Annotated in this window: 53 protein-coding genes, 1 pseudogene and 1 riboswitch (1 of these 55 running past the window's edge); of the genes and pseudogenes, 21 read left to right on the top strand and 33 right to left on the bottom strand. The window is 62.5% G+C overall.

All coding sequences use genetic code 11. The features are described from left to right. Positions 1-55 carry the 3' portion of a hypothetical protein gene (locus IV113_RS11085; RefSeq protein WP_291084514.1) on the top strand. 1,163 nt of this gene lie to the left of the window's left edge, so only the last 55 of its 1,218 coding nucleotides appear in the window; the start codon falls outside the window, past its left edge; the stop codon is at positions 53-55. A 113-nt stretch (positions 56-168) separates the two neighbouring features. Here the strand turns inward: IV113_RS11085 and IV113_RS11080 are convergent, their stop codons facing one another. From IV113_RS11080 to IV113_RS11070, 3 genes and pseudogenes are all read right to left on the bottom strand, one after another. Further along, positions 169-426: a DUF2274 domain-containing protein gene (locus IV113_RS11080; protein WP_291084512.1), complete on the bottom strand. Its 258-nt coding sequence runs from the start codon at positions 424-426 to the stop codon at positions 169-171. Beyond that, positions 423-1,673 (bottom strand): TrbI/VirB10 family protein, encoded by a 1,251-nt coding sequence (locus IV113_RS11075; protein WP_291084712.1) that lies wholly within the window; start codon positions 1,671-1,673, stop codon positions 423-425. The genes IV113_RS11080 and IV113_RS11075 overlap by 4 nt, the downstream gene beginning before the upstream one ends. After that, a pseudogene (locus IV113_RS11070) lies at positions 1,670-1,807 on the bottom strand (P-type conjugative transfer protein TrbG); the annotation flags it as partial. The pseudogene IV113_RS11070 and the gene IV113_RS11075, both read right to left, overlap by 4 nt. A 533-nt stretch (positions 1,808-2,340) precedes the next feature. Between IV113_RS11070 and IV113_RS11065 the strand changes: the two are divergent. From IV113_RS11065 to IV113_RS11050, 4 genes are all read left to right on the top strand, one after another. Continuing rightward, positions 2,341-4,752, top strand: a complete 2,412-nt coding sequence (locus IV113_RS11065) for a phage integrase family protein (RefSeq protein WP_291084510.1) — start codon at positions 2,341-2,343, stop codon at positions 4,750-4,752. Between the two features lie 519 nt (positions 4,753-5,271). Further along, positions 5,272-5,970 (top strand): ParA family protein, encoded by a 699-nt coding sequence (locus IV113_RS11060; protein WP_291084508.1) that lies wholly within the window; start codon positions 5,272-5,274, stop codon positions 5,968-5,970. A 4-nt stretch (positions 5,971-5,974) separates the two neighbouring features. Continuing rightward, the gene (locus tag IV113_RS11055) at positions 5,975-7,078 is read left to right on the top strand and encodes a hypothetical protein (RefSeq protein WP_291084505.1); all 1,104 of its coding nucleotides are present in this window, start codon (positions 5,975-5,977) and stop codon (positions 7,076-7,078) included. Positions 7,079-8,322: 1,244 nt separating this feature from the next. Further along, positions 8,323-9,630, top strand: a complete 1,308-nt coding sequence (locus tag IV113_RS11050) for a replication initiation protein (protein ID WP_291084502.1) — start codon at positions 8,323-8,325, stop codon at positions 9,628-9,630. A 440-nt stretch (positions 9,631-10,070) separates the two neighbouring features. Here the strand turns inward: IV113_RS11050 and IV113_RS11045 are convergent, their stop codons facing one another. Then, positions 10,071-10,997 carry a PD-(D/E)XK nuclease-like domain-containing protein gene (locus tag IV113_RS11045; protein ID WP_291084499.1) on the bottom strand — a complete coding sequence of 309 codons (927 nt, stop codon included), beginning with the start codon at positions 10,995-10,997 and terminating at the stop codon, positions 10,071-10,073. Positions 10,998-11,203: 206 nt separating this feature from the next. On the opposite strand from IV113_RS11045, the gene IV113_RS11040 reads away from it, so the two are divergent. The 5 genes from IV113_RS11040 to IV113_RS11020 all read left to right on the top strand — a co-directional run bounded on the left by IV113_RS11040 (position 11,204) and on the right by IV113_RS11020 (position 14,701). After that, a complete protein-coding gene (locus IV113_RS11040) occupies positions 11,204-12,121 on the top strand; it encodes a hypothetical protein (protein WP_291084496.1) in 918 nt (305 codons plus the stop codon). Between the two features lie 64 nt (positions 12,122-12,185). After that, the gene (locus IV113_RS11035) at positions 12,186-13,193 is read left to right on the top strand and encodes a hypothetical protein (protein ID WP_291084494.1); all 1,008 of its coding nucleotides are present in this window, start codon (positions 12,186-12,188) and stop codon (positions 13,191-13,193) included. Continuing rightward, positions 13,190-13,366, top strand: coding sequence for a hypothetical protein (locus IV113_RS11030; RefSeq protein ID WP_291084492.1), 177 nt, complete (start codon positions 13,190-13,192; stop codon positions 13,364-13,366). The genes IV113_RS11035 and IV113_RS11030 overlap by 4 nt, the downstream gene beginning before the upstream one ends. A 19-nt stretch (positions 13,367-13,385) precedes the next feature. Next, positions 13,386-14,225, top strand: a complete 840-nt coding sequence (locus tag IV113_RS11025) for a hypothetical protein (protein ID WP_291084490.1) — start codon at positions 13,386-13,388, stop codon at positions 14,223-14,225. An 8-nt stretch (positions 14,226-14,233) separates the two neighbouring features. Further along, positions 14,234-14,701: a hypothetical protein gene (locus tag IV113_RS11020; protein WP_291084487.1), complete on the top strand. Its 468-nt coding sequence runs from the start codon at positions 14,234-14,236 to the stop codon at positions 14,699-14,701. Positions 14,702-15,525: 824 nt separating this feature from the next. Here the strand turns inward: IV113_RS11020 and IV113_RS11015 are convergent. Together IV113_RS11015 and IV113_RS11010 are read right to left on the bottom strand one after the other, a co-directional pair. Then, positions 15,526-16,494, bottom strand: coding sequence for an IS5 family transposase (locus tag IV113_RS11015; protein ID WP_291084484.1), 969 nt, complete (start codon positions 16,492-16,494; stop codon positions 15,526-15,528). A 530-nt stretch (positions 16,495-17,024) separates the two neighbouring features. After that, the gene (locus tag IV113_RS11010; RefSeq protein ID WP_363318605.1) at positions 17,025-18,014 is read right to left on the bottom strand and encodes an HPP family protein; all 990 of its coding nucleotides are present in this window, start codon (positions 18,012-18,014) and stop codon (positions 17,025-17,027) included. 764 nt (positions 18,015-18,778) lie between these two features. On the opposite strand from IV113_RS11010, the gene IV113_RS11005 reads away from it, so the two are divergent. The 3 genes from IV113_RS11005 to IV113_RS10995 all read left to right on the top strand — a co-directional run bounded on the left by IV113_RS11005 (position 18,779) and on the right by IV113_RS10995 (position 22,758). Next, complete coding sequence (locus IV113_RS11005) at positions 18,779-19,075, top strand: BLUF domain-containing protein (protein WP_291084481.1); 297 nt, start codon at positions 18,779-18,781, stop codon at positions 19,073-19,075. Positions 19,076-19,111: 36 nt separating this feature from the next. Continuing rightward, positions 19,112-20,026, top strand: a complete 915-nt coding sequence (locus IV113_RS11000; RefSeq protein ID WP_291084478.1) for a DUF4399 domain-containing protein — start codon at positions 19,112-19,114, stop codon at positions 20,024-20,026. Between the two features lie 431 nt (positions 20,027-20,457). Beyond that, positions 20,458-22,758: an AI-2E family transporter gene (locus tag IV113_RS10995; RefSeq protein ID WP_291084475.1), complete on the top strand. Its 2,301-nt coding sequence runs from the start codon at positions 20,458-20,460 to the stop codon at positions 22,756-22,758. A gap of 399 nt (positions 22,759-23,157) precedes the next feature. On the opposite strand, the gene IV113_RS10990 is transcribed toward IV113_RS10995, so the two are convergent. Beyond that, positions 23,158-23,982 carry a CmcJ/NvfI family oxidoreductase gene (locus IV113_RS10990; RefSeq protein ID WP_291084472.1) on the bottom strand — a complete coding sequence of 275 codons (825 nt, stop codon included), beginning with the start codon at positions 23,980-23,982 and terminating at the stop codon, positions 23,158-23,160. Further along, entirely contained in the window at positions 23,982-24,638 is a 657-nt protein-coding gene (locus IV113_RS10985) for a glutathione S-transferase family protein (protein WP_291084470.1), read from the bottom strand. Before IV113_RS10985 ends, IV113_RS10990 begins: the two co-directional genes overlap by 1 nt. 139 nt (positions 24,639-24,777) lie before the next feature. Between IV113_RS10985 and IV113_RS10980 the strand changes: the two genes are divergently transcribed. Next, positions 24,778-25,656: a LysR family transcriptional regulator gene (locus tag IV113_RS10980; RefSeq protein WP_291084467.1), complete on the top strand. Its 879-nt coding sequence runs from the start codon at positions 24,778-24,780 to the stop codon at positions 25,654-25,656. Positions 25,657-26,238: 582 nt separating this feature from the next. Beyond that, a complete protein-coding gene (locus IV113_RS10975; RefSeq protein ID WP_291084464.1) occupies positions 26,239-26,373 on the top strand; it encodes a hypothetical protein in 135 nt (44 codons plus the stop codon). Positions 26,374-26,534: 161 nt separating this feature from the next. Here the strand turns inward: IV113_RS10975 and IV113_RS10970 are convergent, their stop codons facing one another. The 5 genes from IV113_RS10970 to IV113_RS10950 all read right to left on the bottom strand — a co-directional run bounded on the left by IV113_RS10970 (position 26,535) and on the right by IV113_RS10950 (position 32,784). Further along, positions 26,535-27,926: an NAD(P)-binding protein gene (locus IV113_RS10970; protein ID WP_291084460.1), complete on the bottom strand. Its 1,392-nt coding sequence runs from the start codon at positions 27,924-27,926 to the stop codon at positions 26,535-26,537. Between the two features lie 251 nt (positions 27,927-28,177). Continuing rightward, positions 28,178-28,585: a DUF1636 domain-containing protein gene (locus IV113_RS10965; protein WP_291084457.1), complete on the bottom strand. Its 408-nt coding sequence runs from the start codon at positions 28,583-28,585 to the stop codon at positions 28,178-28,180. Positions 28,586-29,067: 482 nt separating this feature from the next. Then, complete coding sequence (locus tag IV113_RS10960) at positions 29,068-30,408, bottom strand: cobyrinate a,c-diamide synthase (RefSeq protein WP_291084454.1); 1,341 nt, start codon at positions 30,406-30,408, stop codon at positions 29,068-29,070. Next, positions 30,408-30,980 carry a TonB-dependent receptor gene (locus tag IV113_RS10955; RefSeq protein WP_291084706.1) on the bottom strand — a complete coding sequence of 191 codons (573 nt, stop codon included), beginning with the start codon at positions 30,978-30,980 and terminating at the stop codon, positions 30,408-30,410. Before IV113_RS10955 ends, IV113_RS10960 begins: the two co-directional genes overlap by 1 nt. Before the next feature lie 313 nt (positions 30,981-31,293). Beyond that, positions 31,294-32,784, bottom strand: a complete 1,491-nt coding sequence (locus IV113_RS10950; protein ID WP_291084451.1) for a tyrosine-type recombinase/integrase — start codon at positions 32,782-32,784, stop codon at positions 31,294-31,296. Between the two features lie 1,449 nt (positions 32,785-34,233). Here IV113_RS10950 and IV113_RS10945 point away from each other — a divergent pair. The 5 genes from IV113_RS10945 to IV113_RS10925 all read left to right on the top strand — a co-directional run bounded on the left by IV113_RS10945 (position 34,234) and on the right by IV113_RS10925 (position 36,345). Then, positions 34,234-34,659 carry a hypothetical protein gene (locus tag IV113_RS10945; protein ID WP_291084447.1) on the top strand — a complete coding sequence of 142 codons (426 nt, stop codon included), beginning with the start codon at positions 34,234-34,236 and terminating at the stop codon, positions 34,657-34,659. Positions 34,660-34,770: 111 nt separating this feature from the next. Then, positions 34,771-35,322 carry a hypothetical protein gene (locus tag IV113_RS10940; protein WP_291084445.1) on the top strand — a complete coding sequence of 184 codons (552 nt, stop codon included), beginning with the start codon at positions 34,771-34,773 and terminating at the stop codon, positions 35,320-35,322. A 17-nt stretch (positions 35,323-35,339) separates the two neighbouring features. Continuing rightward, positions 35,340-35,684, top strand: coding sequence for a hypothetical protein (locus IV113_RS10935; RefSeq protein WP_291084442.1), 345 nt, complete (start codon positions 35,340-35,342; stop codon positions 35,682-35,684). A 127-nt stretch (positions 35,685-35,811) separates the two neighbouring features. Then, positions 35,812-36,159: a hypothetical protein gene (locus tag IV113_RS10930; RefSeq protein ID WP_291084439.1), complete on the top strand. Its 348-nt coding sequence runs from the start codon at positions 35,812-35,814 to the stop codon at positions 36,157-36,159. A gap of 12 nt (positions 36,160-36,171) precedes the next feature. Further along, positions 36,172-36,345, top strand: a complete 174-nt coding sequence (locus IV113_RS10925) for a hypothetical protein (protein WP_291084436.1) — start codon at positions 36,172-36,174, stop codon at positions 36,343-36,345. A 257-nt stretch (positions 36,346-36,602) separates the two neighbouring features. On the opposite strand, the gene IV113_RS10920 is transcribed toward IV113_RS10925, so the two are convergent. The 14 genes from IV113_RS10920 to cbiT form a co-directional block, all read right to left on the bottom strand. Beyond that, positions 36,603-36,776: a hypothetical protein gene (locus tag IV113_RS10920; RefSeq protein ID WP_291084433.1), complete on the bottom strand. Its 174-nt coding sequence runs from the start codon at positions 36,774-36,776 to the stop codon at positions 36,603-36,605. Between the two features lie 524 nt (positions 36,777-37,300). Beyond that, the gene (bluB, locus tag IV113_RS10915; RefSeq protein ID WP_291084430.1) at positions 37,301-38,056 is read right to left on the bottom strand and encodes a 5,6-dimethylbenzimidazole synthase; all 756 of its coding nucleotides are present in this window, start codon (positions 38,054-38,056) and stop codon (positions 37,301-37,303) included. Continuing rightward, entirely contained in the window at positions 38,040-38,468 is a 429-nt protein-coding gene (locus IV113_RS10910) for a DUF1636 domain-containing protein (protein ID WP_251710145.1), read from the bottom strand. The genes bluB and IV113_RS10910 overlap by 17 nt, the downstream gene beginning before the upstream one ends. Continuing rightward, positions 38,465-38,947 (bottom strand): VWA domain-containing protein, encoded by a 483-nt coding sequence (locus IV113_RS10905; RefSeq protein WP_291084425.1) that lies wholly within the window; start codon positions 38,945-38,947, stop codon positions 38,465-38,467. The genes IV113_RS10910 and IV113_RS10905 overlap by 4 nt, the downstream gene beginning before the upstream one ends. Before the next feature lie 206 nt (positions 38,948-39,153). Continuing rightward, a complete protein-coding gene (locus tag IV113_RS10900; protein ID WP_291084422.1) occupies positions 39,154-40,236 on the bottom strand; it encodes an AAA family ATPase in 1,083 nt (360 codons plus the stop codon). Beyond that, positions 40,233-44,021, bottom strand: a complete 3,789-nt coding sequence (gene cobN, locus IV113_RS10895) for a cobaltochelatase subunit CobN (protein ID WP_291084418.1) — start codon at positions 44,019-44,021, stop codon at positions 40,233-40,235. Before cobN ends, IV113_RS10900 begins: the two co-directional genes overlap by 4 nt. A gap of 36 nt (positions 44,022-44,057) precedes the next feature. Further along, entirely contained in the window at positions 44,058-44,882 is an 825-nt protein-coding gene (locus IV113_RS10890) for a CbtA family protein (protein ID WP_291084416.1), read from the bottom strand. Between the two features lie 24 nt (positions 44,883-44,906). Further along, positions 44,907-45,098 carry a CbtB domain-containing protein gene (locus tag IV113_RS10885; protein ID WP_291084413.1) on the bottom strand — a complete coding sequence of 64 codons (192 nt, stop codon included), beginning with the start codon at positions 45,096-45,098 and terminating at the stop codon, positions 44,907-44,909. A gap of 50 nt (positions 45,099-45,148) precedes the next feature. Further along, positions 45,149-46,195 (bottom strand): cobalamin biosynthesis protein CobW, encoded by a 1,047-nt coding sequence (gene cobW, locus IV113_RS10880; RefSeq protein WP_291084410.1) that lies wholly within the window; start codon positions 46,193-46,195, stop codon positions 45,149-45,151. 68 nt (positions 46,196-46,263) lie between these two features. Then, the gene (gene cobO, locus IV113_RS10875) at positions 46,264-46,833 is read right to left on the bottom strand and encodes a cob(I)yrinic acid a,c-diamide adenosyltransferase (RefSeq protein WP_251710151.1); all 570 of its coding nucleotides are present in this window, start codon (positions 46,831-46,833) and stop codon (positions 46,264-46,266) included. Then, entirely contained in the window at positions 46,823-47,605 is a 783-nt protein-coding gene (gene cobF / locus IV113_RS10870) for a precorrin-6A synthase (deacetylating) (RefSeq protein WP_291084406.1), read from the bottom strand. The genes cobO and cobF overlap by 11 nt, the downstream gene beginning before the upstream one ends. Beyond that, on the bottom strand, positions 47,602-48,387 hold the full coding sequence (gene cobM, locus IV113_RS10865) for a precorrin-4 C(11)-methyltransferase (RefSeq protein ID WP_291084403.1): 786 nt from the start codon (positions 48,385-48,387) through the stop codon (positions 47,602-47,604). Before cobM ends, cobF begins: the two co-directional genes overlap by 4 nt. Next, entirely contained in the window at positions 48,384-48,788 is a 405-nt protein-coding gene (locus tag IV113_RS10860; RefSeq protein ID WP_291084400.1) for a cobalamin biosynthesis protein, read from the bottom strand. The genes cobM and IV113_RS10860 overlap by 4 nt, the downstream gene beginning before the upstream one ends. Continuing rightward, complete coding sequence (gene cbiT / locus IV113_RS10855; protein ID WP_291084397.1) at positions 48,788-49,972, bottom strand: precorrin-6Y C5,15-methyltransferase (decarboxylating) subunit CbiT; 1,185 nt, start codon at positions 49,970-49,972, stop codon at positions 48,788-48,790. The genes IV113_RS10860 and cbiT overlap by 1 nt, the downstream gene beginning before the upstream one ends. On the opposite strand from cbiT, the gene IV113_RS10850 reads away from it, so the two are divergent. Further along, entirely contained in the window at positions 49,971-50,729 is a 759-nt protein-coding gene (locus IV113_RS10850; protein WP_291084395.1) for a cobalt-precorrin-6A reductase, read from the top strand. The genes cbiT and IV113_RS10850 overlap by 2 nt on opposite strands. Here the strand turns inward: IV113_RS10850 and cobJ are convergent. The 6 genes from cobJ to IV113_RS10820 form a co-directional block, all read right to left on the bottom strand. Beyond that, positions 50,705-51,439, bottom strand: coding sequence for a precorrin-3B C(17)-methyltransferase (gene cobJ, locus IV113_RS10845; protein ID WP_291084392.1), 735 nt, complete (start codon positions 51,437-51,439; stop codon positions 50,705-50,707). The two genes, IV113_RS10850 and cobJ, sit on opposite strands and share 25 nt — an antisense overlap. Further along, a complete protein-coding gene (gene cobI / locus IV113_RS10840) occupies positions 51,436-52,167 on the bottom strand; it encodes a precorrin-2 C(20)-methyltransferase (protein ID WP_251710158.1) in 732 nt (243 codons plus the stop codon). The genes cobJ and cobI overlap by 4 nt, the downstream gene beginning before the upstream one ends. Beyond that, on the bottom strand, positions 52,167-52,796 hold the full coding sequence (locus IV113_RS10835; protein WP_251710175.1) for a precorrin-8X methylmutase: 630 nt from the start codon (positions 52,794-52,796) through the stop codon (positions 52,167-52,169). The genes cobI and IV113_RS10835 overlap by 1 nt, the downstream gene beginning before the upstream one ends. Further along, positions 52,783-53,973, bottom strand: a complete 1,191-nt coding sequence (locus IV113_RS10830) for a precorrin-3B synthase (protein ID WP_291084385.1) — start codon at positions 53,971-53,973, stop codon at positions 52,783-52,785. Before IV113_RS10830 ends, IV113_RS10835 begins: the two co-directional genes overlap by 14 nt. An 18-nt stretch (positions 53,974-53,991) precedes the next feature. Then, a complete protein-coding gene (gene cobA / locus IV113_RS10825) occupies positions 53,992-54,738 on the bottom strand; it encodes a uroporphyrinogen-III C-methyltransferase (protein ID WP_291084382.1) in 747 nt (248 codons plus the stop codon). Between the two features lie 348 nt (positions 54,739-55,086). After that, positions 55,087-56,436 carry a cobyrinate a,c-diamide synthase gene (locus IV113_RS10820; protein ID WP_363318609.1) on the bottom strand — a complete coding sequence of 450 codons (1,350 nt, stop codon included), beginning with the start codon at positions 56,434-56,436 and terminating at the stop codon, positions 55,087-55,089. A 135-nt stretch (positions 56,437-56,571) separates the two neighbouring features. Further along, positions 56,572-56,780: riboswitch (cobalamin riboswitch) on the bottom strand. This riboswitch is flagged as partial in the annotation.

Genomic DNA, 56,780 nt, shown 5'->3' with positions numbered 1-56,780 from the left:
TCCAGCACGAGATTGGGCTGTAGCCTTTCTCCCCGTTCTTGCACGTTGGTTCTGATAAGTGGCATGAGCCTGGATCCGTGGGCTCACTAGCATGAAGTTTTCACTCCAACGGAGATGCGGCAGAGTTGTTGGTCGGCAACGCTGATCGAGGTCGGAACGCCGAAGCATTCAGGTGCTTGGTGGAGGCGGCGGTGCCGACAGGGTGTCGCTCTTGCGGCTACGCTTGAGGAACTCGCGGTCACGCGCAATGAATGCAGCAAGCATGTGCGGAATCAATGCAACCGCATTGACCGGCACGCCATGCGCCTGGCTGTGCAATTGCGCGTACCGCTCAAGGCTCTGCATCAATTCAGCCGGCAGGGTAACTGTGATCTTGACGCTCTGGGCCTTCGGCAAAGGTCCCAACCGCAGCTTGTTTGTGCTCATTGCGACGATCCCCGCTGGAAGAACAGGGGCTGATACGGTCTCAGCACCAAGTCTTTGCTGACCATCACCCGCATCGGGAAGCCCGGACGGACCGTCAGCGTTGGCTGGATGCTCATGTTGCGCTTCGTGATCTCCTGCCCGACTTGGTTCACCGTCTCTTGCGCGCTCTCACGCCCGGCGATGACGACACGGCTGCCATCGGTGCGACTCTCCGGTGCCGCTAGCTCTGCGCCGATCCCCAGCAGCGTGGACAGCGCAGCGCCGGCCAGGATGCGATCCCAATGCCAATCGACGCCGGGCAAACGATCCAGCGCCACCGACGACGTGTCGGGCAGGATCAACCGCGGCCACACCAGCAGCACACGCCGCTGGCCGAAGGCCACCTGGCTGTCGTAACGGCCGATCAGGCGCGAGCCCTGCGGGATCAGCAGATGGCGGCCCGTGGCGGTGTCGTAAACCGCTTCCGACACGTTGGCGATGACTTGCCCAGGCAGGTCGGAGTTGATCCCCGTCACCAATGCCGCCGCGATGATGGTGCCTGCCATCACCTGGTACGGTGACGCCGGCAACTGCAAGCTGCCGGGATTGCGCGTCGAGGTGTCGCCAGCCTTGGCGATGAACGCATCCTTCTGATCCTGCCGGTTCTGCATGGCCGTTGGATCGGCCGGCTGCGCTGGGGGAGCAGTGAGCCCCATCGGGTTGAACGGCTGATTGCCTGAAGCCAATGCCGGAGGATCAACGATGGTCTGCGCGGCGCCCGGCTTCAGTCCTCCGCCGCTCGCACCGCTTCGGAAAAACACAGACGACCGGGCCGCCTCTTCAGCCGCCAGCCGCTCGGCCTGCGCCGGATCGACGCCACCGCCCGGCGGCCGCGTCTCCATCGGCTGCTGCGCCTTGACGATAGCCGGACCCAGGTCGCCGGGCAGCGGCTCGCCCAACACTGGCGGCCCATGCTTCACGGCGGGCGGAATACCCGCATAGTCCTTCGGCAACTGGTCCAGGTTCTCGGCGCGTGAGACGCGATCGACGTTGTACAGCTCGGTGGCGGGATTGCGCTGGCGCTTGTTCGACTGCAGCGACCACAGGGTGCCGCTGAGCACGGCGGCGGCCAGGACGCCGGCACCGAGAGCCAGCACACGGCGGTTCAAGCGCGTGGCAGGGCGAGGCGAAGCGCGCATGGCTACGGATTCGGGTTCGACCTTCGCGGCAGACGCTGGCGCTGCATCGGGGGATGTTCTCATGTTCAGTTCCTCCGCGTGGCGCCCGCCCCGACTCCATCCGTGCGCTCGATGCGCACCACCTGCGCCTGGTCGCCGCCCAGCCGCAGTTCGGCCGCGCCGAACAGTCGGTCCACAACGTAGTATGGGGAGCGGAAGCGGTAGCGAGCGGCCACCGGCGGCGTCTCCGCTAGCACCCCTTCAACACTGCTCGTTGCAACTCAACTCCCCTGGCAACCCAATGCCGAGGTCCCGGAGAGTTCGAATGATGACTGCCGGAAGAGTGGCGGGCTTTTCATAATATGGAATCATTTGCGCAAGGAGAAAGCGCAGTGACGCGGAAGAGAAGGATGAGTGGCTTTCCGCAACTGCCGCCGCGCGCACTGCTTCCACCTTGGCGCGGGCTGGGCTCTTACAACTTTACTTGTCCGGCTTTTTTCCGTTTTTTAAAAATCACGTCTGCCTAACTAGTATTAGGATGCCGTAAAATTAAACTCAACAAAATATCGATTCCGCGTAGAACTCTGTTTTTGAATGAGAATCATTACATATTTTCCCGAAAACGCTTTGAAAATCAACCACTTGCCTTTCCCGATCCCAACCTCAGAAGCGGGTCCACACGGTGCGTCCGGAGCTTCAAGGTTCGCGTGCGAGAGCTGAACCACCAACGCCCCACCGAGCGCCCTCCGCAAGTTCCATGCAGCATGAGCCCACGCAAAAAAATGCCGATGCCCTGTCAACAGTTCCGGCTCCGCCGGCGTGTGAGGCCCCCGTCGCCAAGCGGGGGCGTGGACGGCCTCGCAAAATCGTCACCCCCCTCCTCCCTTCGCCACCCAAGCTTCCCCGAGGCCGACAGCGTGGCTACCGGGTACCGACGTTTGCCGATCTGGATGAGCTGACTGTCGAAGATTTCTCTTTCGTGCGTGGCGTGGTCAACGGTATGTCAACGAGCGCTGCATACGCCCGCTTCTACGCAAACGTCCACTTTAACTCGCAGGGTGCCCCGCTCGTTCCCCACGGGGCGACTCTCAAGGCGACGTACGATGACCTGGAACAACGCATCCTCGCCACCGCACAGGCCTCCGAGGACAAGCGCCTGCAGCTGGCAGCCTCGGTGCTCGCGGAGTCCATACCGGCTGAAGGCGCGGAGGCCGACAAGCGCGACCTCAATGAGATCTACGAGACTTGGTTCAACAGCCTTCCTTCGGCCGACTATTACGGTGAGGCCGAGCTTCCTGAGCGCTTCCAAGAGTACCTTCTGGACAACGGGATTGAGATTCGAGCGGCGCTCTCCTCCGAGGTCAACCGAGCAGTGATCATTGACCGCAAGGTCAAGGCCATCAACGAGCTCCAGACGATCCTGGCCTACCGTCCGCAACCGGATGCGGCTATATCGGTCTGGCTGGCGGGATCGCTCACCACTGCGCTGGCGCAGATGCAGATCACGACGCTGCGCCAGCTCGTGCAGTTCATCGAAGGTGCGGGGCGCAATTGGCACAGGAAGGTTCCGCGTCTGGGCCCTGTTCGGGCAGCACGACTGCAGGCCTGGCTCACTGAACACGCGGATTCGCTTGGGCGAATTCAATGCACCGGACCTTCGTGGTCACCCTACGCCCCACTCAAAAGCGCGCTGGTGCCTCTGAAGCGGGCCAGCGAGTGCCTGCTGGACCTCATGCCTGAGCCAGGTGGTGCGCTCGCCCTGCCCGCAGCGCATGGAACCGCCCTGGACATCGCCCCCCTCGAACTTCTGCAGGTGCCCGCTCGGCTCGATGGGCAGGATGGTTTGTTCCGCGTACGAGGTCCAAATCTATTCGAAGCAAGGACCGACCTCGATGCCATCACCGTGTGGCTTCGGTCATTTCTTGTGGCCGACAAGATGAGGACGTTCGAGGCGTACCGGCGCGAAGCTGAGCGCTTCCTGATTTGGTGCTACTCGATAGCGCACGTAGCGGTGTCCAGCGTGGCCATTGGCCATGCCCAGGCTTACCAGATCTTCCTCAAAAAAATCCCTGACGAACTTATCTGCGCTGACCGTGTTACTCGGGATGATCCGCGCTGGAAACCGTGGCGTGGCCAGCTGAGCGCAAAGAGCCAAGCGTACGCGCTCACGGTGATCAAGCTGATGTACCAAGCGCTGCTGACGAACGCCTATCTCACAGGCAATCCATTCTCCAGCTTGAAGTCACAGGCTGTCGTGGACAGAGCAATGGACACCTCTCGCTCGCTCGATGAGGGAGATCTGGCCTGGGTAAATCAGCTGCTGGATCGTCGCAAGCAAAGCGCGTCTAAGGTCGAGGGGACGGACGGCGCCACACCGCCCTGCCCGACCCTGATGCAGGCACGCACGCGGCGAGTCGAGTTGCTGATTGAGACACTGCTTCGGACGGGAATGCGTCTGGAAGAAGTGGCAACCAGTAGCGTTTCGAGGATGTTCGCCGCCCACGTAGACGGCAAGGCAGCAGTTGGCGAGTTTGCTTTGCAGGTCATCGGCAAAGGAAATAAGGCGCGCACGATCTACATCCCAGCAGTGATCAAGGATCTGATCGAAGCACACCATCGCGATGTTGAACAACTCATCGAGAAAGCCGAGGGCGCCAACTCCCCCCGTTTAGTCGCCTTTCGTATCGAACGCCCATTGATCGCAACATTGACCGGATTCGCCGCTAATACGAGCAGTACACCACAAAACATCGGGAAAATACCGCTCGGACTTGGCAAGCACGGCATCTACAAAACGCTCAAACAGTTCTTCCGAACTGCAGCACGGCGCGACATTACGGCACTGAGGCGGGAATATAAGGCGATCAAAGCGTCGTTGGACCGCGCCTCGAAACGAGGGGATGCGCAAGAGGTCGCGCGACTGCAGATCGAAATTCGTCGCCTCGACGGAGACTCCAAATTAGCGCACCGGCGGCTCACATTCAGCACACATTGGATGAGGCACACGTTCGCCAAGGAAGTTCTCCTCCGTAATCCCGATGGTGCGGGCCTCAACTACGCACAGAAGGCCCTGGGGCACGCCTCCATCGCAACTACTGGGGCATACCTGAAGCAGGACATTTCGGTCATGGTGAAGGCATTGCGGAAGGTCAACCCACTGGGGCGCTAGGTCTCAAACGGCCCAAGTCTGAAAAACTTTTCCCGGGAAAAGTCCACACAATGAAGCGCCTCGGATCGCGGATGGAGAAGCCATTCGAAGTAAAAGTTCCTCGGAAAAAGTCGCCCTTATGGACGCCCATCACCACTAACCCGCGAGACCGATCCTTCGCAAGTGCGAACTTTTCCCGGGAAAAGTCCCCAGCCCGCCACTCAAAGAAGCTCGAATTTGCCCCCTTACCCCCTCCGTCCGTGCTTTTCCCGGGAAAAGTTTGCAGAAGTGGGCGCAGGTTCAGTCGCCATAAAGCTCCGTTTTCAACACTGCGCCACAGGGCTAAGACGCTATTTCGGGCGTAAGGCATAGGTGCTGGGGCATCTCTCACGAAAACGGTGCTTGGGCTCATATCTCGCACTCCACAGCAACCAGGCACGTAGTTGCAAAAATCGCGAAAAAAGATCAATGGGCATTCTTGAATCTCTTGCAAGTTGTGTGAAAAATAATAGACAATTCACCCGTCATTAAGGAATTTCTATGGGCAAAACTCCGTTCGGTAAAATCGTCACGTTGTTCAATCAAAAAGGTGGGGTCGGCAAGACCACCACCACCTGCCAACTTGCTGGTACGTTCGGCCATCGCGGTTATGACGTACTAGTAGCCGATCTGGACGCACAGCAAACAGCAGCATCTTGGCTCGGTCGGATGGGAGGAAAGAACTTCCCAGCAACGCTGTGGAGTGGCTTTCGATACAAAGACAACACCGCCGCCGAACTAGGGAAGTTGGCGGGTAAATACGACTTGATATTCGTTGATTGCGCGCCAGCAGTAGACCAACCGGGAACCTGGGCATCGCTCCTGGTCAGCGACCTCGCTCTCATCCCGACCAAACTCAGCCCGGCAGATACAGACGCACTCCCTGCAGCCCTTGGGCTTGCCAAGAAGGCTAAACAGACCAGCGGCCTGGACTATCCGGTGCGGACCGTGGCGACCGCGTTCCGTCGGAACCGTGCAGACGAAAAGGCTGCGTTCGAAGCCATCGCGAACGACAAGAACTTTCCCGACTACCCACCACTGAAGCAGGTGCTCAGCGACCGCGTCGCCTTCACTCGTTCGATGCTCTACGGCGCCACCGTGCACTCCATGCCAAACGCCAAGGACGCGATAGCCGAGATCGACGCACTGGCAGACGCTGTAGCCAAACTCCTCAAGATTCCAGCCGAGAGAAAGGTCTGATGCCATGAAGCCAGTTCGCAAAGTCAAGCTCGACAACGTACAAGCCATGCAGGCACACCAGCAGGCCGCTAGCTCAGCGGCGGTGGACAAGTTCGCTGCGGCTGAAGCAATCACCAAGATCCAGCCGAATGGGCTAGCTGGGCCGATGTCGATTCCTCTTGCAGATTTGGTCATGGAGCCCGCACGTGCCACCCTTCCCCGCGCTCCTGTCGTGACCAAAGCGGTACCGTTCGATCTCAACGCCTGTTTGCCAGACGAGATCGTGCGGGTTCCACTCTACTTGATCGACACCAACCCGGTGAGCCCACGCCAGATCTACACCGGGGAGGAAATTGACAAAATTGCCAAAACGCTCCCGAACGGACAGGACGTCGCGGCACATGGCTACGTGGAGGAAGGCCGCATCAAGCTCATCGACGGTGGTACCCGCTTTAGGGCGGCCAAGATCACGGACCGGTCTTACCTGGACGTGAAGATCGAACGAGCGCCCAGAGACAAGCTAGACCTGTTTCGCCGCGCGCGAGAACTCAACGAGCAGCGTTCCGACACGGGTGCTCTCGATTTCGCTTTGAGCCTGCACACGCTGCTCAAGGAAGGTGCCGTGTCGTCCCAGCGCGAGCTCATCGAGAAGGTGGAAGCGCCTGGAGGAGGGCGCCTTTCCGAGGGAACGGTCAGCCAGTACCTCAGGATGGCCCGCATGCCCGAGAAGCTCCAGCGTGCCATGGTGGGCTCCGAGGAGACCTCCACGGCCGCGGCCCTGTATGCCATCGCCACCATGTTCGATGAAAACATGGACGGGGCTCAACAGGAGCAAAGGCAAGAACTCGCTTTTGAGGTGATTGAGGAGGTGAAGCGGCGCAAGCTCAACAAAGCGCAGATCGTCGCCTTGGTGAAGTCGAAGCTCGACGGACCAAAGTCGCGTGATCGCAGCACTGTTCATCCCTTGGCCTTCGGCGCCCACAAAGGGCAAATCAAGATGTTCACCCGCAAGGGAAAGATCGAACTCACGCTCGCGGGCCTCACCGAGTCTGAGATGCCAGAGATGCGCACAGTATTGGTTAAGGCGCTGGAAGACTTCATGGCAAAAAAGGGGGTCGCAAGCACCTGATCAGAACAAGGGGACGCAACTGGATCCGTCCCACAACTGGTCACCTTGGCGTGATAAATGAGTTGAGGCACGGCAAGATCAGGTCTCTACCCCCCTTTGATCGTCCCCTCACAGTGAGCACTCGCTATCCTGGTAGCTTCCCAAAAACGTTAACTACCACGGTTCACCTCTATGGGGACCCTCTCCAACTACTGGAGAACACCCCGTTGTCACCCTCAAAGGTGACCAGCTATGGGAGATCCGTCAATAAAGACCGACGTGCATCCCATAAGTGGTCACCTCACCTCCTCTTTTCGACCGCGCACAGGACCGAGAAGTAACATTTCGCTGAAAAGAGTCCCATAAGTGGTCACCTTGAAGCGTCCAAACCACATTGAGCGCACCAAAAGAGGCGACCTAAGACCGGATTGACCCGCCCAGGCCGAACTCGCACTCCGCCCAAGCCTCCCATAAATGGTCACCTATAGAGCCTCGGACTGTTTCTACCCAGTTTGCAAGGCAGCAGTCAGACTTACCCAAGTTCCCATAACTGGTCACCTTACTGGTTTCCCATGAATGGTCACCATACGTCTAATGGGTATAGGTCACCCAAGCTCAACTGCTTCCCATAACCTTCCACCGTGTCGCGGGGTGTCCCTGGAAACGCAGGTCGAAACGCGGGAGCCAACCAACCAGAAGCATGTCCCATAGATGGTCACCAGCGAATCGCACCCACTCACCGCAGCCAGCATGACTTCCCATAAACGGTCACCTCAAGTACTTCCCATAAACGGTCACCTTGCGGTCCGCTAAGAGGCGTGTACACACCAATACCCGACAAAGCTGCGGGGTTCCCATAACCGGACACCTATTGTGCAAATGCGACACCAGACCACGCAGGTGGGCTGCTCCCAAGCACTGCACCGAGTGCATCCCATAAATGGTCACCTGTGGAGATCTCCCATAGATGGTCACCTATGTCCCAAATCCAGTCACCTTGCGACCCATAGCTGGTCACTCCAATCCCATATCCAATGACCTGGACACCCACAAGTGGTCACCATTGCTCCCATCGATGGTCACCTCAGCACGCTGCAGGCCGCATAAACACTGGGGTTGTGCCAGGCTAAAGGTATTAAAGAGTTCAAAGTGTTTTTCAAAAAAGAACAACGTTGGGGCTGTCGTTGTGACAACCAAACCAACAGCCAAGAATCCCTTCATTGGTGGAAGGCATCTGAATGCGTTTCCACCCTAGAATGCGATTCATGGCAAAACGATCCGACACTCCTCGCACTGCAGTTAGGCAAATTGCCCTGTTCCAAGTGCCTGAAGTGCCCAAGCCTTACAAGAAGGCTGTTCAGGTCGTCCACAGCAAGCCACGGGCACCGATGTCGCTTGTGCAGCGCAAAGTATCCAACAGCTGGCTGAAGAACGCGGTACAGAACAAGCCAGACGAAGAGGGTTGGTGGTCGATCCGCATTGCGGACATGGCTACAGAGATTGGATTCGACTCCAACAACCGCGAGTACTTGCGAGACTCCGCGTTGGAGTTGATGCGCATCGTGTTTGAGTGGGACGTGGTGGCCGTTGAAGGCAAACGTCCCAAGTGGAAAGCCTCCGTTCTATTTCCAGATGTGGAGATGACAGCCGAGGTGGTCCGCTACAGAATCAGCACGCAACTGCGCGACCAAGTGCTAAACCCCGACATGTACGCGATGATCGACATGAATGTGGTGGCGAAGTTCAGACGGGCCTCATCGCTGGCTCTGTACGAGTTCTGTGTCCGTTTCGAGCGCATCGGCAGGACTGCGGAGATTCCTTGGGAGAGCTTCAGGGACATGGTTCTCGGGGAATCCACAGAGGCCAAGTCATACCTTGAGTACAAGTACTTCAAGCAAAAGGTGCTCAAGCCTAGTGTGGCTGAGGTGAACTCACAAGCGGACATTCAGGTTGAACTGATGGAAACCCACGAGGGCCGCCGAATCAAGAACATTTGGTTCACCGTCCACAAACCCGGACCGCCACAGCTTGAAGTGGTGATCGATGACGAGCGAGTGATGAAGCTGGTGGGGGAGATGGTCAACATCGGTCTGCTGCAATCCGAAGCAAAAAGACTGACCACTCAACACCAAATTGAAGAACTGTCCGCTGCGGTCGCGTACGTCAAGCGCAGGATGGCAGACAAGCGCGCGGCGCCTGTGGAAAACCCGGCCGCCTACCTTCGTCAAGCCTTGAAAAACAACTGGGCTATCGTGGACTCGCCTCTTGCCAACGCGGATGCCAAGAAGGCACTCCCTGGACGGAAGGCTTCCGCCGCGGACAAACTCATAGAGCAGTACATGGCCGAGCAGCTAAAACAGGCAGAGGGGTATTTCAATGAACTCGACCCTGCAGACCAAGATGCTTTGATCCAGCGCTACAACGCACAGCAAGAACTTCCGGGCTTGCGGATTGGAGCGAAGCCAGGGAAGGCAGCCAAAACGGCCTACTTCACTTGGGTAGGCCTTCAGACCTGGGGTGAACCTACCCAGTTACAGCTTCTAGAATTCGCCACTGAAAAGCTCATGGGTTAACTGAAAGTAAACCAGATGGGTCTCGTTGCTAATGGTTGTGACGTTGAAGCGTGAGTAGTCTTTCGAATGACTTCGGTTTATGCGGTTGGCTGTTCTGCTATCAGCCAAAACAGGATAGCAACCTGCGAGAGCGATACGTGCGTTCGTGCTGTACCGCTAGTAGCGGAGCAGCACACATAAAGTTTGCCAAGCCAAGCCTATTGTTTGGGGACAGTAAAACCAAAAGGGCGTGCTGCTCAGCTAGCAGTCAAATGCAAAATTTAGTAGGAATCATCCGCGAAGAGGTACCTCCCCCGACGAGGATCGCGTCCCGCGTAGGCGTCGCATGCACCCGTGCTGTACCGCTAATAGCGGAGTAGCACGCATAGCTCCGCTCCGTACTGCTTGAAGAAGGGCCATGCTGCTCCGCTATTAGCGGTACAGCACGCACCAGCTCTGATTCACTGTGCTATCTGGCCTGTTGTCCAGGCTCGAGATGGTGTGTGCTGGTGCCAGTGCTCGATCTCGATCACGCCGTCACTGCTCAGGTCCGGCCAGTGGTTCGTCTCGCTGCAGGCCTTGTAGACGGCCAGACAGTCCTGAAACTTCTTTGCTCCGTTGCTGAGGAATGAGTCGCCGGCGGCCAGCGTGTGCACCGAAAACGGCTCGCTCGTCTCGGCAGCGATGAACACGAACGGCTTGGGGCTGCTGCTGCCCTCAAACAGGGACCGACCCAGCGAATACATGAAGGCCTGCAGGTCGTAGTCGAGCTTTACGGCATCGCGCGAGAACAGGCCCACCGAGGGATGGCGCGTCGACTTCAGATCGAAGTCCAGATCCGGGTGGTAGATGTCCGGACGGATGCGCAGCTGCAGGCCGGTGGTGGGCTCGGCGAAGTAGAGGCTGACCTCGGTCATGGCCTCTTCAATGAACTTGCCCAGCGCACGGCCCTTGTAGAGCGTGTCCTGCACCTTGGCTGCGAGCTGGCGTGCTTTGGAGAAGGTGGGCTCGTCCACCACCAGCTTCATCGCGTTGTTCTCCAGGAACTGCTTGTAGTCCTTGTTGGAGGAGTGAACGATCCCCGGATACACGGCCACCTCCTGACCGGCCAGATGCGGCTGGAGCAGCAAAAGGTGGAGGAGTGAGCCGAAGTCCTTGGCATCGCTGTCCTCACGCCGCGCGGTGAGCGCGGTCTTGAAGTGGGCGGGCGAGATCAGCAGCGGCTTCAGGAGCGAGCAGCTGAGCGCGTCGCGGTCTGCGTGATAGATGTGTGCGGGCAGGGACTCGTACAGCAGGCTCCCCTCGGCATAGCCCGTCATCGGCTGATCTTCCTTGGTGGCGTCGGCCACAAGGTCCAGTACGTCGCTGAAATTCGTGAAGTTGTCCATGGTGTGTCGCTCCGGTGTTTCCTTGATCCATGAAAACACGGCGCGCCTCGATGTCAAGGCCGCACTTGCATATCGCATGAAGAAATACCGCGATCAACGCGGTGCCGACCCATTGTTAGGGGGGCTTGAACAACGAGAAGGCCGTGATACCTTAAACCGGAGGTAGCAAAAAAATGAACACAAACACTCACTGCAATAACTCTGGCATGCACGCACACCCTGTTCTCGTATCGGCTCAGTGGCAAGTTGAGCTCGATGAGGCGATTCGACGCAACGATGACGCCGGCATGTGGGACGTGGTCGCGCGCCAGCCCGACCAGGAAGAAGCCCAGGAGGCGATGGCCACTTTGGTGTCGCGCCTCGCCTTTCGGGTGGACAACCGCCCACGCTTCTCCGAGATGTTTCTGATGCCGGTCATCGCACCCGCAGGCAGCGAACTCATCGGCAACGCCTCCAACTGGAAATCGGCCAGCTTTGCGGTGAGCGAAGCGTTGGACCGGTGGTTGCCCGCCAAAGCATTCAAGACCGTCTTCAACGGCATCCGGCCGTTCGACTGGGTGGGCACATGGCGTCCTGCGGTGCTGCGCAGCCACCTGTACCGCACCATGCCCGGTAACGCCCAGGCCAAGATCACCACGGTCGCAGAGGACATCGACTATCCACCCGAGGCACCGCGTCTGGGCTTCGTCTGCATGGTGCTGACCAGCGACCGCGGCTGGCCAGCGCTGCCCGATCCCAGCACGATGTCCGACAAGCGCCTGCAGGATGTGGTCGGCTACGCCCTGCACCACGTTGAGGACGCGGACATGCCGACGATCCTCACCCCGGACCGGGTGCAGTTCTCCATCACGGACGGCGTGTGTCGCTGGCTCCTCGAACTCGACCAGTCGGTCAAGGTGCTGGGCTGGAGTGTTTCACCCGTGGCCAGTTCTGCCGATGTCATCAAAGTCAGTTTGCGACTCGACAGCCAAGATGTTTCGCTGACCCAGTTCACCTTGCGCAAGCACCAGATCGGGTTGCGCGGTGTGGACGAGATCATGCAGATGCTCATGGCGCTGGCCCCGGTGATGGATGTGGCGCGCGATGGCGGGCTCCCTGCAAAAAGGTCAGCCGAGCGCTCTTGACACTCGAAAGCTTCGTGTTTTCATGGATGAAGCAGATCCCAAAACACACGAAAGCGAACACGCCATGAACCTCAACACCATCGCCATCACCCCCTTCGCACAAGGCATCATCAAGGTCGACAGCGAGGAGGGCGCCTTACCCGGCACGATCAAGACCAAGCCCAGCATGGTTGTCTGCGCTCGCCACCACCAGGCTCCAGCCGAAGGCAGTGCCGACATGCCCAAGCTGGCTGCTCATCCGATTCAGGAAACCCTGCTGGCCACCGACGCGAACAAGCAGGCCGGCGCTCTGGTTGAGATTCCAGTGCGCATGTTCTTCAACCGCCCCGACAAGTCACTCAGCCTGCAGTACAAGGCCTACGCCACCGACACCGGCGCGCCTCTGTGCACGGGCGATGGCAAGGACGCCTCGCGTATCACCGTTGCCGGCGACCACACGCAGACTTTCACCTCCGTTCCATGCCCCGGCGCCGAGGTGTGCGCCTTCGCGCAGGAGTCGGGCGTGGCCTGCCGCCGCCAGATGAAGATGACGGTTCAGATCGAGGGCCAGGACGATTCACTGAGCGTCTTCGAGGTCCGTTCGTCCTCGCTCAACAGCTACCGCGCGCTGGCTGCGCAACTCAGGATGCTCCATCTGCGTTTTGGCGGGCTCCGCCATGTGCCGCTGAAGCTGCAGATGTGGCAAGCCAGCAATGCCGCCAGCCAATACGAAGCGTTCGATTTGCTGCGCCTGTGCATCGATGCTCCATCCGAGGCAGAGGCCATGAAGCAGGCGAAAGTGGCGCGCGAGCAGGCACAGGCCGATGGACTCGTAGACGTGATGGATGAATTGTTCGAGGGCTCGACCAGCAGCGACCCGATGGCGCTGTTCTCCGACGACTTCCAGCTCGTGAGAGACTTCTACGCAGTAGAGCAGCCCGCGCGCCGCCGCACCGCTGACCACGCCATGACGGTCACACCCGCGGGCAAGAGTGGCCCCGTTCACGCCGACACAGCGGGCAACCTGATCGCAGATGCGGTCCGCATGGCCGGTGCCGCGCGACCCGCCGAACTTGAAAGCATGCAAGCATGAGCCAAGCTGACATCACCCGCTTTGTCGTGGGCGAACTGAGTGAACTCGCCGCGTACGGTGCTGTGATCCTGACCGACACCCTCAACGCTAAGGCCAATATCACGGCAAGGGCCTTCAAGACCTATGAGGGCTCTAAGGGAGAGGGCAAGATCAAGACGATCGGGCGCTCCTAAGAAGGGCAGGGGAGTGCCCGTGACCGCTCTTTCGCACAAGTGGCTGCGCCAGGTGCTCACCGACAGGGGTGTCAAAGCCCCATCAGATGCAGCATGCGCAGCGTTCGTAAAGTCGCTCGAACCAGCGGGCCATGAACAGGCTCGGACGTTCCTGAACGCTGTGGCGAAGGGAGTGGAATCAACCGACCAAATGGCAGCGTTCCTTGAGGCCATCAGCGCAGCCCACCGTGAGGTCACAGCAGTCCCCCCAGAGCCGCTGGCAGTGCGAGCGGTGCAGCCTTCTACCCGAAACACAAGGTCTGCTCCGCCCGTACCGGCGCTCAAGCGCAAGCCGGTGGCCGCCGCTGTCAATTTTGAGAGAGCTGTCTTGCGCGATCAGGGCATGCACATCTACGCAGCCAAGGCTGCGATGAAGGTTGAGCTCGACGTATTACGCGCGGCAGAGGGTGGGCCAAGCCGCCTCACTGTGCAGATTGAACTGGCACCGGCTGCGGCGCCGCGTTCCTTCGATTGGGGGCAGAAAATTCCTTTCCAGTTCACGCGTCGAGAACTGCCGCTCCTGGGCGCCATGCTGATGGGATATGCGGGGGAATCTCTGGTGCTGACCAATCACGGGCCGGACCACGACAAGCGTCTTGAGTTGCACCAGCAGGGAAGCGTGTTGTACGTGAAGCTGCGCCAGGGCACCACCACGCTGGCCATGCCCGTCGATGCAGCCGATCTCTACGGGTGGGTCGCGCTCACCGTCACGGCCCTAAAAAATCACCATCAGGCCCTTGACTCTGGGGCTTTGTTTGAGATTCTGAAAAAGACTGGGGCGATGCACGCAGCAGCCTCAACCTCAAAACCTCACACCTGAAAGAACCGATGAAATCCACTTGCACTCTCAAGCTCAGCTTGGCCATGCTCAGCGTGGCCGCTCTCCTCACCGCATGTGGCGACGCGTCCCTTGGTAGCGCTTACTCTTCGAGCGCTGCTCCCAGCATTGAAGACGTGAAAGCCTGGCGCTTGGCCAACGTCGACACCAAAACCTACAACGTGAAGTCCTATGAGGTCAGCGACCTCACCTGCTCCGACGTGAGCAAAGAAGAGCTGGAAACCGTCAAGAAGAGCTACTCGGCCTTCGGCATGAGTTCGGACGACTTGATGAAGGCACTCGTCCAGTGCAGCTACACCGTGAACGCTGCATTTGAGGGCCGCGACAAGGAATTCAGCAAAACCCAGGACTGGGGCATCACGAACCACAAGGTCAAGAACGAGAAGTTCGGGTTGCTGCGCAAGCGCGACACTACCCAATGGATGGGGACCCCGCGGTTGCCCAAGAACGAAGGATGAGCAGCGACCTGATGGGCTCGCCGCCCGCGCGCCGCCTGTTTGCGTCTGTTCAGGGCACGGGTCCTTTGCCTGCGTTCGCGCAAGCCATGCTGTTCCTGCTGGCATGAGCCGCGGTCAGATGGTTGGCGTAGGGAGAGGGCAGGGCGCCAGTGCTAGAAGCTTGCTGCCCGCTCCAGTAGCCCATTGTCGCTCACAGATGCAAGCGTTCCTGCTGGGGTTGGGCACGGGAGCATGTGCATCGACTCAGCGACGTGACTGCAGCACGCCAGCTGGAGAACGTGCTGCCATTCGCCGCGCATTACCGGCAGTTCGAGCCCGGCACCGAGATTCCCCCCAATAGCATCCTCGGTCGCGGTCATCGGCGCCTGGCGCCGAACGTTCAAGGGCACCGACACTTCTTCGCGAAATCACAGCTGAGTATTTCGGGCTTCCTGGACACCAAGTTCGACACCGTTGACACAGTGTTCGGCACCTCAGTCAACGAACTTCACCGGCCACCCTGTAGAGAACTCCATCAGACCCACCGATTGTTTGAAGAGGCTGGCGATACCTACTGTATGCGATCCCATCTTGATGGGTGGTTGACCCTCAGCTCCGAGACTAGATTTCAGAAATCGGCCAGTAACGGTCTTTCGACAAACGGGACAGCAGTCGCTTAACGCCCTAGGGATGGTGTTCAAAACCGGCGCAGAGAAGGCCGTTGAGCGCATGAATCTCGCGACATGAAATTACCGTGCTCGTTTCGATCGATTTCAACACTGCAGAGGTCGATTTCTCGGCCTTTCGAGGCCTCATCCTGGCCCTTGGGCGCGCTGCAGGCGCACTCATCCCTGCGCCCTCTGCAAAAGCCGGTGCCGCGCCATCCACAAGTTGGAGAGTGCGAACAGCGTGTGCAGTTGCGCCGTGTTCTTCATCAGCCCGCGGTAGCGCACCTTCACATGCCCGAACTGGCGCTTGATCACTCGAAACGGGTGCTCCACCTTGGCCCGGATGCTGGCCTTCACATGCTCCAGCTCATCCAGCACGCGCCCCATCGGCGTGGCCTTGTCCAGCGCTTTGCGTTTGCCCGGGCGCATGGCCACATGCCAGTTGGCCTCGATGCCTTGCGCTTCTTCGCGCTTGGCCACGCCTTGGTAGCCCGCGTCAGCAAACACATCGCTCTCTTCACCGTGCACCAGCGCGCTGGCCTGCGTCACGTCATTGACATTGGCCGCCGTGCCCACCACCGTGTGCACCAGGCCCGAATCGGCGTCTACGCCGATATGCGCTTTCATTCCAAAGTGCCATTGGTTGCCCTTTTTGGTCTGGTGCATCTCGGGATCACGCTCGCCGCCGCTGTTCTTGGTCGAGCTGGGTGCGGCAATGAGCGTGGCATCGATGGCCGTGCCGTTCTTGAGCAACAACCCTTTGGCTGCCAGCGTGCTGTTGACGGTGGCCAATATCTGCAGGCTGAGCTGGTGCTCTTCGAGCAGGTGGCGAAAGCGCAGGATGCTCACGCGGTCGGGGATGCGCTCTGTGCCCGAGAGACCAGCGAAGTCACGATACAGCGGCGTCTCGAACAAGGCCTCTTCCATGGCCAAGTCCGACAGGCCAAACCACTGCTGCAAAAAATGAATACGCAGCATGGTTTCGTGTGCGAACGGCGGGCGCCCCGTGCTGGCCACTGGCGAGGCTGCCGCGATCAAGCCAATGAGTTCGCGCCACGGCACCACCAGCTCCATCTCGTCCAGCAACACGGCCTTGCGTGTGCGCCTTGTGCTCAGGTTCAGTCCCAGTTCGGCTTGCTTCTTCATGACGCAATTGTTCCTCGGCTCGGCCCTTCAAACCATCGGGGACTGCACGGGGTTTTGAACACCATCCCTAGCTAACTGGCAGCAACGTGCGCATCAAACTGATGGGCAGTTGCATGCTGAATTAAGCGCCAGTTGAGGGTACATGACTGAATGCTTAGCAGTTGCCCTTTTTGGCTTGTCCGGGCGGGCAGAACGTCCCGCCACCTGAGTCATGCCGGCCAGCAGGGTCAATGACGACCGAGCCGGATGGCGTGTAAACGGCACAGCCGGCTAAGGACGACACAAGAAAAATCGCCACGATCAGTGTTTTCATAGATAGCCTTTGTTGATGCGATCGCACGCAGTTTATACGGGTGCTGTTTGCCTGCGGTGGAGGTGGTTCACAGACGCGGTTTTGGGCAAGAATGAGCCCCGAAAGTAAGCGAGATGGCGCCGCAAGGGGAGCCTTCGATTTTGACGGATGAGTTAGAAACTCTGAGAGATCCAACTACGGCCAATCACGACAAACAATAACGGTACCCCAAAGATTCTCAGTCGTACAAGCGGTCCCTTGAAGCCGGGCCCAGCGCCGACAGCGCCGCAACCACGTCGGACTGCGTCACGATACCCACCAAGTGATCTGCCCCATCGATGATGGGTATGTGGTGATGTCCGGTGCTGCCGAACAACGGAATCAACTCCGAAAGGTGCCGGTTCACGCTAGCCACTCGCACCTGGCGCGTCATGATGTCACCGACCCTGCCTGACCCGGCAGATACCGAGCCGTCAGTCCATCCGCGAAGTTTGCGAAGCCGGGTTTCGAAATTCATGCCGCGGTCGCCATCGCCGGCACGCATGAAGTCAGCGGGCGTGACGATGCCCACAATTCCACCAGCAGCATTGACTACCGGCAAGGCTTTGATGCGGTGCTCCTGGAACAAAGCCCAGGCCTGCTGTAGCAGCGTCTGGTGGCCGACCGTGATCAGCCTTTTCGACATGATGTCTCCGCATGTCAGATTGGCCAGCTTTCGCTGATAAGCGCTGAGTTGGGTGTCTTGCAACAAGGCCTTGAGGTCGTCGCGGCTGATGTCGAGCACCTGGTTGTAGCGGGCAAGGACCGCGTTCAGGTCCGCGTCTACCGCATCGGCTTCATCGTCGCGGGCTTGTCTGGAGACTGCAGCCGCTCTGTGTGGGTAGGGCCGTCGGGTCGCGCCGTTGAAGAGCATGCCCACCGCCACGAGGAGCACCGAGTTCACAAGCACAGGTGTCAATGCAAAAAAGGGGTCCCGAATACCGTTGAGCACCACCAGCAGCGCTGAGGCACCCCCAGGCGGATGCAGGCATCGCAGGGCGAACATCAATGCGATAGCGAGCCCGACAGCGAGCGCAGCCGCGATTTCCGGGCTGGCGACCCAGCGAACACAGGCGATGCCGACCAGCGTCGACAAGGCGTTTCCCGCCACCACCGCCCACGGCTGCGCCAAGGGGCTGGAGGGCACGCCAAAGACAAGCACCGCACTGGCGCCCAACGGTGCGATCAACCAGGGCCATGCAGCCTGCGAACCCGCCAGTGTGCGACAGACCAATGCGGTCGCGAGGATGCCAACTGTGGCTCCAAGAACAACCCGCAAACGCTCGCGCCAGTCGGCCCCAACAGAGGCAGGCAGTAGCGCTCGCAACCATGAACTCACGGCAACAAGAGGTATGGGCCAACGGTTGCGGCGAGTCGTGGGAGGGCGCACAGCAAGGGTCAATGGATCGAGTCGTTGAAGTTTAGCGAATGGCGATCGTTGGCTCGAACGACTGTCCATAGGATTCCGCGAAGCAAATTTTAGTTTTTGCGTCAAGCCTTATGCGGGCGACGTCTAACCCCGAGCATTTTTCTTTCGATAGGTCTGGCAGACGGGACGTGTCATGCTCCCTGTCGTTCAAGATCAAGTCCTGCACACGCAGTCCTCCAAGGCAGCTGTAGACAGAGGCTGTGTGAAAACTCCGTTTAGCGACGTTTTCAGGGGTCCTTCACCCCTTAGCCCACTGACAAAAACGCAACCTGGGTCAATCTGAGAGGTCGCCTTTCGGGCTGGCGTCGACCGCGATGAGTTTTCACTCAGCCTCGAATGAGTGCGTACCTTCATAGCTGCGGTAAAAACGGGTATTCGTTCTGATACCCTCCGTTCTGTATGCAAACCAATGAATGGCTGCAGTGCACGCCGAAGCTGCCACTTGCGGGCGAGCGGGCTCGAGTTCGTCACGGACCGCGCAGGGAACCTGACGAGAAGCGATATTTGCGTGCGTTGGGCCGAGGGTGTCCAATGCAATTTTCTTGCAGTGCCTGGAAGGCGAACGATTGGTGGTGAACTCGCTGTACCACCGCATCTTGCTGGACCAGAGACATCACGACCCCGCCATTCTGGACTTTGAGGAAATCGTGTGTCGCCAATTTGGATCGTGGTCGATGGGCCTCATCCACTCGGCCCCGGACAACCAAGCCCTCTTTCTTAAATATGCAGCGGGCCCTCAGTTCGACCCTTACGAGATGCGACCGAACACGCTGCGCGCGTTTTTCTCTGAACTGGTGGGCAACGCTCGTTGGCTCAGTTGAGGCAGCTCCACATCCTGGTGTGATGCGTGAGGTGAGTTGTCTCTGGCGCTGAGCGAGAATGCGCAGCCCTCCGATATGGCCTGCACACGCCTGCGCGCATCAAAGTCCAACATTCGATTCATCAACAGAACAATGAAACTTCAGAACACTTTTGCGTTTCTCGCAAAATCGATGGCAGCGCTCACCTTGACGTCTTTCGCCATCAGCGCCTGCGCGCAAGGCGACGCGTCCTCCGCGCGGCTGCACCCCTGGCAAGCTGCCGCCCCGCGGCTCACCGCTGAGGCTTACTTCACCAACCTCAAGGATGGGGACCAGATCGAGACGCCTTACTTGCTCAAGTTCGGACTTTCAGGAGGTTGGGGGCTGGCACCGATTGCTCAGCCTGGCCGCGAGCGCAGCGGTCACCATCATCTCTTGGTCAACCGGGATCTGCCATTGAACTTCAAACAGGCACTGCCCTTCAACGACCAGTACATCCACTTCGGCAAAGGTCAAATGGAAACGGTGCTCACACTTGAGCCAGGCACCTACACCTTGCGCATGCTCCTTGCAGACCAGCAGCACCTGCCTCACTTCGTGTTCAGCAAGCCGACACGCATCACAGTCACGCGAAAGAGCAGCAGCGATCCCAAGGCCCTTTCAGTCAAGGGCCTGTCTATTGGTCTGGAAGGCATCACCCAAAAGAATCCATTTCGTGTGCAGTTTCATGCATCGGCATTGGATGTGGCTCACCGTGCTCAAGGAATCGCCAACACGGGTCACTTTCGCTTGACCGTAACACCTGAAGGTGGGCGTGGCTCGCCTGCGGTGATGGAGTTCTCCGAAGGCCAGACCGAGGTTTGGTTGGCGCCACCCCCAGGCAGCTACAAACTCCAGCTTGACTTGATCGACAACGTGACCCCAGGCAAGCTGATGGCTGAGTCCGCTCGAACGACAGCAAAAGTGGAGTGAGCTGAATCAACAGTATCCGGTGATCCTCGGCCCAACAACGGTACCTCACTGTTGTTGGGCTTCCTGCGGCGGGGGACCCAGGTTTCACGTCAGTAAAGAGAGAGCGGATCTGTTTTTAGATCTCAGTCTGCTTGCAGACACTGGACCAATCGGGCAAGCATCGTGTCCGTCTCAAAGGTTACGCATTTCCTGAACGTGGGTTGAAACTGTGCGTTGAGCAACCAACCGCGCACCAGTTATTGTTTGAGAATCTGGAGGCGAGAGTTCAGTGAGAGGCTCCTGCGCGTTGGCTCCTGTCTTGAACAACCTTGTGTGACTGGCGGTGGTCCGTTCTGAAGGCTATGCCGGCACCGGCTGAACCCTCGGCACCTTTTCACAGAGGCGCCAGCAAGGGACTTGGTACTGTTTGTCTCCCTGTTTGGAGGTGCAGCTTGCAAGAGCCAGAAACATCGTTGCCGCTTCCTCAGCGTTTGCTGGCAGTGGCTGTTGTCGTGACGGCGCTGTACTTCGGACGCGATTTGCTGATTCCGTTGGCATTGGCGACCTTGCTGGCGTTCGTGCTGGCGCCCTTGACGGTCCGCATACGGCGTCTGGGCATTCCACGTGGAGTGGCTGTGACGGTGGTGGTCGCAATCACGCTGGGGGCCTTGATCGGACTCAGCCTGTTCATGGCCGGACAGGTCCGCGGGCTGGGCAAGGAACTGCCCACCTACCAAAGCAACATCGCCGCGAAGTTCGACCGGTTTCGCGCGCAGTTGCGCACGCCGGGTCTCTTCAGAGAAGCCAGCCGGGTGATCGACGCGGTCGAATCCGAGATCGAGCAGACGCAGGGAGAGCTGGAGCAAAAGCCCGCCACAGCCGCTCGGCGCCCCGCCCGGGTCGAGCTGGTTCCGACCGCACCCGGAGCCTACGAATCGGTGGGCCGCTGGCTCGAACGCATCGGTCCGCCTGCCGCGCTCTTCGGCACCACGCTCATCTATCTGTTTTTAGTGCTGCTGAATCCCGGAGACATGCGCGATCGGCTGGTCAGCCTGTTGGGCGGCAGCGTTCATCGCACCACCGACGCCCTCAACGACGCTGGCCAGCGCGTCAGCCGCTACCTGACGATGCAGTTGGTGGTCAATCTTTGTTACGCCGTTCCCATGGCCGCCGGGCTGTGGTTGATCGGCATACCGGGAGCCCTGCTGTGGGGGTTGCTGTCTGCAGTGCTGCGCTTCATACCCTACGTCGGCTCGCTCGTAGGGGCGGTGTTTCCGCTGTTGCTGGCCTTTGCGGTGGATCCTGGCTGGTCGATGGTGGCATGGGCCTTGGCCCTGATCGTGGTGCTGGAGCTGATCAGCAACAACATTGTGGAGCCTTGGCTCTATGGGGCGAGCACGGGTCTGTCGGCCATGTCGTTGATCGTTGCAGCGACTTTCTGGACGGCGCTGTGGGGCCCGATCGGGCTGGTGCTGTCGACGCCTCTGACGGTTTGCATGCTCGTCATTGGACGGCACCTGCCGCAACTGGCTTTTCTGGACGTGATGCTGGGCAGCCGGCCCGCGCTGGAACTCCCCAGCCGGATGTACCAGAGGCTGTTGGCCGGCAACAGCGCCGACGCCATCGAGCTGGCTGAGGAATCGGTGGCCGGGTCGAGCCCGCGCCAGTTCTACGAAGACGTCGGTATTCCCGTGCTGCGCATGGCAACGGTGGATCACCGCTTGCAAGAGGCCTCGGCGGAGCACAGACACCGCATCGTCAGCGGCATGTCGGCGGTGATTGACGAACTGCGGGCGCACCACGCTGCCGAGCGGCCGCAGGCGCCCCTTGAAGCCCTGTGCATCGGCAGCCGCTGGACGGTGGACACCCTCGGCGCAGGGATGGCCGCCCATGCGCTTGCGCTGGACGGCGTGGCCGCTTCAGCCGCTCCAGCAGCGGCGGGCGCAGTCACGGCGGAGCTCATCGCGTCGCTGGGTTCTGACGGTGCGAAAGTGTTCGTGCTGTCGTACTTCAGTCCACAACCTCAGGAGCACGCGCAGTACTTCGCCCGCCGCCTCAAGCGGCGCTGGCCCGACTCGAAAGTGATCTTGGCCTTGTGGAATGTGGAGGGCGCCGAACTGGCGGCGCTGCCGATTGCCGATTGGGGGGTGGATGCGGCCGTCGGCTCCATCAACGCCATGGTCACCGAAGTCTGCGCCCGGCTGGAACGCGAAGGGGCGGTGGGCTGGTCGCCTGCGCAATACGGCGCCGACGACGCACAGCGAGTGCGCGCGCTGCGTGACAGCGGCATCCTGGACGCTTCGCTGCGCGGCACGTTCGACAGCGCGGCACGACGCGCCGCCGACATCTTCGACGTGCCCGTGGCGATGGTCACGCTGATTGACGAGCAGTGGCAGTACACGCATGGCGACTCGGCCAAGGCCGGGCGCGTCGGGATCGGTGAGCCCGAGCGGGGGCCTGAGCGCGGTGCGTCGATGTGCGGACATGTTGTCGCCGACGGCGCGGCGCTGGTGGTGCCCGACGTGCAGCGGGACCCGCGGTTTGCGGCCAACCCAGTGTTGATCGAGAACGGGATTCGGTTTTACGCAGGGGCGCCGCTGCGGGATTCCGAAGGCCACATCCTGGGCACGCTTTGCTTGCTTGACACCCAGCCACGCACCATGAGCCTGCGCGATGCGAAGTTGCTGGAATCCCTTGCCGACGAGGTGATGGTGCCGCTGCGCAACCGTTCATGCCCCAATGGAGCTGTTTAGAAGCCAAAGGGGTTTCGTTGACTGCGCTGCGGCAGAGACTGTGGACTTGGTTTTTACTCCTCATCGTCGGGAATCGCTGCAGCGCAAGGCCCGTTTTCGAAATCCGCTCAAAACTGAATGGAGTCGCTTGGGTGATTCGCCTTGAAAGGCTGCAGCGTGCATCACCGACCGTTCAATGGCCACTGCCCGAATGGCCTTTGCGCAGCCAAGACAGGAGGTCGTGACGATGCTCTGAGCTCCATTCATGAGTCCGGCCGCACTTGCATTGCCAGCTGCTGAAGCTGCAAAGAGATCAGATTCAAGCCAAGATGTCTCTCTTGCCACAGGGGTGATGCAAAGGGACAAGGTCTTCGACATCCGCCACGCTGCGGAACTTCTGAGACGTTAGGGCCGCACCGTTCAAAAGAATGCCATCGTCCGTACTTCGATGCTCTCGCGCTTGGGCGCATCGGCGGGCGTGGTTGGGTCTTCAAACGCGGTGTGTCCCATGAAACGTGCGCGCCCATCAGTCTCACTGTCGTAGGTTTTCAATAGCAGCGCTTGGTGCGCTTCCATCTGCGGAAAGTACATCCAGCGGTGCGTGGATGCGTGACGCATGACGTAGATCTCACCGGTGCGTTCGCGGTACTTCAGATCCATGCGCAGCATGTCGCCCTCAGAATGTGTACGCGCGTCACACATTGCCAGAGGCAGTTCGTGCACTCGCTCGCGCAACGGTTTCCACACGTTGTAGAAGGCTACGCGGCGCTTGAGCAACGCGTCAGCTTCGTTGGGCAGAATATCTCGCACCCGCTGCGGCCCACTGGCCACGGTGTAGTCGCTATGCACCAATAGAACCGCCGGACGCTGAACGGTGGTCTGCACCTTTAGGTCAGCCGGCAGACGTTTGCGCACCGTGTGGTCGAACACCACGACGCGCTTCGCACCGGTATTTCGCTTCACGTGTTCGACCACCTGGGGATAGAAGTCGCGCTTTACAGCAGCGTCGTCATCGAAGGCATTGAAGGCGGCTCCAAAATCGTGCAGCTCGAAACCCTCGCGGTCAGCGCTGAGTTGTCCAACCTCGGACCAAGCATCGTGAATCTCCACCTCCCGTGCATCCGTTCCCGGTGGGTTGAGTTCGGTCCCCGGATCGGGTTCGTAGAAGTAGTAGTCGGGCGGGCGACCGTTGTCTACCGTGTAGTTCAAGGTCGCGCGCACCGAGCGCCTGGCAGACATCAGCATCAGGCGGCCTTTTTCAAAGTGCGTTCCAAGGTGAAGCCCTCGCCCACCCAGGTCTTGTCCCAACTCGGCAGGGACTCCACGTTGTGCATCAGCCAGCGCCGCACGTTGGGGTGCTCGTTCAGTGGCAACTTTTGCCAGCCGTGCAGGTGCATGGGCGCGGCCAGCGCGATGTCGACGATGGTCGCGCGCGAACCCATTACCCAGTCACGGCCCTGCAGCCGTGTGTCCAGGATGCCAGCGAGTTTGTGGAACTGCACTTCGTTGGCTTGCAGCACGTTGTCATCGGGCGCGCCCCCCAGCAAGGGCTTGACACAGTTCTCTACCAAGTAGGTGTAGCAGGCTGGAAACCAGCTGGCCGATTCCCAGAAGAGCCAGCGATTGAGGTCGGCGCGCTGCGCCGCATCTCGTGGGTAGACCGTCTCGCTGCCGGTCTTGTCGGCGGCGTACTGCAGTATGGCGTTGGACTCCCACAGCACCAGATCACCGTCGACCATGGCGGGAATGGATGCATTGGGGTTGATGGCGAGGTAAGCGTCGCCCTTTTGCTCGCCCTTGAAATAGTCCACGTGGGATAGTTCGTAGGGCGCCTGCATCAGGTCGAGACCCGCGAGCACCTTGCGGCAGTTGATGGTGATCGGATCAGCATAAATTTTCATGGGGTTTGTCTCCAGCGGTGGTTGGGGCAGTGGTCTGACGCCACCTGTAATAAATTCTAGGGATGGACACCGAAACACGCGCATGTTCGAATGCGAACGTTTTGTGTCCCGATTGGAAACAATGCCGATATCGCGCGAAATGCTCACCACCTTCCTGGGTGTGGCCGACTCTCTCAGCGTGAGTACTACTGCGCAGGCACTGGGGGTCGGCAAAAGCGTAGTGAGCAAACGCGTGGCACAGCTCGAGGACTCGGTTGGCGCCACGCTGTTTGCGCGCAGCACCCGACGTGTGGTGCTTACACCGGCAGGCGAGATCTACGCTGTGCACGCGCGCCGCGCGCTCGATGCACTGGGCGATGGTGAAGAGGAGGTGCGTGCGCTGCGTTCGGCGCTCAGTGGGCGAATCCGCGTGACGGCACCCGTGTCCTGGGGCCAGCGTGTGCTGGCCCAACAGGTGCCCGTGTTTCTGAAGCAGCATCCTGAAATCGAGATCGACCTGCATCTGGCTGACCGCATCACCGACATCGCCTTCGAGCGCTTCGACATTGCGCTGCGCTGGTCATCCACCGCACCCGCGCCAGAGCTGGTGTGCACCCCGGTGGCACAGGTGCACTGGGTGATGGTGGCTGCTCCCGACTACCTACGCACCCATGGTCATCCCAAGAGTCCAGCAGCATTGACTGACCATGCCTGCTTAGCCTATTGGCGGGACGCGCTGGATGAGGCGTGGACCTTGACCCAGGGCCGGCGGGTTCAGAGAATCAAGGTGCCCAGTCGCTACCACGTGGACAACCCTGAGGCGGTGGCCGAAGCCGCTATGGCTGGCCTTGGCATTGCACTCTTGCCCACCTACCTTTGTCAGAGTGAACTGGACGCCGAGCGGCTGCTGCCAGTGCTGCGGCAGTGGACACCCCGCACTCGCTTCGGCACCGAGATCACCGCAGTGACCACACCTGAACGCTTGCGCGTGGCGCGCAACCGCAGCTTGATCGGATTTCTGCAACAAGATTTGGTGTAGTAGCGGTGGAGCTGTAGATCTAGCGCCCGACGCGTGTCGCAATACAAGCTCATTCACCACGTGTATGTCTGAGTAAGACTGGTCTCGGGCATACATTGTGGAGGCGTTACTCGGTTGCGAGAGCGAGCACCGGTCCTAGAGCAAGACGCAGCTCGACTGACAGCTGAACATTCAAAACCGGCACGTCACGACAGCCGGCGGATGGACACCACCCGCGTTCCTGCTCGCCTTCAGGGTGCCTGTGAGTAATACTAACCAGAACTCACCTGTCCGGGAAACGGCCAATGACCACGTAGTGGCTTCGGTAGGGTACCCGAACAGGTCTAAGTTCAAACGCGAATGACTTCACCTTTGAGCGACCACAGGATGGCCAGCACTTCCACACTCAAGGGCTTGTTATGGCCGATTGGCGAAGTTTAGCCTTGGAGCTGGGGGTCAGCTACCCATCAAGACGGGATCGCCGGCAGTCTATGTATCGCCAGCCTCTTCAAGCAATCGTTGGGCTCGTGGAGTTCTCTACAGGGTGGCCGGTCAAGTTCGTTGACTGAGGTGCCGAACTCTATGTCAACGGTGTCGAACTTGGTGTCCAAGAAGCCCGAAATACGCAGGGCCAAACTCATCGAGCGCAACAGCTTCGAGTCCAAGGCCCACATGACTGTCATCACCTGGATTAAAGGCTGGTACAACCCCATGTGCCGCCGCAGCGGCTTGGGCTAACCACAGTAGTCAGTCGTTGCAAGTGCTGCTCGCCTCAATGATCAAAAGGCAACGTCCTGACGACTTGGCGCCTCTGCGACGAATGTCCGAGGTAAATCTGATCCCAGCTGTCAGCGAGCGAGGTCGAACGTCGGCAGATTGACGGCGGCGATAAGACAGCGTCATTGCAGCAGCTTGACCAGATTTTCTGCCGCGACAGCTCCGTATTGTTTGAGGTCGGCCGAAGTCTGTGCCACCAGTGGGTGGTCTCGGTGCGCCCCCAGACCCGACATGGGGTTGAGCCGACTGCTCTTTGTCCAGGCAACCACGGCAGGGTGAGACGCGCACGCGCGGTCGTGCGCCATTCGCGCGAGGTAGGTCGACAGGTAGTCGCGCGGCTCGTCCCAGTACCGGATCGGCGGGCACACGCGGTTCTTCTCGGCGGTGTCGGCGATGGTGGCTTCGATCACGCCCAGCAGGGCGGCCGGGTAGCAGGCAAAGCCCCAGAACAGGGGCTGGAGGGTTACCCGATCGGGTTCGAAGACTGGCCGCAGCGCCGGACGCGCCAGGCCGACGGCAGCGCAGTGCACATGCAGCGTCTCGGGCCCGGTGGGCACCGAGCCACCGTCAAACACGATGCGGTCACGCTCGATGCGGCGCACATGCCCCAGTCGCACCACGTCTTCGATCTGGCGCAAAAGGGCCAACTCGGCTTCGCTGATCATGGCCCCGCGGCTCATGGTGGGTACCACCCCGGTGTCCACCCGCAGGAAGAGGCCTTCGGCCTCTAGCCGTGCGAATACGTCATCCACAGAAGTGCCCTGCGCCATGGCCTTGAGCTGCAAGCCGACCCCCGCAAAGAAGTCTGGCAGACCTTCCCCCGGCTGGTAGAAGCGCCGGTTCAGCCACCAGGCTTCGCGCGGCCTGACCCACTGGATGGCGCTTGCCGAGACGCCATGCGACAAAAGCCAGATGCAGGTGTCCAACGCAGTCTTGCCAGTCCCGATGACCACGTATCGCTCGGGCCACTCGGTCAAACGAGCAATGTCGCCCGCAGGCACGCAGCGCACGCCCTCGGCCACTTCAAAGGGCGGCGGGCTGGTGGCGGGTATGCGTCCTTCGAGATAGCCGGTGTCGACCGGCTTGCGCCGCACACGCACCTCTTGAACCGCACCGGTGAGGCGCGAGGTAATGACGTGTTGGCCGTCGGGGCCGATGGAGTGATCGCTGCAGGGGAAGTGGCGCACCCGTCCGGTCGGCAGGAAGTGCTGGTCCATCACATGTGCGTAGTAGGCGCGCAGTTCGTCCGCACTCGCCATCTCGTGGAACCCGGCATTGATGCCGGACTGGCCCACCGCATCGCGCCCCAGGGGCACAGACGACACACCGTAGAAGGCGGACGGCTGGTGCAGGCGCACGAAAGGATAGGCGTCGATCCAGTGTCCACCCGGCGCGTGGCGCCGGTCCACCAGGGTGACGGTCGCATCAGACTGGCTGAGCAGGGCATCGGTGAACGCCATGCCGGCCGCTCCGGTGCCGACCACGAGGTAATCTGTCTCGAGAGGTTCACGCATCACCGCTCCTGAGCAGCTTGGCCCGGTGCGGGGTCGCACACGACGCGTGCACAATTAAATACAGATTTGCAAGGCTTGCCAAGGGCAGCGTTTCGGGTGTCCCGTGGCGCAGAGCACCTGATAGGGCTTCGGGTGATGTAACCCCTAAAGTTCGCCCAGTCGCTGCGCAGTCGAATGTTGACGGAACCGTGAATCCGCCAATCCTCTGCTCTCCACGTTGAACCAATGCTTTGCGGGAACGAACCTGATGATCACAGGGTCGTGGTCTCCAGGCTAGGCGGTAGCCGCGCCAAGATACCGCTGCGCAGCCGTTCAGGTCGATCGTTGCGCAGCATGTTGCCGTCGGTTGCCGTGGCGTGCAGGGCGGCACAGGCCAGCACGTGCTGAGCGGTCTTTTCGTCGGGCTGCAGATCGCCAAACAGGTAGGTGTGTTTACCCGGAGCTTGGAAAGCCACAGAGCAGGCGCGCGAGCAGCTGCTCAGGCAGGCGATGCCGCGCACACGCACCGATGGCCACCGGTCTTCGTGCAAAAGTTGCTGCATCTGCACAGCTTCGAACAAGTCGGCACCCGCCGCTGGCAGATCGCGCGATGCGCCAGGTGGACGGCAGGTGATGCAGATGATCACTTCAGTGATCGCGGTTGAAACGGGTTCTGACATGGCGTGTGGCGAGTAAGGGTTCGGTCTGGAAAGCGGTGTTCTCCGTGCCAGCACTCGGCCCAGGCCGCGCACCGGCCGATGGACCGCAAGGGATTATCAAAATCGACCACGACGATGTGGCCTGCCGCCTGGCGTAGGTCGGGACGTTCGAAGGTGCATCCAGCAGTGAAGAGCCACAGGCAGGTATCCTGGTCGCGAACGCGCTGGCGCGTGGTCACGCACAAAATCCGCTCGGCCTCTTTAAGGCAGACAGCCAGCGGCGTGCCACCGCCACTCACGGGCCGTGCCCGTGCGCTGCGTGCCGCGCGCGTGGCCTGCTCGATGAGGCATGCTGAATAGTTCTTGACCCGTGCGGGTCGACCCTCCTGGCGCATGGAGCCCGAGGAATCGAGTGCGATCAGGTGCAGGCCGGACATTCAGGCGTTCGACATCCCCCGACGCCTCCACCCAGTGTTTGTTGAGCGCATGTGGGAGCATGGTGATCAATCAGTGTCTCCTGACAGGAACAGCGAAGCGGTGGCTTCGGGATTGGAAGCGAACCAGGCGTGGAAATAGCTTGCATGCACCGAGCCCGAACGAAACACGGCCTCACCCGCACCGCTGGCGCCCGCCCGCGCCGGCTCGGTGCGGCACACCGGTTCGAGCGTGGATACACAACGCGAGTAGTGAAACGTGTGGCCACGCAACGCGCCCGCAGGCAGCGTGAGCCGCTGAGGCCCAAGCGCGGTCAGGCGCTTCTGCATGGTCACGGAACCCGGCAGCAAACCCCACATCGCATGCGTCTCTCCGTCGAGGGTCAGCAACTCGTCAAACAGCAGCATCATGCCGCCGCATTCCGCCCACAGCGGACCGCCCGCGTTCACATGCTCGATCAGGCTCGCACGACATACCGTGCTGCCTGCCAGGGTGGTCGCATGCAACTCGGGGTAGCCTCCGGGCAGCCATACCGCGTCACAAGACGGCAGCGCCTCATCGGCCAGCGGCGAGAAGAAAGCCAACTCCGCGCCCAGCCCGCGCAGCACGTCGAGGTTGGCAGGGTAGACAAAACAGAACGATGCATCGCGCGCAATGGCGATGGTCCGGCCGGCGAGCAAGGGCGCCTGGGCAGGAATCTCCACCGTCGGTTCGAAACTCACCGACCAGCGTGCCAGCGCAGCAGCGTCCATGCGCCCAAGCGGTGTGGCGGCCAGTGCGTCGGCGGCCGCGTCCAGGCGCGCCAGCGCATCGGGAATTTCAGACGCTACCGTTAGTCCCAGGTGACGCTCCGGCAGCGAAAACGCTTCATTGCGCATGACCGCGCCCAGCAAATTCGAGTCCGTGCGCGAGCCCTCGCCCGACAACGCGTCCTGCAACATCTGCGCATGGCGTTCGCTGGCCACGCGGTTGGCCAACACTCCGGCCCAAGGCAGTCCAGGTCGAAAGTGCTGCAGGCCGAAAGCGAGTGCGCCGAAGGTGCCTGCCATGGCCGAGGCGTCGATCACCGCCAGCACCGGCAGGCTGAAACGCTGGGCCAGGTCGGCCGCGCTTGGCTCACCGTCGAACAGCCCCATCACACCCTCGACAATGATCAGGTCGGCCTCGCTGGCCGCTGCGTGCAGCCGTGCGCGTGCATCGTCCTCGCCCGTCATCCACAGGTCGAGGTTGTGCACGGGGTGGCCCGTGGCAAGCGCGAGCCAATGCGGGTCCAGGAAGTCGGGCCCACACTTGAAGGCACGCACCCGGCGACCCGCCCGCGCATGCAGACGCGCCAGCGCGCAGGCTACAGTGGTCTTGCCCTGGCCGGAGGCCGGGGCTGCCACTAGGACTGCGGGGCAGTGTTGCATCACTGCTGCGGTGCCCAGTTAAGCGTTACGTAGGCCGCACGCCCGGGTTGGTTGTAGCTGTAGGCAGTTTCGTAGAACTTATCGCCCACGTTGTTCAGACGCAGGGCCACCGACCAGTCCTTGTTCACGGTGTAGCGCGCGTGCAGATCGAGCGTGCCGTAGCCCGGCAGGCGCTGCGTGTTGGCCGCGTTGTCGAAACGCTCGGAGACCAGTTGCAGCGAGGCGCCCCATTTCCAGGCCCCGACCTTGTGGTCGACGCTGGCGGTGAGCACTTCGTCGGCGCGGCGCTGCAGCTTGCGCAGGTTGAGCTCGTTACGTGCGTCCAGCAGTTCCAGATTGGTATACCAGCTCCACGCGCCCGCCGCACCGGTGTAGGCCAACGACCATCCTTCGATGCGAGCGCGCGGTACGTTACCCACAGCCGGTTGCAATGTGATGAAACCCTTCACCCGGTTGTCAAATCGCGTGACCTTGACCTCGTGCAGACCGCTGGAGTAGGTCAGTCCAACCTCTCGGTTTTTGCCCCGCTCGGGTTGCGTGGTGGGGTTGCCTTTGAAGGTGGGTGACCCTATCCCCGATCAGTTCAGTTGAGGGAATTTGGGTGGCCATCAGGGGCCGAGAGAACATTCATTGCCTCAACGGGCACCCGAGTGCAGGCAAAGAGCCTTTTCGGTGGTATCGCGTTCCTCCTGGGTCCTGCTGGCCATCGCATTGCAGGTGATCAAGCAATCTCGCGATGGTTTGGGCTCCGGCTGGTGGGCATTGCTGCTTTGCATTCCGCCAGTGGCCGGGATGTTGATGCTCGTGCTGGCTTTCAAAGGCACACCAGAAACGAGCACCCAATCCAACCCGGCATAGCTCCACGCCCAGCCACGGTGTTCCAACTCAGTCCAGGAAAACCTCCACGCCGTCATCGGGTTGCACGCCACCGAGCAATGGCGCGACCATCACACGCCCAGGAAGCAACTTTTCGAGTACGGCGTGCGCGTCGTTGAGAACAGACCACAACACGCCCTCCTTCAACGACACGGTGAGTTGCACGCGCTCGTTAGGCGCCAACTGGACGCCTTGACCACCGCGACCGGTCAGCCACGCACGCTCAATCCCCACCGCAAGCAAGCCTTCGGCGACGCCGGGTGTGTTCTGGAACATCTCGATCAGCTTTTCGATGCGAACCTTCTGCGTTTTGCTCATCCCTGCGATGGAGCCCAAGTACGCAGCTGAGATGCTCTTTCGCCAGTGCCCCAAGGCCTCCGACACCATGAGGTAGGCGTGATCAACCAGTTCCCGGTTCTTCTTGAACCAATCCGACGGCTCCTGCCCCTCCACCGGTGGGCGATGTCCAGTGAGTTGCTCGAACAAGTTTGCAGCGTACTCATGCCGCAGACCATGGCTGACAATTCCCAGATCAGCTTTCGTCACGCCCACCGCGTACAGTGTGTTGTAGTACTTCTGACGCGACTTCTCCATTGACAGTCCCGGGTAGCCCATGTCACCGCGGCGGTTGTTCTTGTTCATCCAGTCGATCGCGCGGTTCAGCACCTCACGCTGCTTGGCCTTCATTTCAGCACCTTCCATGTATGGAACCAGCCGATCCTTTCCGCCCTTGGTGCCTGACGTCAACAGCAGACCTCCCACAACGTCTGCCCGGGTGGGGTTGAGACTGAGCGCTTCCGACACCCGCAACCCGAAGTAATACATCAGCTCGATGAGCAATGACTCGTGGTAATGATCCTCCGCCAACAGCGCAGCAATGCCGATGGGTTCAATCCCTGCAGCGCTCCAGGTCTTGCTGCCATAGGCCACCTGCTGGCGCACCAAGGCGCTGCGCGGTACTCCCTTCGATTCCAGAAGTTGGTACCACTCCTCTCCCTTGGGGATCGCGCCCACCTTGCCGATGAGTTCGCAAAACTTGCGAATGAAACTCACCTTGTTGTTGACGGTAGCAGCCACCTGTTTTTCCTCGTTCACCCAACGCACAACCAGGGCAGCCACGTGGCGGCGGCTGACCTGGTCGATGCGCTGGATCGGCATGTTCAGTTCGCTTAGTTCACCGATCATGCGTTTGAGGGTTTGACCGAAGCGCGTTTCCGTGAGGTGCGACACCGAACGTACACGTCCTATGAAGGCCTGCGGATCCAGCCCGTCCAGAAAATTTGCCATCTGTTTGTGCGGGTCGTTCGCATACAAGGCGATGGCGTGGTCAGAACGTGGTTTGGCGCTGCCAGGACCTCCCCGCTTCAAGGTCTGTGCACGCGATTTGCGGGGAATCGTTGCTTTCTTCTTCGGCCGGAATGGAGCACCGTTATACGAACGCCCGCCTCCTGTCCCACCTGTAGATGCATCTCCCATACCCAAATGTTTACCTTCATCCATCTTGACGCTCCTTTACTGACGTGGCCTCTACCGCAGAGGGTTCACACCTGAAGGCGGCTCTCGCAACCTGCATGTGTCAACCCTCCGGGCAACCTCAAACCGCCAGATCGCTCTGGCTCCTTTTTTCGTGTTTCGCTACTGGTCGCCCGGTACAAGGCCCCTGGGCAAGGCACAACAGTCTTCAGTGGTTTCCGTTTTTCGTTAGCAAGCCATCCTGTCGGCATAGGTGGAATCCCCATGTGACCCTCATCCTTACTGGATGAGCACCCCAACGCAGTGATGGCGTTGGGGGGGTACTGTCTTCTTCAGACAGAGCCTTGTGTGGTGGGCTAGACCAGAGTAGTTATTCACTACCCAGGTGAACTCACTTCACCGCCAGACTGATTTGGCGGCGTTGTCCTTTGCTACTTGTCCAACCTGCCCCTTTTTAGGCCCAGAGGGCTCCCGGCTCAATTGCCAGGCGGGAGGTACTTGTGACGAGCCACCCGAAAGTAGTCGTCAGAGCGAAGTCAAAACGTGAGTTGTTCTTTACGCTTGCGCGTCCACACATGCTCCGTAGCTCGGAGCGTTGGCTGGCGGCTTCCATAGGAAGGCCTAGTTAGCTTGCTGTGGGCAATCCCCATCCGGGGGCCACCACTTCCGAACCGCATCGCGGATTCAGCAGCTGGTCTTTATGCGACCTGTTTTGCGATGCCCCATACAGAGCACCGTCTTGGTTTGCGACTTCCAACGTGGGAGGCCGACTTTTTGCCTTAGGACACTCACAGTGGAGCGTCGGTTGGCGGTTTGCCCGGTGGGCTAGGACATCACTGGTGTGAACCGGGATGTCGACGTACCGAGGTACAGCGAAACGGATATTAGGGGCTGTGCCACATCTTGTCATTCGATGCGGACCAGTTGTGGGCAACCCCTCGCGATATGCGTTCTGTCGTCGGGTTATCCACAGACTAAAGAAAGTTTTCCTCCCCCCTTTCCTCTCTTTATATGTTGGAAAAAATGGCTTGCGAAACAACCCTCTTGTTATCACTCTGTCTTTAAGCGTTCCTTTTCTGTCGCACCTCCCCTTCATGACCTGAGTGAAAGGGCCACTCCGTTCGGAACGTTCGAGGGTTGCGATGGCGTTCACTGAAGGCGAAGCCGCCTGTTGAAGAACAACACTCCCTGGCCCGGAGTGACCCGGCGCGGGCCACTCCGGGCCAGCCGAAGAAGCTCTTGGCACTATTCCTGTCCGCATGTGCTTGGCATGGCCCGGAGTGGCCCGGTGCGGGCCACTCCGGGCCAGCTCCCAATCCGTTGTGTCGCTTTTTGACTGTTGACCTGGCCCGGCGTGGCCCGGTGCGGGTCACTCCGGGCCAAGGACTGGTCGCCATCGCTTGCGCACTTGAGCATGCGACCAGAAACTCCCCTACCAGCACACCCCGTGCATGCAATTTCTTCAAGGAGAGTCCCATGAAACGCGATACGAACATCACCAGCGTCCCAGCTCGAGCAATCGACGTGGGCTACGCCAACACCAAGTACACCTGCGGGCGCAAGCAGGTCAACGGGATCAACATGGTTCACGCCGACTTGTTCCCCTCGATCACTGCCACGCTGCGCCCGAATGCCACGTTCATGCACGCGCCTGGTTCGCACGGTGCTGACGGCTGTATCAGCGAAGTCAACGGCGTCCCCCACTTTGCAGGCCGAGGGGTAGACATGCACTTGAAGGGCATCCAGCCACGGCACGTGATGAAGGATTACTGCACCTCTCCCGCGTACCTGGCGCTGATGCGCGGCGCGATGCACTACATGCTGGAGGATGCAGGCAACCCGCAGGAAATGGCCATCGAGCACCTGACGGTGGGATTGCCTCTGAACACGTACCTCGAATAACGTGATCGACTCCGCAGCCTCGTGGTGGGTCGGCATGAAGTCGTGAGCCCTGATCCCCAACTGGGCGCTCGCCATGTCACGGTGGTGGATGCCTCGGTGATGGTTCAACCTATGGGCGCTCTGTACAACTACGGCCTGACCCATCCCGACTTCAATCTGAGCGGGTGGAACCTCGTCATCGACGTGGGCGGTGGCACCATCGACTTCCTTGTTGCCCGTGACAAGGCTCCCAACTACGAGCGGTCCGGTGCTCATCCGGAATCAATGCTGGCCTGCGCTTCGGCCGTGGCCAAGATGATCAACCCAAGCCTGCGCGGCCAGTACAGCATCATCCAAGAAATCGACACCGCGATTCGCGAGCGCAAGGAGACGATCCGGATCTCGGGTGTGGAATATGCGATGTCCGACTTCTCTGGAGCCATCAGCGACGTGCTGCGCGGGGGCTACGATGCGATGCTGGACACGATCGGTGCTCTGGAGGACTTTCACAGCATCCTGGTCTGTGGTGGTGGTGGTGGGGCTGTGTTCTACGACTTTCTGCGCGAACACCACCCGGAGCTGCGCCCTCGCCTTCGCATCGATGCCGGCGCGGCCTTCTCGAACGTGCGGGGATTCCAGATCGTCGCCGAGTACACCCAGCGCATGGGCAGTGCGAACCGTTGACCCGGAGAGCAACGAGCATGGCTACATCCAAAGAAGGAACTGGCGTGCGGGTGCGCCTTCGCTTTCCAAAGGACGCCGATGGCCTGATGGAGCATCTGGACGGGCTGGACCCATCGACTCTCTCGAACGCCGTGTACCAGCTGGCTTATCTTGGGTGGCTGTTCAGGAAGGATATGTTGCGAAACGGGGGAATCTCCTCACCGCAAGCGCCGGTCACACCACATCGGTCAGCGGTAGATTCCGCCGAGGCGAGCGCGGCGTCTGTACCGGCAGCGAGCGTGGTGAACAACGAAACCGACGAAGCTGAACTCAACAGTTTCGGACGGATGTTCGGTGAGACCTACAAACTGGCGGCGCACTAGACGCAAGCGCGATCTGAGCATGAAAGGGGGCTGACAAATGTCGGCCCTTTTTTTCGTTTGAAGCACCCTTGACACGAGCTTGATACGTGAGAACCTAGTTTCAAGCAAACCGAAAGAGAGGACAAAAATGTCTTACCTGGCCGAAATCGATATGACCGTTGCAGACTTCCGCGAGCACTACGCTCCCGTCGAGGCCGCCGCCAAAGAGCCTCACTGGCTGCTGGGGAGCCTTTACGGCCGCGATCTCTTGAAGATCAAGCTGCACATCAGCCGCCCCGAGGTGGTGGTGTCGGAGTGGAAGCACGCCGCCCACCTGGACCCGCTTCTGGAGGACATGGTCGACGAGCTGGGACTGCGGGACATGCCCGAGCCCAAGACCTTCGGCCAGCGGCTGGCGTATGTGAAGACGGTGGCCATGATGACGTTGGCCGTGAAAAAGAACATGGCGCTGCCTGAGTGGCGCTTGAACTCTTGATAGGGGAACGAAATGGAATCTTTGCTGATTTTGTGTGTGGTGGGATTCGTGATCTTCCTTGCACTCAAAGGGATTGCAAGTGGGATTGGTGGCGGTGATGAAGACGAAGAAGGCTCCAGCGGCGGGGGGCGGGCCGTTACCCACAACCACGGCAGCATCGACCAGTTCGGGAACCATGATGACTGAAGCGTGTTCTGTGAGTTCATCTGCAATGGCGTTGGCTCAGGAGCTTGCGTCATTGCTTCCAGCTATCCGCGAGGGATTGTTCAACCCCTACGCCACGCCTCACCCACTGGACGCAAACAGCAACAACCCCCAGGCGAAACTGGCTCGCTTGGGAGCCCATTTGGATTGCGATCCAGAGGTGATCTGCGTTGGTGAAGCGCCAGGGTATCAGGGCTGCGCTTTGTCAGGCGTCGCATTCACCTGCGAGGATCAAATACTCAGCGGCGCGATTCCTCGGGTGGCGCGTTTGGCATCAGGTAGCTGACGCCACCGAGTTGGTTGTGGCTGGTCTCGCCCGTGTAAGTGACGAACTTGGAGGTCCGGATGTTGCGGCCGATATGGCTGCCCACCACAGTCTTGATCCAGTTGCGGGCTTGGTCTTTGACGTTCATGGTTTTTCCAAAAAAGAAAAGCCGGGAGCCTCGAAAGCCCGACCGGGCAATGAGTGCACCCGGCGGGTTGGTTGAAGTTGGCACCGCAGGGGTGCCGATGTATGGCGTGGCCGTCAACGGTTGAGATTGTGGTTCAGAGCTCCAGGCTTGTCGCCTGAATCGGACCACCCGTGGTTGTCGTGGTCAGCGCTTCAAGCCAGTCACGGCAGTACTCCTGACTGTTGCAGTCCTTCGCCGCACGGACCTGTACTTCGGCTGTGCAGCGACAGCCGTCGGTCGTGGTCACGAGCTGGGTAGACGCTGGCTGGCACGAAGCCGTCATCGACTCACCCGTCAGCGTTACGGCAACAACAACGGCTATTAAGGGGGCTGCAGTCATCCAGCCCCAGCCCGACCAGTACCGCGCCGGTCAGTACGGCTGCGTCGGGGGGTGAACCAACCGACGAGGCTCATGACGAGGTCAGGCGTCGGCATGAGAGATCTGCACGTTCATTTTCCGTATCATTTCCTTGAGGCGATCTGGATCAATCGCCACGTCCCGAGCCCGCCGTCCCGCCCGCGCTCAGGGGCTGGCCCCAAGCGTCTTCAAACAGCACATCGTCCAGTGCCGTTCGCTGTGCCCAGCGCTGTTGCTGGAGCATGGGGTCATCATAAAAATGGCGGACCGGGCCAATGCACAGCAGCGCGACGGGCTCTGCGCCTTCGGGCATACCCAGCAATGAAGCCACCGCCACCGGGTCGAACATCGAAACCCAGCCCATGCCCAGGCCCTCGGCGCGCGCGGCCAGCCACAGGTTCTGTATCGCGCAGGCGGTCGAGGCGAGGTCCATGTGCGGCAAGGTTCGCCGGCCGAACACATGCTGTTCACGGCCCTCGGACAGCGCCACCACCCAGACCTCGGCCGCGTCCATCAGGCCTTCGACCTTGAGGCGCAAAAACGCATCCATGCGCTCTCCCAGCGCCGTGGCGGTTTGCTGCCGCTCCTGCTCCACCAGCGCCTGCAACTCGGCCCGCAACGCGCGCGTGGCTACCCGCAGGAAGCGCCACGGCTGCATGAAGCCCACGCTGGGCGCATGGTGCGCGGCCATGAGCAGGCGGCGCATCACAGCCGGCGCAACCGCACCGCCGGCAAAGTGGCGCATGTCGCGCCGCTCGAAAATGGCGCGGTAGACGGCCTCCTGCTGAGCCGGCGAAAAAACGTGCTCCGGGGCCGTCGCCCCGGTCAGGTCGGTGTCTGCCGCGGCGGCTTGCACGGCCGGACTTTCAACGGCCCGCGTCATGATTGCTTTCAGCGGATGAACGGGTCGGTGGCAGGCGGCACAGGATGCCGCTGCGCAAAAGGGCAGGGCGGGCATCGCGGGGCAAGTTGCCATCGGGCGCCCGAAAATGCATCACGGCGCAATCCAGCAGTTGCCGGGCAGCGTCCTCTGAGGGGGTCAGGTCGCCAAATTGGAAGCTGTGCTTGCCAGGAGCCTGAAAAGCCACCGTGCAGGCGCGCGAGCAGCCGGCCGTGCACGCCACCCCTCGCACATGAATAGCGGCCCACTCGGGCTGATCGCCGAAGGCCTGTGCGGTTTGCACGGCTTCCAACAGAATGTCACCTGCAGCGCGCTGATCTCGCGTGTTCTCCGCAGGGCGGCAGGTGGTGCAAATGATGAGCTCAGTCGTGCTGAGGTCGGTTTTTGGAGTCATTGTGTGTCAGTGGTGGGTTGGCGCAACTCGGCGCCCCAGGCCTGTGCCCAGGCCCTGCAGCGTCCGAGTGGGCGAGGAGAGTTGTCGAAATCGACGATGACGATGTGGTCAGCCGCCGTAGGTGCTGCTGGTTGCTCCAGGCTGCGCCCGTCGGTGAGTAGCCACAGCAGGCGGCGCCCATTGCCGTGGCGCCGCCGATGCGCCAGAAGTTCGGTCTGCGCCTGACCCAGCGCTGCCGCCAGGGGCGTACCGCCACCCCCGCCCAGCGGCCGAAGCCGCCCCAACGCCGAGCGCCGCGCCTGGGTGGGCGACAGTACGCATTGCACCCCCTGTCCCCCGAACAGCAGCAGTCCGACCTGGTTGCCGGTACGGGCCGCGTCCTCGATAAGGCGCGCCGCGAAACCCTTGGCTCGCGCCAGACGACCGCCTTGCCGCATGGAGCCGGAATTGTCCAGCGCGATCAGGTGAAGCGTCGACATGTCAGCGGGGCGGTGTTCGCGCTGCAGATGGGACCGCTGCAAGGCGGCGGGCCCTTTGCGCAGCAGGGTGCGACACCAATCGATTCGCCCTGGCGTGTGGGCCGATGCCTGCATCGCGTTCTGCGCCAGTTGCGGCCTTGCGTATGGGTCAATGGAGAACCACCGCCGCAGTCCGGGCACCGTGGAGGCGCGGCCTGCGGGGTGGCTCAGGCTTTTTTTGCGACAGGCCCTCCAGTGGTTCGAACCGCTTCCCAGCCTTCAGCCTGCGCCGGCAGTGCGCCCCAGTCCCCGGCGGCACTCGTCAATGAATGATCTGCCTGCGATCCGGCACTGCCCGCCCCTGAGGGGCCGCTGGTCGTGCGGGGGGGCGCCGCAGCCTGCTGGGCCTGGGGAGCCGGCGCCATCCGGCGGTGGCACAAGGCCCATTCGGCCACGGTGTCGACATCCGCCGGCGTCACCTCGAACCGACCCGCCAGCACGGCATGGGCCCGGGCCGCCTTCAGCAGCACTAGGTCACCGCGCACACCGTCCACGGCGGCCTGCACGGCCAGCGCGGTGGCGTGCGTCAGCACGGCATCGCTCCAGTCCACCGCAGGTAGCGCTTCTCGCGCGGCTGCCATCCGGGACACCAGCTCGGCCTGCGCGCTGGCTGTGCGCTGCATCAATGCCTGCGGATCGAGGTCAAAGTCCAAGCGGGCACGGACGATCGACTGGCGCAGCGCATGATCGGTGGGATTTTCCAGCACCACCGACAGGCCAAAGCGGTCCAGCAACTGGGGGCGCAACTCGCCCTCTTCGGGGTTCATGGTGCCGATCAGCACGAAGCGGGCCGCATGCTGGCGCGAAACGCCGTCACGCTCGATCGTGTTGATGCCGCTTGCCGCCGCGTCAAGCAGGGCGTCCACCAGCGCGTCGGGTAAAAGGTTGACCTCGTCCACATAAAGGACGCCGCCGTGCGCACGAGCGAGCATGCCAGGCGCCAGGCGCACGAGGCCGTCGCGCAGTACGTGTTCGAGGTTGAGTGTGCCCACCAGTTGCTCAACGGTGGCCGCGAGCGGCAGGCTCACGAAGGGAGCACCCGGCAACAAAGCCGCCAGTGCGCGCGCCGCAGTCGATTTGGCCGTGCCGCGTGGCCCGCTGATCAGCACGCCGCCGATGCCGGGGTCTACCGCCGCCAGCAGGAGCGCCTGCCGCAGCCCGGCGTGGCCGATCAGCGCAGAAAATGGGTACATCACATCGTTGGCGTCCTGCAGTTCGTGGGACGTGTTGTGTGCGTTGAATGTCTTCATTTCGTGGGTCCTTCGCCCTGAGTTTCGAGCCGGTGTTCCAGTGCCAACAAGGTCTGTTCGATGCGCTCCCGATGCTCGCCGGGTTCCTGCCACATACCACGCTGCATGGATTCAAGCAGGCGTTCGCCCATGCTGCGTAAGGCCTGGGGGTTGTGTTGTTCAAGAAAGGCGCGGTTGACAGGGTCGTACACGTAGGCATCGGCCACAAGCGCGTACTGGTGGTCCCCCACCAGGCCAGTGGTTGCGTCAAAGCCGAAAAGGGAGTCGACGGTGGCAGCCATCTCGGAGGCACCCTTGTAGCCGTGGCGTTGCACACCCGCGATCCACTTGGGGTTGACCACGCGGGCCCGCACCACCCGCGCCAGTTCGTCACTCAGGCTGCGGATGCGCGGCGATCCAGGTGTGCTGAAGTCGCCGTGGTACATGGACGCCGCCTTGCCGCTCAGGTGTTGTACCGCGGCAGCCATGCCGCCCTGGAACTGGTAAAAGTCACTTGAATCCAGGATGTCCTGTTCCTGGTTGTCCTGGTTCTGCAGCACCACATCGAAGCCGCCCACACGCCGCTCGAAGCTGGCGCGCGCCGCCGCACCGTGTTCGTCCTGGCCGTAAGCAAAGGCGCCCGCACGCAGGTAGGCCTGGGCGATGTCACCCGGCGCTTCCCAGCGCCCACTGTCGATGACGTCTTGCACGCCGGCGCCGTAGCCGCCCGGCCGCGGGCCGAAAACACGCCAGCTGGCCTGCCTCTGCGAAACCTCTTCGGACATCCCTTGGGAACACGTATCGGCCGCCTCGCGCTGCACGCGAGCACGCACTGGATTCACGTCGTCGGGCTCGTCTTCTAGCGAGATGGCCGCCACCGCCTTAACCGCCGTGTCGAACAGGTCGATCAGATTCGGAAAAGCGTCGCGAAAGAAACCCGAGATGCGCAAGGTCACGTCCACCCGAGGACGGTCACGTATCGCCATCGGGAGCACCTCGATGTCCACTACGCGCTGGCTGCCCGGCGCCCACTTGGGCCGCACGCCCAGCAGTGCCATGGCCTGGGCGATGTCTTCGCCGCCAGTGCGCATGGTGCTGGTGCCCCAGACCGAAAGCCCGATCGACGCTGGAAACCCGCCGTGGTCCTGCAGATGGCGCTCGATCAGCCGCTCGGCCGCCATTACGCCCATGGCGTAGGCGGTGGGTGTAGGCACCGCGCGCGTATCGATTGCGTAGAAATTGCGGCCGGTGGGTAATACGTCCGGCCGTCCGCGCGATGGCGCGCCGCTCGGTCCGGGGGGGATAAAACGGCCTCGCAAGCCGCGCAGCAGCTGGGTCATTTCCTGCTCGCCGCAGGCGTCCAGCCGGGGGCCGAGCCGCTCCTGCAGCTCGTCCATCACCTGCGCGGTGAGCGGCCACTTGGCGCGGTCCAGAGGTTCGCTGCCGTCCACCAGACGGCTGGCCAATCGCTCCAGCCGATCACGGGTGTGGCCCGCATGGCGCCAGGCTTCGTTTCCTAAGGCTGCCAGTACCGGTGGGCGCGACTGGGTCCAGTTATGGTTCCAGTTGGGGTCGAGCGGGTCGAATCCGTCCAGCCGCAGGTCGGCTGACAAGGCTTGCAACAAGCTGGCTTGTCTCTGGCCTTTGCCGCGTGGAAACCGCACCAGAGCAAGTAGGGTATCGGTCCGCAAACGCCCTTGAGGCGACAGACCGAACACGTGCAGACCGTCCCGGATCTGTGATTCCTTGATCTCGCACAGGTAGGCGTCCAGCCGTTCCAGCAGGCGCTGGCGTGCGGCTTCGTCGGCGGGCGCCTCAAAACCCAGGTCGGCGTGCAAGCCGTGGCGCAGCACTTCCTCCAGAATGGTCTGGCGCAACCGAGTGGCGCGGCGTGGGTCGAGCGACAGAGCCTCGTAGTACTCGTCCATCTGCCGCTCCAATACCTGCAGCGCCCCGTAGGTTTCGGCCCGCGTCAGCGGCGGCATCAGGTGGTCGATGATCACCGCCTGCGTACGCCGCTTGGCCTGGCTGCCTTCGCCCGGATCGTTGACGATAAAAGGGTACAGGTGGGGCAGCGGCCCGAAGATCGCATCTGGCCAGCAGCCCGCACCCAGCGCCACGCTCTTGCCCGGCAGCCACTCCAGGTTGCCGTGCGTACCCACATGTACCAGCGCATCGGCGCCCCAGACGCGGCGCAACCAGAAGTAAAACGCAAGGTAGTTGTGCGGGGGCACAAGGTCGGCATCGTGGTAGCTTGCGACCAGGTCCAGGTCGCGCCCGCGGGCCGGCTGCAGGCCGACGAAGACCTGGCCGACGCGCAGGCCCGGCACCATGAAGCGGCCGCTGCGCAACAACGGATCTTTCTCGGGTGGTCCCCACAGCGCGTTGACCTCGGCCTGCTGGTCAGGGGGCAGGGCTTCAAAGTCAGCCAGGTAGTCGGCCATGGAGAGGCTTTGCCCGACGGGGCGATGGTCGTTGGCGTCCACTTTGTGGGTTACGCCCTCGATCAGTCGCGCCATTAGGGCGTCGCCGTGTGCGGGCAGCTCGCCCGTTGCATAGCCTTGGGCCTGCAGCGCGCCTAGGATGCCCACCACCGAGGCCGGGGTGTCCAAGCCCACGGCATTCGCCAGGCGGGCGTCGTCGCTGGGGTAATTGGCCAGCACCAGGGCCAGGCGCTGATCGGCCGCCGGCTTGCGGCGCAGGACGCACCAGCGCCGGGCAAGCTCGGCGACGAATGCAATCCGGTCGGCCTCTGGCTGGTAGCGCACTACATCCACCTGCGAGCGCTCGCAGCGCCAGGCCACGCCCTTGAAGCTGATGGCCCGGGTGCCGATGCGGCCGTCCACTTCGGGCAGCACCACCTGCATGGCCAGGTCGCGCGGCTGCAGGCCGTGCGGATCGGCCTGCCACTGCTCACGCGCGCAGCCGGCGGTGATGAGTTGCAGCACCGGCGCGTCGCCGGCGAGCAGTGGAGCGTCCACGCCGTCGGCGCCATCGTCGCCCATGGCACCGACTGCAAAGCTGGTGGCATTGAGCACGACATCGACCGAGTGCTCGGCAGCCAGGGCATGCACGGCCGCCAGTGACGAGGGCGACTTCAGCGAGTCCAGCGCCAGGGCCAGCGGGTTGACGCCCTCGCGGTGCAAGGCCATCATCAGGGCGTCGAACACCGCTGTATTGCCCGTCTGCGCATGGGCCCGGTAAAACAGCACGAGGGCCACCGGTGCACCATCCAGCCAGGCCGGTGGCAGGGCAGGAAGGTAGCGTGCGACGGGCGGCAAGGGCTGTGGCAGCGCGGGCAAAGACCCCCGCCCCAGCGCGCGGTACGCGATCAAGTCAAAAAAGGCGCGGGCATTGTCGCGACCGCCCTCGCGCAGGCATTGCCACAGAAAACGGCTGTCCTCCACTGCTGCTGTGCTGCGCAACAGCAACTGTGGGTCCTCCAACTGCTCGCCCGAAAACATGGCCAGCCACTGGTCGTGCTGGCGAGCCAGCGTCGTCGCCTGTTCCACCACATAAGCCCAGTCCGCTGGTGCGCCCAGGTGGTCGATCACCACGACACGGGCGTGGCGTAGCACGTCGTCAACGTACATGTCGGTCGATGCGGGCTGCCGCAGCCACATCAGATTGGCCAGGCGCACGGTCGGGAAATCTGGCGGCAGCGCCGCCACCGCTTCTGCCAGCAGGGACAACGTGGTGTCGGCCACCGTAAGAACCACGATGTCGGCGGGCGTTTGCGCGACGCGCACCACGCCCAGGCCAGCGTCTTCCACGTGGCCGCCGGGTCGGGTAGACAAAAGATGCATGTTGGACCTTGGGGGCGCGGCGTCAATCCACCGGGTTCATGGCGCCCGGGGCGGCGTGTTCGTGCCGGACAACGCGGCGCGAACGCCGGGCGCCACCCAGCGCTGGAACGCCAGGCCTCCCACCAGCCCCATGCAAAGCCAGAACGACAGCGCAACCCAAGTGGTTGCCAGGATGAACTGGTGACCCAACTGCTCCAGTGAGGCATGAGCTTCAGGGCCAAAGCCCGCGAGTGCATCGCCTCGCGGCTTGGGCGCTCCCACCACGTACGGCAGCACGAGCAAAGCCGCCACCGCCAGCCAGCGCCAGGGACTGCGCACAAATGCAGCGATGGCGCAGGCACCCGCTGCGCACCCCACCGCCAGCGTCCACCATATCTGTCGGGCCTGCAGCGGGCCCGCCTGCATGCCGGGAACCTCGGCGTGCAGCCCCAGGGTGGGCCACAGGTGAAAGCTCACCCAGCCGGCCGCCGCCACCAGACCAGCGACACGCAACGAAGCGCTCGCCGTCAGGCAGGACGTGTCCTGCCGAGAAAACCAGAAGCCCATCGCTGCAAACACCAGCAATGCCATGCTAAAGGCATGCAGGATGTTGGCGACCCACGTCCAGCCAGTGCGCTCGACGCCGTTCTCGGGCGCCCATTCCTCGGCAGCACCATGGTCGTGCGCCGGGCCGGCTTGGCCCTCGCCATGCGCGTGAGCGGTAAGCGCTGCGCCTGGTGGGGATACCTCTGCCTTTTGGTCCTCGTACACCTCGGCCGCCAAGATCAGCGGAGCGGCCTGCCAGCGCTGCACACCGGTTTGGAGACTGCCCACCACCACAGCGGTAGTGAGCGCTGCCCAGATCAGCTTTTGAAAAAGCATGTTGCTCTCCTTGGTGCCAACAATTCAGTGGCAGGGCTTAACAGTGATGTGTCGGACATCGTGCGCGGCGTTGTGGGCCAGCGGGCTCTCAGCGAAACCCACGCCATACAGAACCACCAAGCCGAGTGCCGCCGCTGCCAGCAAGGGGCGCAACACAGTCCGGGCCGGTTCGTGGGTATAGGAGGGTCTGTGGGTCTCGGAGGTCAAGTCGGGCATAAAAAGTCCTTTCAAGGGTGGAGTGGAGGGAAAAACGCACGGGATAAGTGCTACCGGGTCAATTCGGCCTGGAGCTCAGAAAGCAGGCCGGCGGCGTCCAGGTGGTCGCCGATCAGGACCAGGCGGGTGGCACGCGGCTCGTCGGCGCGCCAGGCGCGGTCGAAATAGCTGTCAAAGCGCTGGCCCACCCCCTGCACCACCAGGCGCATGGCCGCACCGGGCAGCGCCACGAAGCCCTTGACGCGGTAGATTTCATGGCGCTGCACCAACGCCATCAGCGCCGCGAGCAGCCTGGCACGGTCGGTCACGTTCAGCGCTACCGACACGGAGTCGAAGGCGTCGTGGTCATGGTCTTCGTCGTCGTGGTGGGTCTTGCGCTCGTCAATGACATCTTCCACCGCACGCTGCAGGCCCAGCAGTACGTCCAGCGGCACATCGCCATGCGAAGCGCGCACCAGCTTCACACCGGCCGGTGCTTCGGCGCGGACGGTGGCTTCGACGGCCTCGAGCGCCACCGCGTCCATCCCGTCGACCTTGTGCACGATGACCAGATCGGCCGTGGCCAGCTGGTCTTCAAACAGCTCGTGCAGCGGCGAGTCGTGGTCGAGATTCTCATCGGCACGGCGCTGCGCATCCACAGCCACCGGGTCGTCCGCGAAATCACCGGCGGCCACAGCGGGCGCGTCCACCACGGTGATGACTGCGTCCACGGTGAAGGCGTTGCGCAGCGCAGGCCACTGGAACGCCTGCACCAGCGGCTTGGGCAGTGCCAGGCCCGAGGTCTCGATCACGAGGTAGTCGATTTGGTCGCGACGGGCCGCGAGCAGCTCCATCACGGGTGCGAATTCTTCTTGCACCGTGCAGCACAGGCAGCCGTTGGCCAGCTCGAACAACTGGCCGTTTTCTTCGCCGTTCTCATCGCAGCCGATGCCGCAGCCTCGCAGCAACTCGCCGTCGATGCCAAGCTCGCCGAACTCATTGACGATGACCGCGATGCGGAGACCCTGCGCGTTGGTGAGCAGCTTGCGCAATAGTGTGGTTTTGCCACTGCCCAGAAAACCGGTGACGATGGTGGCGGGGATTTTCTGGAGATTCATGAGGGGCCTGTTGATGAAATGGGTGAAAGATCAAAGCAAAGAGCGGGTGTGCGGAAATGACGACGCCATCAGTCCTCGATGCCGCGTTGCGCAGGCACACCGGCATTGAAATGGTGTTTGATGAGTGTCATCTCCGTCACCATGTCGGCCAGCTCGATCAGCTCGGCCGGTGCGTTGCGCCCAGTCAGCACCACCGTCACCGACGGGGGCCGTTCGCGCAGACAGGTCAGTACCGTCTCCAGTGCGATCCACCCATATCGCAGCGGATACATGATTTCGTCGAGCACCACCATGAAGTGCTCTCCGGTCCGCACGGTTGCCTCGGCCTTGGCCCAGCCGGCCTGCGCCAGTTCTGCAGAATGATCGAGGTCGCGGCTTTTCCAGCTGAAGCCATCGCCCAGCCCCTCGATGGGGATGCCCAGGGACTCAAACAGGCGGTGCTCTCCGAAACGGGCCGTTGGCACCTTCATGAACTGGTAAACCTTGACTTTTTTGCCCCGGCCGTGGGCGCGCAGCGCCAGCCCGAACGCGGCCGTGCTCTTGCCCTTGCCCTTGCCGGTGTGCACCATCACCAGCCCACGGCGCTCGCCCTGGGGCTTGGGGGTGTCACGGTTGATAGGCGGTGTTTCAATTTGCATGATGGGTGTGGGCCGGGCCCGTTCGCTTGAGCAGATAGGTGTCCATGATCCAGCCGTGTTGTGCCCGCGCCCGTTCACGCTCGCGCACGATCACCGGCCCCATCTCGGCCAGGTTGCCACTGATGCACAACTGGTTGGCCATGCCCAAGTAAGCACCCCACCAAATGTGCAGACCCGCCGGCGCCAAGGTCTGGAAGGCGCACTGGCCGTCCAGCATCACCGCCACGGTATCGGCACTCTCGGGCCAGCCCAGCTCGCGCAGCTGCCGCCCGGTGGTGATCAGCACGGGTGAGTTGATGTCGTTGAGCGCGATGGCGTGCGCCGCCGTGAGGGCCTGCAGCGCCGTGATGCCTGGCACCACATGGGTGGTCAGCTCGGTCCGCAGAGCCAGCCGCTGGGCAATGCGCAGGCTGCTGTCATACAGCGAGGGGTCGCCCCAGACCAGCAGCGCCACCCGACCGCCATCGGGCAGGTGCCGGCCGATGGTGTCTAGCCAGGCGGCGGCGATGGCGTCGTGCCAGCGGTCGACCGCTCCTAGGTAGTCGGTGTCGGCACCTTCGCGCACCGGCATGTCGAAGGTCGCGATCACGGCGCCGTCGTTGGTGATCAGTTCCCGGCACAGGCTCAGGCGCAGGGCCGCCAGTTCGGCCTTGTCCTCGCCCTTATGCGGTATCAGGACCAGCTGGGCTTTGTTGAGGGCCGCAGCACCCTGGCGGGTAATGTGGTCCGGATGGCCCGTGCCCATGCCGATCAGGCTCAGCTCGAGTTTCATTCGGCACCTTCGGGGAAACGCGCATCAGCGCCTATCGGGCGGTAGCGGCGGTCGTAGTCGGCCGCGTACAGGCGACTGTGGCCGAAGTCCTGCGCGCCCAGGTTGTGCCCGACCACGATGAGCGCAGTTCGGTCGATGCCTTCGCCCATGGCCGCCTCGATGGTCGAGAGGCTGGCCCGTACCACCCGTTCGTCAGGCCAGCTGGCGCGCCAGACCACGGCTACCGGGCAGTCGGCGCCGTAGTGGGGCAACAGCGTCAGCACCACGTCGGACAGCACATGGATCGACAGGTGGATGGCGAGCGTGGCCCCGGTGATCGCAAAGTGGGCGAGGGCTTCGCCCTCGGGCATGGGCGAGGCGCGGCCGCTGGTGCGGGTGAGCACCACCGACTGGCTCATGCCCGGCAAGGTGAGCTCGCAGCCCAGCGTGGCAGCCGCCGCCGCGAACGAGGGCACACCCGGCGTGACGGTATAGGAGATGCCCGCCTCACGCAGGGCGCGCAACTGCTCGCCCATGGCAGACCACATTGAAAGGTCGCCAGAATGCAGGCGTGCCACGTCCAGCCCCTGCTCATGCGCACTACGCAACTCGGCGACGATCTGCTCCAGTGAAAGGGGCGCGGTGTTGACGATGTGCGCGCCGGGCGGACAGTGCGCCAGCACCCCCTCAGGCACCAGCGAGCCGGCGTACAGGCAAACGGGACTGGCGGCAATCAGGTCGCGCCCGCGCAGGGTGAGAAGGTCGGGGGCACCGGGTCCAGCGCCTATGAAGTGAACGGTCATGGTGCAGTGTGCTCAGGCTTGTAAAGGGCGATGGCTGCGGTGGCGGTGCCGTCGGCACTGATGTGGCGGCGCGATGCGAGCACCGCGCCCTGGCCCGCAGCCGCCAGGGCGGCAGACTCGGCGAGGCTCTGGAACCCGTAACGTGCGGGTGCATGTGGGCTGGGCTGCGTGCTTTGGGCGCGCACCTGGGCCAGCGGCACGGATGCAACCGGTAAACCCAGCTCGGCCGCGAGCTGGGCCAGGGCGGGGTGGCCGCATTTGTCCTGTGCTGTTGCCAGTGCCTGCAGCAACATTGGGACGTGTTGATCGTGTTGTGCCGACTGCACGGCCTGCTCCAGCACCTGGCGCAGCGCATGGCAGGAGGTGTGATGGCGAAAGCCCAGGCCGGCGACGACTCTCATCACAGCCGCACGCTCCACTGAACCACCGGACGTGACGGTTGCCAGCTCAGCATGCGCCCCAGTGGCTGCGCCTGTGCAATGGCCACCTGCAGCAGCTCGCCGCCGTGCCGGACGAGCAACTCTTGCAGCAATGACTCGGTTTGCAGGGTGACGCTGTTGACCACTAGGCGCACACCCCGGCCTGTCGAAGTGGCGATGGCGTCGAAGATGGCGCGGTCGAAACCGCCCCCAACGAAGACGGCATCGGGCCGAGGCAGCGCGGACAGACACTCCAGGGAATTACCGGTTTGCACATGCAGCCGGTTTGACAGCCCGAACTGTTCTGCGTTGTGCCGGATATTGTCCGCGCGCTCCGCCTGCTGTTCGACAGCGTGCGCACAGCCGCCAGCCAGGCACCATTCCACCGAGATCGAGCCGGATCCCGCGCCCAGGTCCCACAGGCGTTCGCCTGGGCGCGGCGCCAGGGCGCGAAGCGTCAGCGCGCGGATTGTGGATTTCGTGATCTGCCCGTCGTGGACGAACAGTTCATCGGGCAGGCCGCTGGAGGCGGGCAGGCCCGGCGGGCCTTGGTGCAGATCCATGGCCAGCGCCAGCGGCGCCTGCAATTCGGGCAGGTTCGCCGCCGCCAGGCGGAACGCACGGACGCGCTCAAGCGGGCCGCCCAGGCGTTCCAGCGCCCATCCGCTCGCGTCGCCAAAACCTTGAGCGCTGGCCAGCGCGACCAGCGCGCGCAGCGCCTCGGCGTCGCGCACCAGGCAGACCAGGCGTTGACCACGGCGCAGCCAGGGCCGTACCGTGCTCAAAGGCGCGGCGTGAAGACCCAGGCACTGCACGTTCTCCAGTCGCCAGCCGAGTTTGGCAGCGGCGCGCGAGAACGTGGAGGGCGCGGGATAGGCGATCCATTCATCGGTTTGCAGGTACTGGCAGACGCTGCCACCGGCTCCGAACCAGAACGGGTCTCCCGAGGCGAGCAAGGCCATCGGCTGACCGCGAAGGGCCAGCAGGGGCTGAAGGTCGAACGGCACGTCCCAGGTGGTGCCACGGTCGTTCACTTGCGCCAGCGCCAGGTGGCGTGGCGCGCCGAAAACGTGGTGGGCGCTGGCTAGTGCGGCGCGGCTAATATCGCTCAGTCCTGCCAGCCCGTCCTCCCCCAAGCCAATGATCGACAGCCACGGTTCAGCCATGCGACGTGTCCTCCTGCTGGGTGGCACCACCGAAGCCAGCCAGCTGGCACAGGCATTGGCCACGGCCGGCGTGCCCGCTGTTTTTTCTTACGCTGGGCGAACCCATGCGCCCGTGGCGCAGCCCTTGCCCACCCGTGTGGGTGGCTTTGGCGGTGTGGCCGGGCTGTGTGATTGCCTGCAGGCCGAGGCCGTCACTCATGTGATCGACGCCACGCACCCTTTTGCTGCCCAGATGAGTCGCCACGCGGTGCAGGCCTGCGCCGAAATGGCGCTGCCCCTGCTGGCACTGGAGCGCCCGGCCTGGCAGGCACAGGCCGGTGACAAATGGCAGCACACAGCCGATATGGCCGGCGCATTGGCAGCCCTGCCCGAGCGCGCGGCCCGGGTGTTCCTGGCGATTGGCCGGCAGCACGTGGCGCCTTTCCTCGAAGAGACCCAGCACTGGTACCTGTTGCGGCTGGTCGACCCCGGTCTGACACTCCCAGAGGGCCGGGGCGCCGTGGTCATAGACCGCGGCCCGTTCACGCTGGACCATGACCTGGCCCTGATGAAGCGACACCGCATCACCCATGTGGTGGCCAAGAACGCGGGTGGGCAGGGCGCCCGGGCGAAGCTGGACGCCGCGCGGCAACTGGGCTGCACGGTCATACTGATTGATCGCCCGCAGTTGCCTGAGCGCCCCACCGTGAGCACGGTTGAGGATGCGCTGCGTTGGCTGGGTGTGCAAGCCGCTCATGAGGCCGAACGAGGGGTGTAGACAAAACGTCCCACGCGCCGCGTGGTGGAACTGCCCACGATGACCAAGGTGCGCATGTCGGCCATTTCGGGCCGTGCATCGCACAGGGGCACGCTCAGCAAATGCTCATGCGGCGTGCTCACGGCCCGCGCAAACACGAGCAAGCGAGTGGGCTCGCAGGTTTCGCGCAGCACTTGCAGCACCTGCTCAAAGGTGTGAGGCCGGCTGGCCGAGCGGGGGTTGTAGAAGGCCATGGCCATGTCGGTGCCGGCGGCTGCGCGCACGCGCTTCTCGATCAGTGCCCAGGGCTTGAGGTTGTCGCTCAGGTTGATGGCGCAGAAGTCATGCCCCAGGGGTGCGCCGGCCCGCGCGGCCGCGGCCAGCATGGCGGTGATGCCAGGCAGCACGCGGACGTCCAGAGCCTGCCAGTCCTCGCGCCCCTCCATGGCCTCGAACACGGCGGCGGCCATGGCGAACACACCTGGGTCGCCCGAGGACACCAGCACCACGCGGGCGCCTTGGGTGGCCAGCGCCAGCGCGGCGCAAGCCCGGTCAAGCTCTTCGCGGTTGTCGGACGGGTGCAGGCGCAGCCCGGGGCGCGCGGCCACGCGTGCCACATAGGGGATGTAACCCAGCACATCAGTGGCATCGGCCAGTGCTTGGCCCACGGCGGGCGTGAGCATGGCTTCGTCGCCCGGGCCCAGGCCCGCAATGCACAGCCAGCCGCTCATTCGGCCATCTCCGGCCGCCGGCCCTGGCCATGCACCAGCACGATGGCGAAATACGGGCAGACCTCGTCGGGTGTGTCGGCCAGGCGCGCCATCTGTTGCTGGGGCATTGTGCCGTGCTGTACCAGCCAAGCCTGCTCGAGCCGGCCAGCGCGTGCCAAGGCACGCCGCACACGCGGCAGATTGCGGCCGGTTTTCATGACGACGATGGCGTCGGCTGCCTGCATGCGCTCGACCAGAGTGTCTTCGGGTAGCGTGCCCATCAGCACCGTCATCACGTCGTCGCCCCAGGTCATGGGTTGACCGGTGACCCACCAGCACCCCACCATGCCGGGGATGCCCGGCACCACCTCCACCTCTGCGCGGCCTTGCAGCCGGGTATAGAGGTGCATGAAGGACCCGTAAAAAAAGGGATCGCCTTCGCAAAGCACCACGATGTCCCGCGTCCTCGCCAGCTCAGTCAGGCGCGCCGCCCATTCGTCGTAGAAGCGGGCCAGGCACTCGATGTAGGCCGGGCTGTCGAAAGGCAGCTCGGTGGTGACCGGGTACTCCATCGCGTATTCCATCGCGCCTGGAGCCAGCAGCGCATTCACCATCTTCCGTGCCTGCCCGGATCGACCCTTCTTGCGGAAGAAGGCGACGTGCTGCGCGGTGCGCACCAAACGGTCGGCGCGTACGCTCATCAGATCCGGGTCGCCAGGTCCCAGGCCGGCGCAGATGATGCGGCCCATCAGATCTCCTGCTCGCTGGCCAGCGCATTAACGGCGGCCACGGTGATGGCCGAGCCGCCCAGTCGGCCGTGCACCACAAGCGACGGTGCGGCATTCGAAGCCATCAGTGCCGCCTTGGACTCGGCCGCGCCCACGAAACCCACCGGGCAACCGATGATGGCGGCCGGTCGCGGGCAGTTCGGATCCTGCAGCATATTCAGCAGATGGAATAGCGCCGTGGGGGCGTTACCGATGGCTACCACGGCCCCGGCGAGGTGCGGGCGCCAGAGTTCCAGCGCAGCGGCGCTGCGGGTCGTGCCCATCTCATGCGCCAGCGCGAGGATCTGCGGGTCCTGAAGAGTGCAGATCACCTGGTTGTCCGAGGGCAGGCGCTTGCGCGTGATGCCCTCGCTGACCATGCGCGCGTCGCACAGGATGGGCGCGCCTTCCTGCAGGGCCTCGCGTGTGGCTTGCGCCATGCCCGGCGTGAACGCCACGTGCTGTTCCAGGCCTACCAGGCCGGCCGCATGAATCATGCGGACCACGGCCAGTGCCTCGATTGGCGTAAAGCGGCCAAGAGCGGCTTCGGCGCGAATGATCGCGAAAGACTGGCGATAAATGGCGTCGCCATCCCGTTCATAGCGGTGCAGCATGGGCCGTTTCTTCTCTCAATCGTTGTTCGAGGGCCGCACGGTCCAGCCCATGGTAGTCCGGCAGGCTGGCAGCGGTGCCGCGCCGGATGAAGTCCCACCCATGGTCCGTGGCGACCACCGTGGTGGCAAATTTCGGATGGGCGCAGCCTTTGGGACACCCCGAGACGTGCAGCAAGTGTCCCGGGGCCACCGAAGGCGCCAGCGCCAGCGCCAGGTCACGGGTGGTACCGCGTGCCTGCGCACAGCCCGGAGCGCCCGTGCAGGCGGCGGCCCGCAGGCGCGCATCGCCCGGATCGGTAATGAGTTCGGCGCAGGTGGGCAATCGGCTTGCGCTTTCGACGAGCAGGCTGCGCCACGGAGTCAGCCGCAAAGCGCCGCACGCGCCCAGCGCCGCCAGGGTCTCGGCCTGCACGAGACCAAAGACCAGACCCACGATCTGCCCTGCGAGTTGGGGCCCCGGCCCGGGCGCGGGCAGCGCGCGGTCAGGCACCGGCGTTGGTCGCCACTCTGGCGGCAACCCGCGCTGTCTCACAAGGGCGGCCATCCGCCCACGGCCTGCAGGTGCACCGCCAGCGTCCAGGAACCAGCGTGACAGGGCCAATGCATGCTGTGGCGCCGCCCACGGCGCGACGACCAACCCACCATCGGCCCCATCGGCATAGACGATGACGCCATCGACGTGGCGCTCGAGCCGGATATCTGCATGGGTGTTGCGCATGCAGGGCGCAATGCCGGTGTCGACCACGAAGCCGAACTTGGCTGGTAGTTCAGGCACATCCCTGCCGGCAAGCAGTTCGCCCAGCTGCAGGGCCAGGTGGGGCGTGACATCGCCCTCGGTCCACAGCGGGTTGACCTGCACGTTGCGCCGAGCCTCGGACGAGACGTCTTCGTCGACCAGCCCCAGCGTGCACAAGGCATCGAGCAACTCAGCGTGCCGCCCGGGATCCACGCCGCGCATCTGCAGGTTGGCCCGGTTGGTCAGCTCCAGCATCGGGTTGGCGTACTGCCGCGCCAGTGCGGCGATGCCTTGGGCCTGCGCCATGCTCAGTCGCCCGGCTGGTGGACGGATGCGTATCACCAGCCCGTCGCTGGCTGCCATGGGCCGCAAGGTGCCGGGGCACCAGCCCTTAACCTGCACAGCGCCATCGCTGCGAAGTGAAGTGAGGTCGGTCATGGATTGGCGCGTCCCGCTTCACGCAGATTGGAAATGGGGGCTCAGCTGCACCGTCTCACCGATGATGAGCAATCCAGGCTGAGGACCATACGCAGGGGCGGTGGCGGCCAGCCGGCGAAGGCCGCAGGCCTGCACCGTCTGCGACGCGCGAGTACCGTCACGTATGACCGCCGCCGGGGTGGTAGGCGACAGTCCATGTGCGATCAGTTGTTCTGCAATCTGTGGCAACCGCTGGATGCCCATGTAAAACACACGTGTCTGCCCGGGGCGAGCCAGCGAACGCCAGTCGTGCGTGGCCTCCGCGTCGGCAAGATGGCCGGGCAGGAATACGCAGCTGGTCGACAGCTCTCTGTGGGTCAGCGGGATACCTGCAGCGGCTGAGCACCCGTTGGCGGCCGTGACCCCCGGCACTATCTCAAACGCAATACCAGCGGCCTGCAAGGCCTGCACTTCTTCCCCACCACGTCCGAAGACGTAGGGATCACCGCCCTTGAGCCGCACTACGCGCCGCCCCTCCCTCGCGTGCTGCACCAACAAGGCGTGAATGTCCTCCTGAGGGATAGCGTGATTACCCAGGGCCTTACCCACATACACACGCTGCGTTCCAGGGGGAATCCGTTCCAGCACTTCGGATGAAACTAGTCGGTCGTACATCACCACCTCCGCGGCCTGAAGGCGGTCCAGCGCGCGCAAGGTCATAAGGTCAACCGGACCAGGGCCAGCGCCCACGATAGACACCCAGCCAGTGCGCTGCAACTCATCCATGGCCACGGCCCGTCCAGATCGCGTGGTTTCGTCCACGAGCCGCCAATCCCAGCAAGTACCACATCAGGCTGTGATTTAAAGCCGGGGCTCGACCCAAGGTGAGCCTTTGAGGCGGTGTAGTTGCTTGGCCAGTGCCAGCACGGCCAGGTCTACCAGCGGCTCCAGTAACAAGCCCATGTAGGCCACGCCAAAGGTGCCGATGCTCGGCAGGTTTGCAGCACCTAAACCCTGGCCTTAGACGGCCCATAGGCCCGGCCAGACCACGATGCCGCCCTGTTACGTCAACGACAGCTTCAAGGTCTGAGCGTGTCGGTTGGACGGGGCTGACGTTGCGCGGCGTGCTCGAGCTCATGCCAAAGTACCCGGTGACAGCAAGGCGGCAGCTGCCGCCGGACTGGATGCCATCCAGGCATGGAAGTAACTGGCGCGCACGGCGCCGTGCTGATACAGCGCTTCTCCCGTTCCCGCAGCGCAACTGCGGCCGGGGTCCGTGCGTTTTGTTGGCTGCAGTGCTGTTTCGCAGGTCGAGTAGTGAAAGGTATGGCCGCGTAAAACCCCGGCAGACAGCGCCAACTGCTGCATACCCAGCCCCGCTAGCCGTGGCTGCATGCGCACTAGCCCGGGCAAGAGGCCCCAGGCTGGGTGGTGATTTCCTTCGGTGTCCACGATTGCGTCGAACAACGCCATCATGCCGCCGCACTCAGCCCAAAGGGGCCGCCCCTGCGCCACATGAGCCTTCAGGCTGTCGCGGCACGTCAGACTGTCGGCCAGAGCGTGCGTGTGCAGTTCCGGGTATCCGCCGGGTAGCCATACCGCGGCGCAGGCGGGCACCGGCTCGTTGGCCAGCGGCGAGAAAAACACCAGCTTCGCGCCGAGCTCACGAAGCGTGTCTAGGTTGGCGGCGTAAATGAAGCAGAAAGCAGCATCACGCGCCACCGCTACGGTCTGACCCGTCAGCAACCTGGGTGTGGGCTGCATTTCAGGCGGTGAGTCGAACGCCACCGACCAGCGCTGTAGGGCCTCGGCATCCATCTGACCCAGGGAGGTGTGCTGGAGTGCATCGGCGGCCGCATCCAGGCGGGCTAGCGCGTCAGGCAGTTCGCCCGCGACGGTCAGTCCCAGGTGACGCTCCGGCAGCTTGAATGCGGCGTTGCGCATCACCGCCCCCAGCCAACTCGCTGGTGCTATCGCGTCGCCGGCTGGCAACGCAGCCTGCAGCAGCTGCGCATGCCGCGGGCTGCCCACGCGGTTCGCTAGCACCCCGGCCCAGGGCAAGCCCGCACGGTAGTGCTGCAGGCCAAAGGCCAATGCACCAAAAGTTGCAGACATAGCCGACGCATCGATGACCGCCAGCACTCGCAAGCCGAAACGGCGCGCCAGGTCCGCAGCACTTGGCTCCCCGTCAAACAGGCCCATGGCCCCTTCGACAATCACCAGATCGGCGTCCTGCGCAGAGGCGTACAGGCGCGCCCGTACGTCGTCCTCGCCGGTCATCCAGAGGTCCACGTTGTGCACCGGCTGGCCAGTCGCCAGTTCCAGCCACATCGGGTCCAGAAAGTCCGGCCCACACTTGAATGCCCGCACCCGCCGGCCCTGCCGCGCATGCAAGCGCGCAAGTGCAGCGGTGACCGTGGTTTTACCTTGCCCAGAGGCCGGCGCGGCGACCAGGATCGCAGGGCGGTGGACCCGGGTTACCACCGGGTGCAAGCCAACCACATCACTGCGGGGTCCGCATGCAAAGGACTTGAAGCCATAGGCGAGAAAACACAAGCAGAAGCCCTCACCGCCTTCCCCGACAGTGCTTGAGCGTAAAAGTGGACTGCCTGTTGCCAGACGCACCACCACCTTGTTGGCCGGTATCCGGGCTGACAGAACAACCTTCATCGCCTTCCCAGACAACAACGTGTGTCGTCCAGTGGCTGCGTGATGAAAGCGGAGTGGCCCGATCTGCGTCGGGTCTCTCGTCTGCTTACCGTTGCGGGGGCAGCGCAGGTTAGGTTCGTCCTTGTGGACTCGCCCTCCTGCTTCCCGTTGAACTGCGG

The sequence above is a fragment of the Hydrogenophaga sp. genome, from assembly GCF_018780385.1.
GTDB lineage: Bacteria > Pseudomonadota > Gammaproteobacteria > Burkholderiales > Burkholderiaceae_C > Hydrogenophaga.
Note: the sequence above shows the minus strand (reverse complement) of the source record. Positions and strands in the feature narration are given on the sequence as shown.

What these genes read in the sequence shown, in the direction of transcription:
- cobM (WP_291084403.1), bottom strand. Translation starts at nt 48,387, where the DNA reads ATGACCGTTCACTTCATAGGCGCTGGACCCGGTGCCCCCGACCTTCTC.
- IV113_RS10890 (WP_291084416.1), bottom strand. Translation starts at nt 44,882, where the DNA reads ATGCTTTTTCAAAAGCTGATCTGGGCAGCGCTCACTACCGCTGTGGTG.
- IV113_RS11030 (WP_291084492.1), top strand. Translation starts at nt 13,190, where the DNA reads ATGAGCCAAGCTGACATCACCCGCTTTGTCGTGGGCGAACTGAGTGAA.
- IV113_RS10970 (WP_291084460.1), bottom strand. Translation starts at nt 27,926, where the DNA reads ATGCGTGAACCTCTCGAGACAGATTACCTCGTGGTCGGCACCGGAGCG.
- IV113_RS10990 (WP_291084472.1), bottom strand. Translation starts at nt 23,982, where the DNA reads ATGCTGATGTCTGCCAGGCGCTCGGTGCGCGCGACCTTGAACTACACG.
- IV113_RS11040 (WP_291084496.1), top strand. Translation starts at nt 11,204, where the DNA reads ATGCACGCACACCCTGTTCTCGTATCGGCTCAGTGGCAAGTTGAGCTC.
- IV113_RS10850 (WP_291084395.1), top strand. Translation starts at nt 49,971, where the DNA reads ATGCGACGTGTCCTCCTGCTGGGTGGCACCACCGAAGCCAGCCAGCTG.
- IV113_RS11080 (WP_291084512.1), bottom strand. Translation starts at nt 426, where the DNA reads ATGAGCACAAACAAGCTGCGGTTGGGACCTTTGCCGAAGGCCCAGAGC.
- bluB (WP_291084430.1), bottom strand. Translation starts at nt 38,056, where the DNA reads ATGACGCGGGCCGTTGAAAGTCCGGCCGTGCAAGCCGCCGCGGCAGAC.
- IV113_RS10910 (WP_251710145.1), bottom strand. Translation starts at nt 38,468, where the DNA reads ATGACTCCAAAAACCGACCTCAGCACGACTGAGCTCATCATTTGCACC.
- cobI (WP_251710158.1), bottom strand. Translation starts at nt 52,167, where the DNA reads ATGGGCCGCATCATCTGCGCCGGCCTGGGACCTGGCGACCCGGATCTG.
- IV113_RS10980 (WP_291084467.1), top strand. Translation starts at nt 24,778, where the DNA reads ATGCTCACCACCTTCCTGGGTGTGGCCGACTCTCTCAGCGTGAGTACT.
- cobA (WP_291084382.1), bottom strand. Translation starts at nt 54,738, where the DNA reads ATGGATGAGTTGCAGCGCACTGGCTGGGTGTCTATCGTGGGCGCTGGC.
- IV113_RS11055 (WP_291084505.1), top strand. Translation starts at nt 5,975, where the DNA reads ATGAAGCCAGTTCGCAAAGTCAAGCTCGACAACGTACAAGCCATGCAG.
- IV113_RS11065 (WP_291084510.1), top strand. Translation starts at nt 2,341, where the DNA reads ATGCAGCATGAGCCCACGCAAAAAAATGCCGATGCCCTGTCAACAGTT.
- IV113_RS10925 (WP_291084436.1), top strand. Translation starts at nt 36,172, where the DNA reads ATGGAATCTTTGCTGATTTTGTGTGTGGTGGGATTCGTGATCTTCCTT.
- IV113_RS10960 (WP_291084454.1), bottom strand. Translation starts at nt 30,408, where the DNA reads ATGCAACACTGCCCCGCAGTCCTAGTGGCAGCCCCGGCCTCCGGCCAG.
- cobN (WP_291084418.1), bottom strand. Translation starts at nt 44,021, where the DNA reads ATGCATCTTTTGTCTACCCGACCCGGCGGCCACGTGGAAGACGCTGGC.
- IV113_RS10950 (WP_291084451.1), bottom strand. Translation starts at nt 32,784, where the DNA reads ATGGATGAAGGTAAACATTTGGGTATGGGAGATGCATCTACAGGTGGG.
- IV113_RS11020 (WP_291084487.1), top strand. Translation starts at nt 14,234, where the DNA reads ATGAAATCCACTTGCACTCTCAAGCTCAGCTTGGCCATGCTCAGCGTG.
- IV113_RS11045 (WP_291084499.1), bottom strand. Translation starts at nt 10,997, where the DNA reads ATGGACAACTTCACGAATTTCAGCGACGTACTGGACCTTGTGGCCGAC.
- IV113_RS10985 (WP_291084470.1), bottom strand. Translation starts at nt 24,638, where the DNA reads ATGAAAATTTATGCTGATCCGATCACCATCAACTGCCGCAAGGTGCTC.
- IV113_RS11035 (WP_291084494.1), top strand. Translation starts at nt 12,186, where the DNA reads ATGAACCTCAACACCATCGCCATCACCCCCTTCGCACAAGGCATCATC.
- IV113_RS10885 (WP_291084413.1), bottom strand. Translation starts at nt 45,098, where the DNA reads ATGCCCGACTTGACCTCCGAGACCCACAGACCCTCCTATACCCACGAA.
- IV113_RS10965 (WP_291084457.1), bottom strand. Translation starts at nt 28,585, where the DNA reads ATGTCAGAACCCGTTTCAACCGCGATCACTGAAGTGATCATCTGCATC.
- cobJ (WP_291084392.1), bottom strand. Translation starts at nt 51,439, where the DNA reads ATGAGCGGCTGGCTGTGCATTGCGGGCCTGGGCCCGGGCGACGAAGCC.
- cobW (WP_291084410.1), bottom strand. Translation starts at nt 46,195, where the DNA reads ATGAATCTCCAGAAAATCCCCGCCACCATCGTCACCGGTTTTCTGGGC.
- cobO (WP_251710151.1), bottom strand. Translation starts at nt 46,833, where the DNA reads ATGCAAATTGAAACACCGCCTATCAACCGTGACACCCCCAAGCCCCAG.
- IV113_RS10860 (WP_291084400.1), bottom strand. Translation starts at nt 48,788, where the DNA reads ATGAGAGTCGTCGCCGGCCTGGGCTTTCGCCATCACACCTCCTGCCAT.
- IV113_RS10900 (WP_291084422.1), bottom strand. Translation starts at nt 40,236, where the DNA reads ATGAAGACATTCAACGCACACAACACGTCCCACGAACTGCAGGACGCC.
- IV113_RS10830 (WP_291084385.1), bottom strand. Translation starts at nt 53,973, where the DNA reads ATGACCGACCTCACTTCACTTCGCAGCGATGGCGCTGTGCAGGTTAAG.
- IV113_RS10905 (WP_291084425.1), bottom strand. Translation starts at nt 38,947, where the DNA reads ATGTCGACGCTTCACCTGATCGCGCTGGACAATTCCGGCTCCATGCGG.
- IV113_RS10935 (WP_291084442.1), top strand. Translation starts at nt 35,340, where the DNA reads ATGGCTACATCCAAAGAAGGAACTGGCGTGCGGGTGCGCCTTCGCTTT.
- IV113_RS10940 (WP_291084445.1), top strand. Translation starts at nt 34,771, where the DNA reads ATGGGCGCTCTGTACAACTACGGCCTGACCCATCCCGACTTCAATCTG.
- IV113_RS11060 (WP_291084508.1), top strand. Translation starts at nt 5,272, where the DNA reads ATGGGCAAAACTCCGTTCGGTAAAATCGTCACGTTGTTCAATCAAAAA.
- IV113_RS11015 (WP_291084484.1), bottom strand. Translation starts at nt 16,494, where the DNA reads ATGAAGAAGCAAGCCGAACTGGGACTGAACCTGAGCACAAGGCGCACA.
- IV113_RS10945 (WP_291084447.1), top strand. Translation starts at nt 34,234, where the DNA reads ATGAAACGCGATACGAACATCACCAGCGTCCCAGCTCGAGCAATCGAC.
- cbiT (WP_291084397.1), bottom strand. Translation starts at nt 49,972, where the DNA reads ATGGCTGAACCGTGGCTGTCGATCATTGGCTTGGGGGAGGACGGGCTG.
- cobF (WP_291084406.1), bottom strand. Translation starts at nt 47,605, where the DNA reads ATGAAACTCGAGCTGAGCCTGATCGGCATGGGCACGGGCCATCCGGAC.
- IV113_RS10930 (WP_291084439.1), top strand. Translation starts at nt 35,812, where the DNA reads ATGTCTTACCTGGCCGAAATCGATATGACCGTTGCAGACTTCCGCGAG.
- IV113_RS11050 (WP_291084502.1), top strand. Translation starts at nt 8,323, where the DNA reads ATGGCAAAACGATCCGACACTCCTCGCACTGCAGTTAGGCAAATTGCC.
- IV113_RS10920 (WP_291084433.1), bottom strand. Translation starts at nt 36,776, where the DNA reads ATGAACGTCAAAGACCAAGCCCGCAACTGGATCAAGACTGTGGTGGGC.